The following is a 57,671-nucleotide window of genomic DNA, read 5'->3' on the forward strand; positions in this document are numbered from 1 at the left end:
ACATAATATCAGTTATGTATTCAATAAAATCCGGGAAATTCTATTTATTTTTGAAATGAGAGACATTTTGAATCAAAATTGGCCTAAAAAACTCCAAAATGTAAAGAACGGCATATTGACATCCTTTATTAGAAGGGTGTAACATAATAGTTACATGAGATATTCAAGAAAAAGTGTGTTTTTCATCAATATTTACAACATAACTGATATTATGTGCTGTTTTCAAAGACAGCAGAAATATCCCTTATTGTTGCAGGAAATCAAGAATGGGAAGAAAAATGAAAAAGAAAAAGCGGACAAGATTAATAGCATGGATTTTAACTGCAGGACTTTTTATCCAGTCCATTCCTGTTTATGCAGAGAACCAGACTGGAGATACACTAGGAGCAGTGACAGAGAGCGCAGCAGAAGTTCTCACTGAAGAATCCGGGCTAAAAGACCAGCAGACAGAGCAGGAAGTGTTTGCAGGAGATCCTCAGGAAGATATAACAGAGGATAATTCATCTGTTGTATATGAAGACGGAAAGATTAAGATTTATAATCTGGACCAGCTCCGGGCCATTGGGACCGGGGCGGTACTGACAGATAAAGATCAGGAAAAAGGTTCCTTCGGAACCGGAGAGCCGGTTTTTGCTGACGGAGGTTCTGTGACATACAGCCTGGACGGGGAGTATCAGCTTATGGATGATATTCCCCTGGAAACAGAAAGTATGTGGACCCTTCCGGATGGATTCAGCGGCCGTTTCCTGGGAGAACCGGCGGATGCGTCTGCTCCTCTTTATGAGGAAGAAACGGACAGCATTTATATTTATCACAATTACCAGCTTCTGACTATCTGTTCTGAAAATGCAGAAGAAGAACCGGTTATGTCCCGGGATATGATCCCTTCGGAGTTTGGCATGGGGAACCTTCTGTATGCGGACAAAACGTCCCTGTCCGGACAGGAAGAAGGACAGGATTACCTGACTTACGGAAGCAGTCATCACTACATTCTGTCCCAGAATTTCACAGAACAGATGCCTGAAATGCAGGCGGCTCTTTTAATGGATGATACGGTCTGGCTGGAGGGAGAGGACGCCGGAGGGCGGAGCGTCCCGGGTCAGGTCTACACAGAGATTGACGGTGAGAAATATATCTTAATAGGAAATGAATCTCAGTTAAGGGCGGTGGGTTCAGGAAACCATGTGACCCCCCGTTTATATATCTATAATCCGCCCGGACTGATCAGCGGAATTTTCGGAGACCATCCTACCTATACCCCGTATTATCCGGGAGATGCGGACCTGGGACTGGAGGCCGTTCAGGAAGAAGGAGGAACCTCACATCTGGAGGGGTTTACATATGTATCGGATAAAGTAGACCAGAAAGAATATACCTATTATAAAAGCCACGGAAAGTACGAACTGGCGGATGTGGATTTAAACGACAATTCTATTTTAAATGGAATTCTGGATCTGGTAGGCGGACTTTTGGGTGTGGTTCTTGCAGGAAAGAGCGAAATCTGCGGTGTGGATGAGACGGGACGCCCCAATAAGGACGAGGCCGGTCTTACTCAGTTAAAGCAGGAATATAAGAATCTGATTTATTCTGCAGATGCCAATTATATTATTTTCCGTGACATTGACCTTTCCGCAGAAGGGGTGAACTCCAATGAAATGGATGATGAATGGACGCCGCTGCTTCTTTCGGGAAATATGGAAGGCCAAAAGAACATGGTGGATCATGCGCCGGTTACCATCAGCAACATTTATTACCACCTGGCAGAAGATGAGGAACTGGATCCCACAACCACCAGAGGAATCGGGTTCTTCGGATCCATTAGCAACCGTACCGACGAAACGGCCCTGGGCGCCAGCGCAGGAACTACGGTGGTGGAAGACATCCATCTGCAGACAGTGGATATTCAGATAGATTCCACAAAGGTAGCGGACGTGGATCCGTCGCTGGTAGAGGCGCTGCTGGGCGCTGTCGGAAGCATTCTGGGAGGTGTCCTCGGTATTGTAGAAGATCTGGTGGATACACTTCTGGGATGGGCGATTCCGGAACTGGGAAATTTGAAACTGGGAGAGATGCTTCAGGAGCTTCTGACTTTGCAGGGGCAAAAGAAGGACAATTTCGCAGCGGGAAGTTTTGCCGGCCGGGTCATCGGAGATGTGAAGATCCAGAACTGCACGGCAGAAAATGTCTCCATACGAAGTATATCAGGTATGACAGGTGGTTTCGTGGGATATACGGAAGGAACGGCTAAGTATGATCTGCTTTCTGATGTAGGAGACCTTACGGTGAAGCTTCTGGCTAACCTGCTGAACGTGGTGCCGGGTCTGGGACTGGGAGATTTGATTACCTTACTTCTGGATAAGGATATTCCACTGGGACAATTGATTCCCATCGGCTATTACAATCCGGTGATCAGCGGATGTCGCGTAACGCTGTCCGGCCAGACCACAGGAAATCCTGCCACCGAATATCACGGTGGATTTGTGGGAGTTCAGATAGCTACGAAGATAGAAAACTGTCAGGCGCAGAATGTTAGCCAGGTTCAGGCTTTAAAGGGAGCCGGAGGTTTTGCAGGAATCGCGAGAGATGCAGTGATTGACAGCCTGCTAAGTGAAGTGGGAGTGGATTTGTATACCTTTGATATTCAGTCTGGACAGACCAACTGCAGTGTCACGGGAACTGCTGTAGTGGTAACTGCAGGAGAAGAATATGCAGGCGGCTTCAACGGAGCCATGACAAACAGCATCAGCAAAGGCTGCAGCATCACCGGCCTGAAGAAGGTTTCTGCTGCAGAATATGCCGGAGGCTTTGCCGGCCGGGCGACCATCGGATATGGAACCACCGTGGCAGGAGAAAATGAGATTGAAGGGACTCTTCTTGGTTCGCTGACGCAGTTGATTGCAGAGGTGGCAGTTCCGGGAAGAGAGGAAGAGTTAAATACCCTTCTCTCTCTGTCAGGTATGACGCCGTCAGAAATCAGAGGCTGCAGCGTTTCCGGAGATCATTTTGAAACGTCAGCTACCGGCGATTATGCCGGCGGTCTGACCGGACAGGGAGACGGAGTCAGAATAACGGCCTGGGAAAACAGGAAAACGGAGATTAGCGGGCTTTCTCAGGTGACGGCAGAAAATTATGCCGGAGGAATTGCGGGAAGCGCAGTAACTGCAAATCCCATCGGTATTTTAAATACAGCAATCGGGATCGGCAGCTATCTGCCTTTTGAAGTGTCGGGAGTAAACCTGATCGGCGCCGATCTGAACGTCCATGCAGATAAGAAATATGCGTCCGGCGGTATGGGCCTGATTCTGGGAGGAACCATTCAGGAAGTAAGTCTGGAAGAAATCGCTTCCGTAAGCGCGGGTAATTATGCCGGAGGTCTGGCAGGAAGAGCAGGAAGCGGAAGCCTGGTAAAAGAAGGGGGACTGGATCTCCTGGGCCTTGGCGCAGTAAAAGTGGACAATCTGCTGAATTTAGCAGATGGCGTGCAGATAGGGATTTCTAATACCAGTGTGACAGGAATACAACAGGGTATGACGGTAGACGCAAGCGGAAAGGCAGAACTGACAGATGGGGAATCCATACTGGCAGGCGGCTTTATTTCCGAAGCAGAAGGCGTGCAGATAGAAAATGCAGAAATTTCCGGACTGAGACAGGTAACGGCTCAAAAGCAGGAAGGGAAAGAAAGTTATGCGGGCGGCTTTATCGGAAGGTCTCAGACCGGCGGTCTGGCAGGAATCGCCCAGGAAGGAGAAGACGGTTCTCTGACACTTCCGGGAATCCTGGATGTATCCTCCCTTCTGAATTTAGTGCCGTATCTGCTTCCTTCCTATAAGAATTGTCAGGCAGATTTCGTAACAAACGGAGAAAATCCTCAGGTCAAAGGCGTATATGCCGGAGGATTTTTTGGATATATGCAAAGCGGACAAGTGGAGAACAGCGAAAGCAAACCTTATGGAGTCAGCGGTCTTGAAAAGGTTTCCGGAGAGGCGTACGCCGGAGGTTTTGCCGGCAAAGCAGATGCCGGTTCCACGGCATCTTCCGACGGGCTGAAGCTGTTGGGCGGCATTCTGGATCTGAACATCGGCGCTCTTCTGAATGTCCTGGAAGTTTATGTGCCCACCCTTACCTGGGCGGGAGTAGAATCCGCCCCGAAAGGCTTTACCGTATCGGCTTCGGATCCGGACGGAAGCGCCGGAGGATATATGGGAAGGGGAAGCGGCGTACAGATAAAGAATTCCGATGTTACCTCTCTGAAACATACAAAGGTAACACCGCCCTCAGACAGTCTGGAATCGGATGAGGGCAGCAGCTATTTCGGAACAGATTCTTCCTATGCAGTTACAGGAGGAAACTATGCGGGAGGATATATCGGATGTGCCGACATTGGATCTGCAGCTAAGGCAGGCGGCGGTCTGGGACTGCTGGGAGACAGCATCCGTCTGGATGACGTGCTTTCAGCGTTAGATGTTACTGCAACCAAAATTGAGAATTCTCATGTCACCGGATGTGTGGGAGGCTACAGTGTACTTGCCGACGGAACCGATGCCGGCGGCAAAGTAATTGGAAAAGCCGGCGGCTACGCAGGAGAGAGTTCCGGTGCACAGATAAAAAACAGTGATGCAGTTAATTTTGCCTATATTATCGGACGGGAAGAAGCCGGGGGCTTTGCCGGACTTCTGGAACCGGGCGATGTGGCTTCCGTTCTGGAGGACGGTTCCATATTAAATGGGCTGATTGATGTAAATGACAGTCTGGCAAGTCTTGTACAGTCCTTTATTCCTATTGTAGAAGACTGTCAGGCCAGTTGTATTCCCTGCGGAGGCGCAGTTCGTGCAGATGGTCAGACAGATGATGACCGAATCCGGGGGATGGCCGGCGGCTACGTGGGATATAACCATGGTGGCAGAATTCTCGGACAGAACCGGGAATGCGCCGTAATCCGGCTGCGTTCCGTATACGGCGGAGAGTTTGCCGGAGGCTTTACCGGTCTGATGGAAAATGCAAGTCTGGCAGGCACAGGAAACATCAGCCTGCTGTTCGGGCTGGTAAAGGCAGATAACGTGCTGGGGCTTTTGCAGGCTGTATATCCTACCCAGACCAATACGACGGTATACGGACCTCTTCGTATGCTGGATCTGGATATCTGGAATGCCTGGGCACAGACCGTAGGGGCAGGAGGCGTCTACGGAAGCCAGTTCCCTTCCGAACCGGTAGATACAGAGGAAGAATTACAGGCTCTGATAGAAAAATATGCCTATGGATACAATGTGAAAGCAGGAAGAACGCAGCCGGCAGGAAGAGAATACCAGGCCGGAACTTCAGGCGGGTACGTGGGAAGAATGCAGGGCGGCGTTGTTACAGACGCCCATGCCCTGGATGTGAAGGATGTGACAGCATACGAAAGCGCCGGGGGCTTTGCCGGGGAGATGTTTACAGGCGGAGCGGCAGAGGTAGGAAATGTGGATCTGGCAGGACTGGATTTAACAGGATCGCTGGGAGCAGTACAGACCTTTGTTCCGGTGGTGCGAAACAGCAGTGTTTCGGGATACCAGTCCGGAATGTTTGTAAAAGCCTGGGGAAGACCTGAGGGAACTGACGGAAAAGTGGAAAAGACAGGCTATGCCGGAGGCTATGTAGGCCATATGATTGGCGGACAGATATGGGGAAACTATCAGCCTGAGACAGCAGGAGATACAACGGCCGCCGTCAGCAGATGCGAAACCAAAAATCTGCGGAGAGTAGACGGTACCAATGCGGTGGGCGGCTTTGCAGGACGGATTGATCCGGGAAGCGCAGCGGCGCTGGATACAGCCGGCAGCAGCGGCCTTCTGGGAGGTCTTCTGCAGAGTGTAATCGGAACCCCCGGAGACTTACTGTCTGTTTTAAATGCTACCTTATCCACCATACGGGCTGCAGATGTGAAGGCCTGGGATCCTTACGGAATCCTCATTAACGGCGTATATCAGGATGAAAACAGAAACACGGCCTATGCCAAAGCGGCCGGCGGTTTTGCGGGAGAAATTAACGGGGCAGTCATAGGAGAAGAGGGAAAGGGAACATCCGGCGTACAGGTGGAGAACCTCCGCAGTGTTACAGCAGGAGAACATGCCGGGGGCTTCTTCGGTCTGGCGGACGTATCCGCAGTTGCCCGGCTTTCAGAAGATGGAACAACTACGATACTGGGAGCCCTTCTGGAACTTGGATCCGTGGATGTGCTGGATGCCTTCCGGACGTATATCTATTCTTCCGGTGTGAAAGGGACAGAGAATTCCGGACTGGAAGTGACTGCCAGAAGAGCAAAGAAAACCGAGTTTGAAAATAAGCCCGTCTATACAGGAAATGCCGGAGGATTCGGCGGAACCCTGTTAAACGGAACAGTGCTGCAAAGCCGGGTGGAAAATCTGCGGACTGCAGAGGGAGTCAGCTATGTAGGCGGCTTCATCGGACACCTGGGGAAAAGCGGAACGGTAGATGTGGACAGTCTGGGGATTTTAGACAATCTTCTGGGTGTGGGTGCCGGAGTTCTGGATGTATTCGGCTCCCATGTAGAGGACTCTTATGTAAGCGGAATGCCGCAGGACGGATTTACGGTTACCAGCCGCAGCCTGGAAGAAGACAAGTCGGAAATTGCCGGAGGATTCGCCGGATATGCCGATCTTGCAAAACTGGACAACAACCAGGTAACCGGGTTGAAACAGGTGGCGAGCAATGAGACTGCCGGAGGCTTTGCAGGCAGAACCAGCTTTGCTTACCTGGCGGATATCGATGTGAATTCGCCCCTGGTTAATGGTCTGTTCGATGTGGTAGCAGAAGTTCTGAAACTTCTTCACCTGGGAGAACTGCAGCAGGGGGATCTGATCCACGTGGGACTGATTGTGGTGAAAGTGGATCTGCTTACGGATGGAAACCTGGTACAGCTGGATGTGCTGGGGCTGAAGGTAAAGATTTCTCTGGATAAGGACACAGGGGAAGATTATGAGCTGGTCACTGTGGAGATTGGTGACAGTAAGATTACCCTACAATGCGACGGAAATGGAAACATTCTGGATGAAGAAGAAGGAAAAAATGAAATAGGGATTTCCCTGATCAAAGCAAACCGTACCAGAATCAGCGGATGTACGGTAACCGGCGTGGAGCAGGGATATGACGTTTACGGCGGAGGCGCCTGGAATAACCGGAACGGCCAGGGAGACCTGGGCTATGCCGGAGGCTTTGTGGGTCTGAATGAGGAAGGCCTGCTGAAGAATAATCAGATGTACCTGGCCGATGTGGTGCGTGGTACAAAAGGAATCACCGGGCCTTTTACCGGCTCTTCTTCCCTGGAATCCAACTGGGATTTCAATACCCTTTCAGGGATTGAAGGGGAAGGAAACCAGTACCGGATTTACCGGGATTTGGATGAGACCTTCGGGGAGATTCAGAAGCCGGGAGGGCAGATTCTGCAGGATGAATTTACAGCAGACGGTGAAGCCGGGTGGAATATTTATACCCTTACCCATCTGACAGCCGGAAAGACAGAGAAATTTACGGATCTGGAAGACGCGGTAATGGCTGACGGGCAGGGTCAGACAAAAGAATTGAATGCTTATCTGGAAGAGGGGGCGATGGCAGTTCTGATGGACAATGCTCCCACCGAACCGGGTAAACCCGGAGACGAGGAAATGCCTCCGGATGCCCAGGATCCCTGTGAGGATACGGTGCAGCTCAGGATTCAGAAGGTGTGGAAAAATGACACCGACAAAGACAGACCGGAAGAAATCGTACTGCACATAACCAGAAGCTACCAGGACAAAGCAGGAGAAACCGTGTGGGATGAAGACTTCTTACAGGAAATAACTCTGGAAAAAGCCGACTATCAGTCGGAACACACCTGGGAGAAAATTCTGTCCGGACAGCCCTATACGGCTTATTACACCGATGCGGGCGGGGAGAAATACAACTACACCTATTATGTAACGGAAGATTCTCTGCCCGGTTATAAGACTACGGTTTCCTATCAGGGAACGTACCACTATACCATGACGATTACAAATACCAGGTATGGACTTGACAGTCTCCTGCCCGGAGCAGGAGGAAGGGGAACCCGATGGATATATATGATAGGAGCTCTGCTTCTGTCTCTGGCTGCAGCGATGGAGTACAGGAAGAGGAAAGACCAGAGAAAGCAGAATTGCTATAAAGAATAAAAAATAAAGGAGAAGAGAAAATGAAAAGATTCAAAAAAGCAATGGCGCTGCTGTTATCTGCAGTTATGATGCTTGCCATGAGCGTAACTGCATTTGCAGCACCGGCAGCAGACGGCAGTCTGACTGTAAACGCAATGGCCGGAGGCAGCCTGACAGGACAGGATATTTACATCTTTAAGCTGTTTGATCTGGAAGAGACCGATCCTGCGGATTATCAGGTGAATTCCACATATGCAGAGGAATTAAAAGAAGTGTTAAACACCACAAGTACAGACAGTTATGAGCTGTATTCGGAAATTGCTGCACTGGGCGAAGGAACAAATGTACAGAACTTTGCCAATGATTTTACGAAAAAGATTATTACAGGAACCGCAATCACAGGAACAGAAAATACAGATTATAAAGTTGGTACAGCCACTGCCGCAGGATCCTATACGTTTGAAAATGCAGAAGCAGGATATTATCTGGTTTGGCTTGGAGGATCTGAGACCATTCAGTCTTCCCTGGTAACTGTAAACGGAGACACAACTGTCTCCCTGAAATCTGACACGCCGGCGCCGGATAAGGAAGCAGACAAAGCGGATGTACAGATCGGTGATGTTTTTACCTATACCGTAACCATGAAGGTTCCGGATATGAGTCTTTATAATCCGGATACCTATGTATTTACATTAAAGGATACCTTAAGCGCAGGTCTTGATTTCGTCAGTGATCTACAGGGAACTGCAGTTACCGATAACAAGATACAGGTAACGGTTTCTGTAGGCAGTGAAGCAGGTTCTCCGGTGGAGGCGTCCATTAACGGAAGAGAGATGACACTGGAGTTAGCGGACACTGTAAAAGCAAATCAGGATAAGATCGGACAGGACATTACCGTTACTTATTATGCAAAAGTAAATGAAGACGCAGTTATGGATAATACAAGCAACAGCGCGAAACTGGAATACAGCAACAAGCCTGGAACAGAGGAGACCGGAGAATCCATCCCGGATATAGTAAAAACTCCCACCTTCGCACTGAATGTACATAAGTTTGAACAGGGAAAAACGGATGAATTTCTGGCAGGCGCATCCTTCCAGCTTCATAAAGATACTGCCGGAGGCACTGTGATTAAAATGGCAGCAGAAAGCTCCAACGGCCAGTATGTGGTAGCAGAAGATCAGAACGCAGCAGATTCGACAGATACAGTTATAACTGCAGGAGAAATTGCCGGCGGCGGCTATAACCTTCAGATCAACGGCCTGGCAGCGGGTACTTATTATCTTGTGGAGACAGGCGCTCCGGAAGGATTTAACACGGCAGCTCCGGTAAAAATCGAAATTACAAATACTACGGAAGGGGAAACACCTTCTTACAGCATCACGGTGAATGATACCGAGGATGAGGATTTAGTTGTTGACGTTGTCAATAACCGGGGAACTATTTTACCGGGCACCGGCGGTATGGGTACGGTGATCTTTACCATTGCCGGAATCGTACTGCTTCTGGGCGTGGGCGCAAGCTTCGTTATCAGCAGAAGACGTAAATCCGCATAAAGCGGGAATAAAAAAGTGAAAGTTCCTCCGGGAGCCGGAAACCTTCCGGTTCCCGGGAGGATTTCCATAAAAATATAACACCAGGGAGAAAGCAATGAAGAAAACAAGGATCCTGTTTGATATTATCCGCATTTTTGTCTTTCTGGTTGCTCTCTCCGTGTTGTTATATCCAACGGTAAGCAACTATCTCTATGAGAAAAACAGCTCCAGGGCAATCAGCCTTTACGATGAGGCGGCGGCAAAGCTGTCCCGGGAGAGGCGGCAGGCTCTTCTGGAAGAAGCCAGGGCATACAATGCCCGTCTGGTAGGAAATACCTCCGTTGAAGGAGATACGTTTGAAACCAGTAAAGAAGAAACATCAGCAGAATACAGCCAACTGTTAAATATGGACAGCAGCGGCATGATGGGATCTGTCATAATCCCTGAAATTGATGAAGAACTTCCTATCTACCATACGACCTCAGAAGCTGTCCTGCAAAAAGGAGTGGGACATTTCCCATCTTCTTCTCTTCCGGTAGGCGGGGATTCCACTCATGCCGTCCTGACCGGACACCGGGGGCTGCCTTCGAAGAAGCTTTTTACAGATCTGGATAAGATAGTGGAAGGCGACGTGTTTTATATCCGTATTCTGGAGGAAACCTTAGCCTATCAGGTGGATCAGATTCTGACGGTACTGCCGCAGGAGACCCAGGCTTTGCAGATTGAAGAGGGAAAGGACTATGTAACCCTGGTGACCTGCACCCCTTATGCGGTAAATACCCACCGGCTGCTGATCCGTGGTCACAGAATTCCGTATGAGGACGCAGAGAAAATTGATCCCCCTCAGATTGATACAGGGCTCAAAATACCATATGAAATTCAGGTTCTGCTGACAGGACTGGGGGTTCTTGTACTGATTATCATTATCTGGAAAATTTCCGGGAAAGTGAGGAAAAAGAAGAAATGAAAGTAATCATAGGAAAATTGGGGTGGACGGGAATGCTGCTTACAGTTGTTCTGTTCCTGTCGGCTGTCTCTGTGGCGGCAGACAGTCCAGTCGGTTCCATCACTGTCTTTTACCATGGGGTAACGCCTCAGGAAGAAAGTATTGCGTTAAGCGGGGCAGAGTTTTCTCTGTATCCTGTCGGCAGTTACGAAGAAGGGAAATGGAATCTAAAGGACGAATTTGCCTCCTGTGGGGTGTCCCTGACAGACAGCAGCGCCTCTGGAAGATATGAAGCGGCTCAGAAGCTGTACGCCTTTGTACAGAAGCAGCAGACAGAAGGGGTGCAGCAAACCACGAACGCCAGTGGCTATGCGGTATTTGAAGGATTAGAGGAGGGTCTTTATCTCCTTGCACCCACAGGGGATGTGACCTTAAGGGAAGGAGTCTTCCGATCCGATCCGTTTCTAGCCCAGATTCCGGAAACAGGCGAAGATGGGACACTATCGTATGACATTACTGTGGAACCGAAAAATGAATGGGCAGCAGACAAAGAGGAGGAAGAGAACCCGGCAGGGGGATTCTCTTCGGCAGGAGTGAAAACTCCGGATACTTCTTCTTCCTCTAAAGGAAGCGTTAAAACGGGAGACAACACTCCGGTTGGGTTCCTGGCAGGAATCCTGACAGTCAGTACAGCCCTGATATTCTCTGTGCTGATCCTCAGTTACAGAAAAAGCAGAATCGGTCAGAAGAAACTCTGAAATCTCAACAGAAAGGAAAGGAGCGGACACGTATGCCGATGCATCAGAATTTAACAGGCAGAACCTTTGGGAAACTGAAAGTTCTAAAACGGCTGGATGAGAAACAGGATCGGTACTATGTCTGGCTGTGCCAGTGCGAGTGTGGAAATATCATTAAGGTAAACACCCGGCGGCTGACCCGGGGAACGGTAACCGACTGCGGATGTACAGAAAAAAAGACAGCCAGAAACGGCTCGATTGCCGAAGATTTAACCGGCAGACGTTTCGGGAAACTGGTGGCCCTAAGCCGGGCCCAAAACCAGAACGGCAGAACCTGTTGGCTGTGCCGGTGCGACTGCGGCAGAGAGAAGATCGTGGCGGCCCATGAATTAAAAGCAGGAAAGACCAAAAGCTGCGGCTGTGCCCGGATGCAGCGGGGGAAAGGCGTCAGGAACATATATGGGAAGAAATTCGGCAGACTGACTCCTATGTATCCCACAGAGAAAAGAGATCGTAAAGGGGGTGTTTACTGGCACTGCCGGTGCGACTGCGGAAGGGAAACCGATGTGACAGAGGACGGTCTGGTATGGGGAAACTACCGAAGCTGCGGATGTCTGAAGCAGGAAATCCAGGAACAGCTTCCGGAACGTCTCCATCATGTGGACGGAACCTGTATAGAAATTCTGGAAAAAAGAAAATACAGGAAAGATAATACCAGTGGATTCCGGGGAGTCTATCTGACCAAAAACGGAAAGTATAAGACCTGTATCGGCCTGAAACAGACCCGGTACTGGCTTGGCACTTATGAAACCTTTGAAGAAGCGGTGCGGGTACGAATGGAAGCGGAGAAACTGCTTCACGGAGGATTCTTAAAGGCTTATTACCAATGGAAAGAACAGGCAGAGAAAAATCCCCGGTGGGAAAAAGAGAATCCCTTTTCCTTCCAGGTGGAAAAAGTCAACGGTGCATTAGCAATTGTCCGGGATACCGGAAAGGAAAAAGAACAAAAAGGAGGGGACGGTCTGTGAAACATAGGAAACGAATTCCGGCATTTACCCGGGAGTTCTCGCTGGAAAATATTTGAAAATAATGGGATATAGTGGTAATAGAAATTTTTCAGGAGATAAAATGAGAGGAATATTACTATATGACCTGGATCTGCCGGATAGTGAAAGCTGGGTCAGACAGATTCAGGATGCATTAAAAAATACAAAAGATATTTCCTCTTTTGAGGAACTGCAGCAAGTCATAAAGGATAAGAAACGTACAGGACTGTCAGCGTTTCGGATTCCCCGCATATTATCGGAAGAGGAGACAGAGGATAAGGAAAGTATTGTGGTTTCCTGGAAAGGAAATATACAGAAAATTTTATGTCATAAGATTACTTACGTAGAGAGCAATAAACGTACTGTGAAGATTGTCACCAAAGAAAAAGAATATGTAATTTATATGAAGATGGATTATCTGGAAATGAAGCTGCCGGATTACTTCCTGAGAACTCACCAGAGTTATCTTATTAACATGGAATTTGTCCGAAGGTTTTCGACAGAGGGAGTGATACTTTCCGGAGAAAAACTGGAGATACCCATCAGCCGTTCCAGGTATAAAGAGACGAAAAAGAAATTTGAAGAGTATTATAAGATTGAGGGTGTCCCAAAAGTCATAAAATGACTTGAAGGGATACCCTTCTTTTGTATGGACTTTAGTTTATGGTCAGTATCAAAGTTTTTCTGGTTATAACCGTAATAAATATTTATATTTTGGGATTTTTGGAGTATACTATTAAGAATGGAGGTGATACCAATGATTTATAGACCGTTATATGTAGATAAAATTATGGCGTATGTGGATACGCCATTTGTAAAAATTCTTACCGGTGTTCGACGCTGTGGCAAGTCTACCATACTTAAGATGATTATGGAAAAACTTCAAAAGGAAAAAAACGTTCCTGCTGATCGGATTGTCAGTTACCGCTTTGACTCAATGGAATATGAGGATATGACAGCGAAACAGATGTTCTCAGAATTAAAGGGAAGAATAGGGCAGAGCGGCAAGACCTATTTTTTTCTTGATGAAGTACAGGAAGTTTCAGGCTGGGAGAAAGTAGTAAATTCTCTGTCCTCGGATTATGATACAGACATCTATGTAACAGGTTCTAACTCTCGTATGATGTCATCTGAAATCTCTACGTATCTGACAGGAAGATATATTTCTTTTCGTATTTACACGCTTTCTTTTGAGGAATATCTCACATTTAAGTCGCAATACGATACGGTTGGCGACGTAAAAAAAGAATTTGCAGATTATGTCAGACTTGGTGGTTTCCCTGTGACTCATCTGAAGAAATATACCCAGGAGGAAGTTTATACGATCGTCCGGGATATTTATAATTCTACAGTGTTTTCAGATATTGTAAGACGCAGTCAAATACGCAAGATCGATCAGCTTGAGCGAATCGTAAAATATACCTTCAGCAATGTAGGAAATACTTTCTCTGCGAAATCCATATCGGATTATCTCAAAGCGGAACAAAGAAAGCTTGATAATGAAACAGTTTACAGTTATCTTGAAAAACTGGAAAAGGCATATTTGCTTCACCGCTGTTCCCGTTATGATTTACAGGGAAAGGAGATTCTTAAAACTCAGGAAAAGTTTTATCTTGCCGATGTGGCGTTAAGATATAGCGTCCTTGGATATTCAGAGGAAACCGTGGCATCAGGCCTTGAGAATATTGTTTATTTAGAGTTGTGCCGCAGGGGATATACGGTTTATATCGGTAAATTCGGTGACAGCGAAATAGATTTTGTAGCTGAAAGACAGAACGAGAAACTGTATGTGCAGGTAACACAGGAAATACGAACAGAAAAAACTGAAAGAAGAGAATATGAAAGACTTTTACAAATCAAAGATAATTATCCGAAATACGTTTTGAGAACAGATTTATTTGCCGATGGAAATTATGAAGGCATTAAAACCATGCACATAGCAGATTTTCTGCTGAGTAAAAGTTTTTGATATGAGATCTGCCTAAAATGTGAGGGCGGACTGGCACTGCGCCCATTGGACAAAGATTATGCAGTATGCGGGAGAATACATAGACATTGCGCGCATGGCGGACGACCTTGGGTCTCAGAAAGCGCCTCTTATCAGCCCGGACAATTACCGGGAAGTGGTCATGCCGGCCCATCAGAAAATCGTGAACCATATCCGTTCTTTAAAGCCGGACATTAAGATTGTATATCACTGTGACGGTTCCATCCGTGAATTTCTTCCGTATTTTATTAAAGATGTGGGCTTTGACTGCTGGAATCCTGTTCAGGTAAGCGCAGAAGGAATGGACGATACTGCCTGGCTGAAAGAGACCTACGGAGATAAGATTACCTTTTGGGGAGCCGGATGCGACAGCCAGCAGGTAATTGCAAAATGCACTCCCGATGAGATTCGTGCTGAGGTGCGAAGAAGAATTAATGATCTGGCGGCAGGGGGAGGTTTGATTTTAGGATCTATCCACAATTTACAGAAAAACGTTCCACCGGAAAACATGGTGGCCTTCTATGACGCGATCTGTGAATACAGCGTAAAGTATTATGAAAACGGAGGTCATGTGTAAAGGCTGCACGATAAATGAACTGGAGGCTTGAATTTTCAAGCCTCCTTTTTGTCTTTATTCAGATATTTTTTTCATCCGAACCTGCCGGATGGTATTGCCTTCTGTCTGTTCCACACAGAACAGATACCCGCAGGCTTCCACCGGTTCCTGTTTCTGCAGGGTGGGAATATATCCTAACTGTTCGATCAGATAGCCGGAAATGGTATCATAGTCTTCAGATTCCAGTTTCAGACCGAACTGTTCGTTAATTTCGTCAATGGTCAGACTGCCGTCCAAGAGAAACTCATTTTCATTTACCGGAATGACTTCCGGCGCCACCTCTTCATACTCTTCGTTAATGTCTCCCATGATTTCTTCTACCAGATCTTCGATGGTTACAATTCCGGAGAAACCGCCGTATTCGTCCACCAGAACTGCCATATGAACCCGGCCGGCCTGCATTTCCCGAAAGAGCTGGGCGGCGTCTTTTTTCTCCGGTACGAAAAAGGGGCTGTGAAGCATCTGACGGATTTCCTCTCTGGAAGGTTCGCCCTTTCTCAGGCGGATCATCACGTCTTTCACATGGAGAATGCCCACAATGTTATCAATCTCTTCCTCATATACAGGAATCCGGGAATGTCTCGTCTGAAGCAGCTCATCCAGAATTTCGTCCAAAGGATCTTCCAGATTAAGAACCACCACTTTCTGACGGGGAACCATAATCTCCCGGGCATTTTTATCGGAGAAAGAAAATACCGAATCAATCATTTCCTTCTCATTGTCGTCAAAGGTACCGTGTTCATGACCGAGTTTCAGCATGGCCCGAAGCTCTTCTTCCGTGACAGCCTCTTCCGTATCCTCCGTCTTTAAACGAAGCAGTCTCAGCACCCCTTTGGTAGAGACGGACAAAAGCCGGATAAAGGGTGACAGAATAACGGAAATATAATGAATGGGCATCACCGTTACCATACAGAAAGTCTCAGCCTTTTGCAGGGCAATCCGCTTAGGCACCAGCTCTCCGAACACCAGATTGAAAAACATAAGTACAAGGGTTACACCGTTATGGGCAATGGCCGAACTGTAAGGGATTTGAAACTGCTCCATCCACTGGGCTAAAACCGGGGAAATTCCGGCTGCTGCGGACGCACTGGAATAAAAGCCGGCAAAGGTAATCGCCACCTGTATGGTAGAAAGAAATTTCGTGGAATCTTCAAAGAGACTCTGAATGACCAGAGCTTTCTTATTGCCGTCTTCTGCAAGGGAACGGATGCGGTTCTTATTAACCGATACCACCGCCATCTCTGCTCCGGCAAAAAAAGCGTTCATCAGAGTAAAGAACAGTAAAAGAAGTAACTGAAAAAGAATAGAGTTACCGTCAGGGTCTGTTTCCATAATAAAATAAAATCCTCCTGTTAAATAATTTTTTAGGAGTAGTATAGCATGGGATTTTAAAAGGCGCAAGTTGAAAATTTTACTGTTTCTGAAACAAATTTACAGGCAGGTATAAAGTAAAATAGAAGAAAGATTACGGAGATGACAGGGGATGAAATTATGGGAGAAAAAGGAGCATTACTCAAAGAGAGATACCGGTTAGAAACACAGATCCAGGAAGGCGGATTCGGCACGGCTTGGCTGGCCAGAGATGAGATGCTGAATATATCCGTTGCAGTGAAGGAATACAGCAGTACAGATCCGAAGAGTAAGGAAAAGTTTTTAAAAGAAGCCAGAAACCTGGCCAGATTCACACAGGAAGCCGGAATTGTAAACGTCCGGGATTATCTGGAAGAGAACGGAGCCGTGTATCTGGTTATGGAATATCTGGAAGGGCAGGATCTGAAATCTTATATTGAAGAGAATGGAACGCTCTCTTTTGAACGGGCGGCCCAACTTCTGTGTCCGGTGATGGATACCCTGATAAAGCTTCACGGGGAAGGGATTTTACATCGGGACATCAGCCCGGACAACATTCGCGTACTGCCTGACGGCTCTATGAAGCTGCTGGACTTTGGTTCCGCTATTGATATGGAACAGAGAGAGGGAAAGACAGTTACCGTGACGGTAAAAAAGGGATATGCCCCCTACGAACAGTATATGGACAAATCTCTGCAGGGTCCATGGACAGATGTATACGCCCTGTGTGCCACCATCTATCAGTGCATTACGGGCAGAACGCCCATGGACAGTCTGCAGCGTTCTTTCCGGGATGAGCTGGAACCTCCTTCCAGACTGGGAGGGGAGATTTCCCCGTATCAGGAAGAAGTTCTGATGAAAGGGCTGGCCGTCAGGGCAGATCACAGGATCCGGACCGTAGAAGAACTGCAGCAGAGACTGTTTCAGGAAAGCCCAAGGCCCACGGAATCAGAAAAGCCAAAAGTGACCGTCTCCAGGAAAAGAAGGGCGCAGAGAAAACCTCCGAAATATCGTCGGAAAAAGACCACCATTGCGGCAGTCCTTCTGGGAGTGATAGGAGGGATAATTCTCTTTTCGGCGGCGGGGATTTCCTATTTTCAAAATCCTTATCGAATCGAAGATTCAGACTGGATCGAACTGAGCGAAGAAACCGTCACAGAAAAAATGGTGAAACGCATTGGACGTGATAAGGAAGTCAGGGGGATGCTTCTAAATAAATGCGTTCTGAATAACGAAACCTTAGAACTCTTTACAGAGCTGGATTCTGTAACCGAGATTCGCCTCAACAACTGTACCGGGTTTACCAGTTTAGAACCTCTGTCAAAAATGGAAAATCTGGAGTACATCGACTTTTCCCAGATAGAAAACTTTGACGGAAATCAGTATTTTTCCGGAGATTTTTCAGGAATTAAGGAGCTGGCAGTTACCAGCACAGACTTGGGAAACGGAACTTCCTTTCTGAAAAATTTCCCGGGATTAACCCGACTCTATATGGGAAACTGCAAAGGAGTGGAGGATTTGGAATTTCTGGGAGGAATGAAAGAGTTGACCAGGCTGTCTTTTTCCAATATGGAACTTGACGGAGTAAAGGCAGACCCGCTTTCGGATTGTACAAAGTTAGAAGTGGTCAATTACAGTAAAACAGGACTTTCGGATTTAAGCTGGACAGCTTCCTGTAAGAATTTAAGGGAGCTTCAGGCGGACCAGTGTCAAATTGTGGATCTGAGTCCCCTGGAAGCCTGTAAAGGACTTACCACCCTTTCCTTAAGCGGGAATCAGATTTCAGACATCAGCAGTCTGAGAGGTTTAAGCGAACTGCTTACGGTGGATTTAAGCCAGAATGCTATTTCTGATATTACAGGGATGGAGGGAAAAACCAAGCTGCAGGACTTTGACATCAGTGAAAATCAGGTGGCGGATTTATCTCCTCTGAAGGACAGCGCCGGCCTTCACATTTTAGATGTAAAGAAAAATAAGCTGACGGAGATAGGAACGGTGGAGAATTTCCCCAAATTGCTTAACCTGTACGCAGATCAAAATGAGATCGCAGATCTCACCCCCATAAACGGCTGTAAAGATCTGGCTTACCTGGGAATATCAGAGAATCAGATTTCCTCTTTAGACGCCTGCCGGGGACTAATAGAGTTAAAGATGCTCTTTGCAGGAAACAACCAGATTTCGTCCATAGATCCCCTGGAAGGATGCACCAATCTGACCAATCTGGAACTTCAGAATAACCAGATACGGGATCTTTCGGCGCTGGGAAATCAATTCCAGGAGCTGGTGCATTTAAACATTTCCCATAACCGGGCAGCAGATCTTTCGCCCCTTGCCGACTGTGTTAAACTTTCCGTTTTGGTGGGAGACCATAACGAAATTACCTCTCTGGAAGGGCTGGAGAATAAAAGTTCATTGAAGGCGGTTGTTTTAAATGATAACCAAATCCGGGAAACAGATCCGCTGGGAAGCTCTTTCAACCAGTTAGTTTATCTGGATCTGGGGAATAATCAGGTTTCTGATATTTCGCCGTTAAGTAACCTGACCATGGGAAAAGCAGTGCTGCTTTTAGAAAACAATCAGATTAAAGAGATACAGAGTCTTCCAAGCCACATTGAATACCAGGCGTTAATACTGTATGGGAATCCCATTGTGGAGTTATCGGCCCTGGAAGCCTTTGAAAAGGTAAACAGCATATGGGATATTTTGTACTTTTCTTATCAGGCCGGGCAGGACTACACCCTGGTGGGAAATTCCGGCTATAAAGAGAATCTGTATATCGTGGATGCGCCTGTGGAACAGCAGGCCGCTCTGCAAAGGCAGATCAAAGAATCCCGAAGCCGGTTCAGCTCGGATCCCAATTTTGTAACGGCACAGGAGGCAGATGCGAATATGGAAGCCTATCGGAAAGAATTATTAAAAACCTGGAATGGAGAGAGAGAAGATGAAAAATAAGAAGAAGCCCAGACTGCTTTTCTTTCACCTTTATGGTTATGCAGGAGAGTTTGTCCTGCAGGGCACAAGCAGTTTCGGGAGAAAAACGGGAGCAGAAGAGACAGATATTGCAGTTCCTTCCGCCGTGGTATCCAGACGGCACGGGGAGTTTACAGAAATTCAGGGGCAGTGGTTTTACCGGGATCTGGGGAGCAGCAACGGAACCTGGATCAATGGGAAACGTTGTGAAGAGCCGCATCTTCTGAAAGAAGGGGATATTCTGGCTGTGACTCCCAGGCGCGGAGAAAATCCGAAACCGGAATTTAAAATGGTATTTCTGAGGAAAGAGGCGCGCCCATGGAGAAAAACCGATTTGACAAAAGAGAATCTGAAGATAGAAGGAGCTTCTTTTTATAAAGAAAATAATGATCTTTTTGTAATAAATCAGGGAGAGGAAAATCACGTGCGGGTAAACGGCGTCCCGGTTTTGGGGTGTGTCCGGCTGGAGCCTATGGATCTGATTCAGGCGGGAGACACCTGGTTTTTCTGCCAGGGAGACAGCCTTTGGACAGAAGAGGAGCGCACCTGGAAGGGAGAGGGAAGAAAGCTGGTTGTGGACATTCAGGAGAAGGCCGTCTGGACCGGTTTCCAGAAGAAGACGCTGTTAAAAGATATTCAGCTGACCATCGATCCCGGGGAGTTTGTACTGATATTAGGCGGCTCCGGGGCAGGTAAGACCACTTTTATGAATTCTGTGATGGGGTATGAGAAAGCCACCGGATGTGTCCGGTACGGAGAGCTGGATCTTTATGAAGAATATGAGAAATTAAAGTACCGTATCGGATTTGTCCCTCAGCAGGATTTGATACGGATTCAGGATACGGTATTTCATACTCTGTACAGTGCAGTACAGATGAAAATGCCGGCCGGCGCCTCCCGGGAAGACAGGGAGGAACGTACCCAATGGATTCTGAAGCTGATGGGACTGGAAAAAGAGAGAGACACTCTGGCAGGGAATCTAAGCGGCGGTCAGAGGAAACGCTTAAGCATCGCTGTGGAACTGGCGGGAAATCCGGAATTATTCTTTTTAGACGAGCCGGATTCCGGCCTGGATGGGATTATGGCCAGAGGACTGATGGAAAAACTCAGAGCCATTGCAGATATGGGGAAAATGGTTATGGTGATTTCCCACAGCCCTGACCGGACGGCAGAGTTATTCACTAAAGTACTGGTACTTGCAAAAACCAGCGGGATAACAGCGGACATCTGGTTTTCTACGGGGGAATTCAGGAGGCGAAAACCTTTTTCCGTGCCGAATCTCTGGAAGAGATTGTGCAAAGAGTGAACCGGCCTGAAGAAGGAGGCCAGGGGCTGGCAGATGTATATATAGAAAAAAGAGCGAAGGAAGGGCAGGTGTAGGAGATGGAAGAACGGCATATTTCCAGAGGCAGACAGACAGGAATCTATACAGGACGGTGTTTTCGGGGATTTGTAAACGAAAAAGGATGGAAGATATTTATCAGCGTGGTTTTGATTTCCCTTTTAATCTGTATGGTGACAGGAGAGAATACCTTTGTTACCTATCAGGAAACCAGAAGCGGCGCCTTTGCCCTGATTTGCGCCTGTATCTGGATCGGGATATTCAATTCCGTGAGAACCATCTGCAGAGAACGGGCAGTTATTAAGAGGGAACACCGGACGGGCCTGCATATGTCTTCCTATTTAATGGCCCACTGGATCTACGAAGGGGTTCTCAGCCTGGCAGAGGCGGTTGTTGTGACAGGGATTGTCCGGGTAGCCAGTCACGGACATTTTATCGGAGAGGGTGTGATTTTCTGGCCGTCTCTGGAAATCGGGATTACATTCTTTTTGACAATTTTCAGTGCGGACGCTTTGGGGCTTCTGATTTCTTCTATTGTAAAAACAGAGAATACGGCTATGACGGTTATGCCATTTGCCCTGATTATACAGTTAATTATGTCGGGAATGATCTTTGATCTGGAAGGGATTCCGGAAATTCTTTCCTATTTTACTATCAGCCGGTGGGGGCTGGCGGCGGTCTGCAGCAGTGCAGATGTAAACTCCATGAGTTTTACAACACTTTCTGATTATACTTCCACTCCGGAACATCTGCTGTGGCTGTGGATGCTCCTTCTGATCTTTGCTGTTTTCTATGGCTGTCTGGCCGTAATCAGCCTGGAATTCGTTGATAAAACCTGAGAAAATCAGGGGTTATCCTGAAAAAATGAACAAAAAATGAATTTTCTAAAATTTTTGTGTTGACAAATTCTTTGAGCAAGGGTAACATTTGGCTATGATGCTATGTTAAAGCGGAAAAGGAGGAAAATTTTATGAAAAAGATAAGACGTGCAACAAGTCTGATACTGGCAGCAGTTCTTGTAGCCGCATCCCTTACTGCCTGCGGAAGCAAGAGTGAAGAATCCGGCTCATCCAGCTCCGATACTTTTAAAATCGGCGGAATCGGACCAACAACAGGAGATGCTGCAGTTTATGGTATTGCGGTAAAAAATGGTATCCAGCTTGCAGTTGACGAAATCAACGAAGCAGGCGGTATTAACGGAAAACAGATTGAATATCAGTTTGAGGATGATCAGTCTGATTCAGAAAAATCTGTAAACGCATATAACACCCTGAAAGACTGGGGAATGCAGATGCTGGTAGGAACCGTTACTTCCACTCCCTGTACAGCAGTGGTAGAGGAAACTCAGGGAGACAATATGTTCCAGCTCACTCCTTCTGCAACAGCAGTAGAGAGTATCCAGTATGACAACGCATTCCGTATGTGCTTCTCTGATCCGAACCAGGGTAAAGCTTCTGCTGATTACATCTCTGAAAACGGATTAGCAGAGAAAGTTGCTGTTATTTATAACAGTTCTGACGTATATTCTTCTGGTATTTATCAGAAATTTGCAGAAGAAGCAGGTACAGCCGGACTGGAAATCGTAGCTGCTGAAGCATTTACAGCAGACAATAAATCCGACTTTACGGTACAGCTTCAGAAAGCAAAAGATGCAGGCGCTGACCTGGTATTCCTTCCGATTTACTATCAGGAAGCATCTCTGATTCTGGCTCAGGCAGAGAAGATGGGCTATGCACCTTCTTTCTTCGGCTGTGACGGAATGGACGGACTGCTGTCTCTGGACGGATTTGATACCAGCCTGGCAGAGGGCGTTATGTTCCTGACTCCATTTACAGCAGATGCAGAGGATGAGATGACTCAGACCTTCGTAGCAGATTTTGAAGCAGCCTTCGGCGATACCCCGATTCAGTTCGCAGCCGATGCTTATGACTGTGTATATGCAATCAAAGCAGCAGCAGAACAGGCAGAAATTACTCCGGATATGAGTGTATCTGATATGTGTGAAGCCATGAAGACCGGTATGACCGAGATTACCATTGACGGTCTTACAGGAAAACAGATCACCTGGGGCGAAGACGGAGAGCCTTCCAAAGAAGCAACAGTAGTAGTTATTGAAAACGGCGCTTATAAGGTACTGCAGGTAAACGAGTAAGCTGTCTGTGACAGAAAGTAAGCGGGCGGCAGCATGACAGAAAAGTCATGTTGCCGCTTATTTTATAAGTTGTTTCTTATAAGGCAATGTGCTATAATTGCGCACGTACAGCGAAAGTAAAACCGCAGTACAAAAAAGTGATTTACCACAAAAAAGATGAGAGGGAATGAGTATGAGCTTTATATCGTATTTGATTAATGGAGTGAGCCTCGGAAGTGTCTATGCAATCATTGCCCTTGGATACACCATGGTTTACGGTATCGCAAAGATGCTGAACTTCGCCCATGGAGACGTCATTATGATTGGCGCCTATATGGCTTTGGTGGGAATGACACAGGCAGGACTTTCTCCCGTTCTGGGTGTATTGCTTGCAGTAGTTGTCTGTACCGTACTTGGTGTTCTGATTGAAAGAGTTGCGTACAAGCCTCTGAGAAATGCATCCTCTTCACTGGCGGTTTTAATTACCGCAATCGGCGTCAGCTACCTTCTGCAGAATGTGGCCCTGCTGATCTTCGGGGCAAACGCCCAGTCTTTCCAGTCTGTAATTAAGTGGAAGGGTCTTTCTTTCGCCGGAGGAAAACTCAGTATTTCCGGAGAAACCATTGTGACGATTGCAGCCTGTGTGATTATCATGGCTGTGTTAATTACCTTTGTACAGAAGACAAAACCGGGACAGGCCATGCGCGCCGTATCGGAAGATAAAGGAGCCGCTCAGCTTATGGGAATTAACGTAAACGGAACCATTGCGCTGACATTCGCCATCGGTTCTGCTCTGGCTGCCATCGCCGGAGTTCTGCTTTGTTCCGCCTATCCGAGCCTGACTCCTTATACGGGAGCAATGCCCGGAATTAAAGCCTTCGTGGCTGCTGTATTCGGCGGAATCGGATCCATACCGGGAGCGTTTATCGGAGGAATCCTTCTGGGAATTATTGAAATTCTGGGAAAAGCCTATATTTCCTCTCAGCTTGCAGACGCGATTGTATTTGCGGTTCTGATTATTGTACTTTTGGTGAAACCTACGGGACTGTTAGGAAAGAATATTCAGGAGAAAGTGTAGGTAGATAGAATGTTGAAGAAAATGAATAAAAAAACACGCAGCAATCTGATTACTTACGCGTTGGTAATCGCAGCATATATTGTAGTACAGCTTCTGATTAATACGGGAAGTATTTCCAGTTTGCTGGAAGGACTGATGGTGCCGCTGTGTACCTATGTGATTTTGGCAGTTTCCTTAAACCTGGTAGTGGGTATTCTGGGAGAATTGAGTTTAGGCCATGCAGGGTTCATGTGTGTGGGAGCGTTCTTCAGTGCGTTTTTCTCAAAATGTATGAAAGATGTGATCCAGGCGGATCTGGTTCGCTTTCTGTTAGCCCTTCTGGTTGGTATTGCCGTGGCGGCAGTTTTCGGAATTCTCATCGGTATTCCGGTACTGCGTCTGAAAGGAGACTACCTGGCCATTGTAACCCTGGCTTTCGGAGAGATTATTAAGAATCTGGTAAACGTTTTATATATCGGAAAAGATTCCAACGGATTCCATTTTTCTACCAAAGACGTTATGGCCCTGAATATGGAGCCGGATGGCATGGTAATTCTCAACGGGCCCCAGGGAATTACAGGAACACCCAAAGACGCCACATTTCTCATTGGCGTAATTGTTATCCTGATTACCTTTTTCATTATTCTGAATCTGATTGATTCCAGAGACGGACGGGCGATTATGGCTATTCGTGATAACCGGATCGCAGCAGAGTCCATCGGAATTAACGTGACCAAATATAAACTGATGGCATTTACCATTTCAGCGGCTTTAGCCGGAGCAGCAGGCGTTTTATATGCCCACAATCTGTCCACCTTAACGGCAAATACCAATAACTTCGGATATAATATGTCCATTACCATTCTGGTATTCGTAGTTCTGGGCGGAATCGGAAGTATGAGAGGCTCCATGATAGCCGCAGTGATTCTGACCCTTCTTCCGGAGGTGTTAAGAGGGCTGTCCGACTATCGTATGCTGATTTATGCGATTGTCCTGATTATTATGATGCTGTTCAACTGGGCGCCAAAGGCGATTGAGTGGAGAGAGAAATATCTTTCTTTCGGTAAAAAGAAAAAGGAGGCTGTGAAATAATGGCGGCTTTATTAGACGTAAAGAATCTTGGGATTTCCTTCGGCGGCCTCCGGGCGGTAAACGGTTTTGACATTACCATTGAAAAAGAAGAGCTGTATGGTCTGATCGGCCCCAACGGCGCCGGGAAAACCACAGTGTTTAACCTTCTTACAGGAGTATACCGTCCAGATACCGGAAAAGTGCTGCTGGATGGAGAAGATATAACAGGAAAGAAGATTATCGATATAAGTAAGGCCGGTATCGCGAGAACGTTCCAGAATATCCGTCTGTTTAAGAAGATGAGCGTGCTGGATAACGTAAAGGCCGGTCTGCATAACAACCATCATTATTCTACCGTAGAAGGGATTTTAAGACTTCCCAGATACCGCAAAGTGGAAAAAGAGATGGATGAAAAGGCCATGGACCTTCTGAAAGTTTTTGATTTGGATTCTGTGGCGGATTATCAGGCGGCGAATCTGCCTTATGGACAGCAGAGAAAGCTGGAGATTGCCAGAGCGCTTGCTACGGATCCGAAACTGCTTCTGCTGGATGAACCGGCAGCGGGTATGAACCCCAACGAGACAGAAGAATTAATGGATATGATCCGGTTTGTAAGAGAACAGTTTCATATGACCATTCTTCTGATTGAACATGATATGAAGCTGGTAAGCGGAATCTGCGAGAAACTGACAGTTCTGAACTTCGGAGAAGTGCTTGCACAGGGAACTACAGATAAAGTGCTCAACGATCCGCAGGTTATCACAGCATATCTGGGAGAATAGGAGGAAACGGTTATGGCGATGCTGGAAGTCAAAGATTTAGAAGTATATTACGGAGTGATTCAGGCCATAAAAGGAGTCTCTTTCCAGGTGAATAAAGGAGAGGTTATTGCCCTGATCGGAGCGAACGGAGCCGGCAAGACAACGATTCTTCATACGATTACCGGGCTGCTGTCTCCCAAAAAAGGTTCGGTTATGTTCGAGGGCACAGATATTACGAAAGTGCCGGCCCATAAGATTGTATCTATGGGAATGGCCCATGTGCCGGAAGGAAGACGTGTATTTGCAGACCTCAGTGTTTACGAGAACCTGAAAATGGGAGCGTACACCCGCAAAGACAAGGCGGAGATAGAGGAGAGCCTGAAGCAGATTTATGAGAGATTTCCCCGTCTGGAAGAGCGAAAGAACCAGATGGCCGGAACCTTAAGCGGCGGAGAACAGCAGATGCTGGCTATGGGACGGGCGTTAATGTCCAGACCCCAGATCATTTTAATGGACGAACCGTCCATGGGACTTTCTCCTATCCTGGTAAACGAGATTTTTAACATTATTGAATCCGTAAGCAAAAGCGGTACCACGGTTTTACTGGTGGAACAGAATGCGAAGAAAGCCCTTTCCATTGCGGACAGAGCCTATGTTCTGGAAACCGGAAATATCGTGATGGAAGGAAAAGCAAAAGATTTACTGGAAGATGACTCTATAAAGAAAGCATATTTAGGAGAATAGGGGGACGTCTTATGAAAAATGTTGTTATTACCATTGCAAGGCAGTACGGAAGCGGAGGAAAGACCATAGCGGCTATGCTGGCCAAAGATTTGGGAGTTCACTGCTACAGCACGGAAATACTGAGAATGGCATCTGAAGACAGCGGAATCAATGAGCGGCTCTTTGGAATGTCTGATGAGAAAGTGCGTCATGCAGGTTTCTTCCGGCTTTTAAAACGTCCTTATGAGGGAGAACTGCTCCCGCCGGAAAGCAGTGATTTTGTCTCCGATGATAATCTGTTTAACTACCAGGCCAAAATCATTAAAGAACTGGCCCAGAAGGAGTCCTGTGTGATTATAGGGCGGTGCGCAGATTATATTTTAAAAGACTATCCCAATGTTTTGAGTATTTTCATTCATGCAGATGAAAAATTCTGTCTGGAAAGGGCAATGGAACGCCACAGCATGACGGAACGGGAAATGAAGAAATACATAGAGAAGACAGATAAATACCGGGCGGATTTCTACCGGTACCATACCGGTCATGAATGGACAGACGCAAGAAATTATGATCTATGTCTGGACAGCGGAAAACTGGGATTTGAAAAATGCGTAGAAGAAATCAAAGCCTACGCAGACATACGGTTTAAATAAAATACAGGCCCTGGGAAAAACGGTTTCGTTTTTCCCAGGGCCTGTATTTTTTTTACTTTTTTAAAATTTTTGGTTTACAAATTGCGAAGAGAATACTTTTTATCTTATAGGGGGAGTTTCGTCTGGTAAAAGGGAAGAGATTCCCACGGATATATTGTGTTATTGTACAAAAGCGAACAGAAAAAAGTGTTCATACTGCTGAATTTGCAAAAGAGAATTGACAGATGCAGGTGTAGCTTATATAATGAATACAACAGATATGAAACCGGTTTCAAATACAGAACCTCAAAAGAGGTTTTTATTTAAAGCTGATATGAAACCGGTTTCAACGAGGAAAGGAGTAGGCAAATATGAAACTTGCAGTTGTAGGAAGTATCAACATGGATATGACTGTAACGGCCGAACGAATTCCACAGAAAGGCGAGACGTTAAAGGGAGACAGAATCAGCTACATTCCTGGAGGAAAGGGAGCCAATCAGGCAGTAGCAATGGCAAAGCTGGGTGCGGAAGTTGAAATGTTCGGCTGCGTGGGGGATGACAGCAACGGAAAGGCAATGCTTGATAATCTGAGAAAATCCGGCGTAAAGACAGACCATATCCGGGTCCTGAAAGAGGTACCCACAGGAATCGCCATGATTACCGTCGGAGACAACGACAATACGATTGTGGTAGTTGCAGGAGCAAACGGGGAAGTAGACAAAGACTATGTGGACAGCATTAAAGAGGAACTGAAAACTTATGATATGGTAGTACTCCAGCATGAGATTCCCCTGGAAACCGTCCATTATGTGGTAGAACTGTGCGCTGCAGAAAACATTCCGGTTGTTTTAAATCCGGCGCCGGCAGCAGAAGTTCCCATGGAGATTATTGAGAAGGTAAGTTACCTTACCCCTAACGAACATGAAGCAGTTCTGATTTTCGGAGAGGGAAGCAGCACCGAAGAACTGCTGAAGCAGTATCCGGAAAAACTGGTGATTACCCAGGGATCCAGAGGGGTTTCCACCTGTCTGAAAAGCGGTGAAGTGCTGACAGTTCCTGCCAGAAAGGCCAATGTGGCAGATACCACAGGGGCAGGGGATACCTTAAACGGAGCTTTTTCCGTTCAGATTGCGGGCGGCGCAGGGATGAAAGATGCTCTGACCTATGCCAATGTTGCAGCCAGCCTATCTACTGAGAAATTCGGGGCTCAGAGCGGTATGCCGACGGCAGAAGAGGTTGAGGAAGCGATAAGGAGGCTGAAAGGGTGAAGAAAAACGGGGTTTTAAACAGTGACATTTCACGGGTGCTTTCTTATATGGGACATACGGATCGGATTTGTATCGGGGACTGCGGACTGCCGATCCCCGAAGAGACAGAAAGAATCGACCTGGCTGTAAAATTCGGACAACCATCTTTTCTGGAGGTATTTCAGGTGGTTTGCGGGGATATGAAAGTGGAGAAGATTATTCTTGCAGAAGAGATAAAGGAGAAGAATCCAGAGGTTTTAAAGGAGATTCTGGCTTATTTTGAAGCGGAGAAGGACATGAAGCCGGAAGTTGTCTTTGTATCCCATGCGGAACTAAAGCAGTGTACGAAAGAGTGCGCGGCCGTTATCCGTACAGGAGAGACAACGCCTTATGCCAATATTATTTTACAGTCTGGCTGTATTTTCTAAAAAGGAGGGTGTAACATGCAGATTGAGATGCGGGGAATTGACAAATCCTTCGGGGGCAATGCGGTTCTCAAAAGCGCCGGTTTTCTACTGGATCACGGAGAAATCCACGCATTAATGGGGGAAAACGGAGCCGGAAAGTCCACCCTGATGAAGATTTTAACAGGGGTTTATACGAAGGATGCCGGAACGGTTATCGTAGACGGTCAGGAAGTATGCTACAAAAATGCTCAGGAAGCAGAAAGAGCGGGGATCGTCTTTATCCACCAGGAATTAAATGTACTGTTTGATCTGACAGTAGAAGAAAACATGTTCCTGGGAAAAGAAATTAAGAACCGGTTCGGAGTCTGCAACAAGAAAGAAATGCAGAAACAGGTGAGAGCGATTCTGGATCGTCTGGGGGTAAAAATCGATCCGAATCAGAAGATGAGCGAATTGTCTGTAGGACAGCAGCAGATGATTGAAATTGCCAAAGCGTTAATGGTGGATGCCCAGGTAATTATCATGGACGAACCCACAGCAGCCTTAACACAGAGCGAGACAGAAGTGCTGTTCCAGGTGGTAAATTCTCTCAGGGAGAAAGGGGTTTCCATCGTCTATATCTCTCACCGTATGGAAGAAATTTTCGAGCTGTGCGACCGGATCACGGTATTGAGGGACGGTACCTACATAGATACAAAGAGAATTAAAGATACGGATATGAACGACGTGGTCCGTATGATGATTGGACGTGAAATCGGAGAGCGGTATCCGCTCAGAGATACAAAGATTGGAAAAACTGTCTTTGAGGTGAAGGATTTAACCTGCCCGGGGGTATTTCAGAACGTATCTTTCCAGGTTCATGCCGGGGAAGTTTTAGGTGTGGCAGGTTTAATGGGTGCAGGCAGAACAGAAATTATGCAGGCCATCTTTGGCAACATGCCCCATGTGACAGGGCATATTTACATTGATGGCAAAGAAGTGCAGAACAAAAATCCTCAGCAGGCCATAAAAAATGGGGTAGGCTTTATTACTGAGGACAGAAAAGTCGAGGGACTGATGCTGGAAGAAAGCATTATGAAAAATATTTCCCTTGCAAACCTGGGCCGTATTTCCAAAAACGGGGTGTTACAGAAGAAAGCGGAACAGGATCTGGTAAAACAGGGAATCGAAGAGCTGCACATCAAATGTTTCGGACCGGATCATGAATGTACGAATTTAAGCGGAGGAAACCAGCAGAAAGTTGTTTTTGCCAAATGGATTTATACCAATCCGAAGGTTTTAATTCTGGATGAGCCTACACGTGGCGTAGACATCGGGGCAAAAAAAGAAATTTACAGTATAATCAATGAACTTGCTGCAAAAGGAGTGGCCGTGATTATGGTTTCTTCCGAGCTGCCGGAAGTTTTGGGGATGGCAGATCGGATTATGGTAGTAAGAGAAGGACTCGTCAGGGGTATTTTGAGTAAAGAAGAAGCAAACCAGGAGAATGTAATGATTCTGGCAACGGGAGGGAATCTAAATGAATAATAAGAAAGCAATGAATCGGATACAAGACCTTGGGGCACTGATCGCCCTGGTGCTTTTAGTAATTGTAATTGGAATTATCAGTCCGGAGTTCAGGACAGTAGGCAACTTTTTATCACTGCTTCGGCAGTCTTCCATTAACGGTCTGATTGCCTTTGGTATGACCTGTGTCATCCTGACCGGCGGCATCGATTTGTCGGTAGGCTCGGTACTGGCGCTGTCCACAGCTCTCTGTGCAGGTATGATTTCCGGCGGTGTGCCAGTGGGACTGGCCATGATTCTGGCTCTGGTAATCGGTACAGGTCTGGGCGCTGTCAGCGGCGTACTGGTAACCACAGGAAGATTACAGCCATTTATCGCAACCCTTGTTACAATGACTGTTTACCGCGGACTGACTATGATTTACATGGATGGAAAACCGATTTCCGATTTGGGCGACAGTTTTACACTGAAATTAATCGGAAAAGGAAACTTCTATCACATTCCCATTGCAGTTATTTTATTCCTTGTAATCTTCGGAATCTTTATGTTCATCCTGGAGAAAACCACTTTCGGAAGAAGAATCTACGCAACAGGAAGTAACTGGATGGCTTCGAAACTGGCAGGTGTCAACATCAGCCGTACCAAACTGGCCGTATATGCCATTTCCGGATGTATGGCAGCATTATCCGGTCTGATTCTGCTCTCCCGTCTGAATTCCGCACAGCCGAACCTGGGCGACGGATATGAACTGGACGCTATCGCAGCAGTAGCCCTTGGCGGAACCAGTATGAACGGCGGACGCGGCCGGATCTGGGGAACTTTTGTAGGTGTTTTAATTATTGCAGTACTGAACAACGGTCTGAATATCCTGGGCGTATCTTCCTACTATCAGGATGTGGTAAAGGGAATCGTTATTCTTATCGCAGTACTGTCTGACCGGAAACGTTAAAAGGAGGAAATGGAAATGAAGATAAAAAAATTAGCAGGCCTGTTACTGGCCGCAGTGATGGTTTTCTCTTTGGCAGGCTGTAACGCCATTACCATTGACGGAGAAGACAACGGGGCACAGGGCGGAGAAAACACCGGAAACGGAAGCATTGGATTTTCTGTTTCCACACAGAACAACCCTTTCTTCGTAACATTAAACGAAGGGGCACAGAAGAAAGCCGATGAAGAAGGCGCTGAATTAATCGTTGTAGATGCAGGAGACGATGCGGCAAAACAGACCAGTGATATTGAAGACCTGATTTCAAAGAATATCAGCGTTCTGATTGTAAATCCGGTAGACTCCGATGCAGTGGCTCCGGCAGTTAAAGACGCCATTTCCAGAGGAATTAAAGTAATTTCCGTAGACCGTGTGGTAAACGGAGTAGAAGTGGACTGTTCCATTGCCTCTGACAACGTGGAAGGTGCAAAGATGGCTACCGAATATCTGGTAAGCCTGGTCGGTGAAGGTGCGAAAGTAGCGGAGCTGGAAGGTGTTCCGGGGGCCAGCGCAACCATTGACCGTGGAGAAGGCTTCCATGCAGTAGCAGATGAACAGCTTGATGTGGTATCGAAACAGACAGCCAACTTCGAGCGTTCCGAAGGCATGACTGTAATGGAAAACATGCTGCAGGCAAATGCAGACATTCAGGGCGTATTCGCTCATAATGATGAGATGGCTCTGGGAGCTGTGGAAGCAGTTGGAAACAGAGATGTTGTAGTGGTAGGTTTCGATGCCACAGATGACGCTCTGGCAGAAATTGAAAAAGGCAGAATGGCAGCCACCGTTGCCCAGAAACCGGATTTGATGGGAGAGACAGCCGTTGAAACAGCCCTGAAGCTGGTAAACGGAGAAAGCGTTGAAAAAGAAATCCCTGTAGAAGTAGAATTAATTACAAAATAAAAAGAATTGCCGCACGGGGTCCAGAAGAGAACCTGTGCGGCAAAATGTCAATTTATTAACTAATTAATTATATGTTGACTGAAAAACCTTCGATGATATAATGGAATTATCAAAATAAAAACGGCAGATTCTGCCGGTTTTATTATAAAAATGCGGAGGTAAATATATGAGTGCGGCAAAAGATATTTTATTGGAATTACTGAAAAAGGACGGAAAACCGGAGAGACTTCTGAAGGAATATGAACCCTTTGAGATGATCATGAACGATCCGTTAAATCAATTCTGCAGAGGCAACAGGCAGAAGGGCAAGACTACATATGACAGGTGGGGGACCTGTATTATGTTTCCGGAAGACGCTCCGGGCCCTATGCCTCACGTAACGGAAGACAATAAGGTTTGTCCGGATGTAACCGAATGGAGAAATTATGTAAAGGTGCCAGATCTGGTGGCCAACTGCAGTGAAGGCTGGGAAGCGGCTCTGGAGCTGAAGGAAGAGATTCATAAAAAAGGCCAGCTGGCCATGGGATTTATGGGAACGGGAATTTTCGAGCAGTGCCATTATCTGATGGGATTTGAAGACACCCTGGTCAATCTTCTGGCAGAACCGGATGATATGCATGAACTGGTAGATGCCATTGCAGAATACCGCTTTACTTATGCAAAACTTCTGGTGGATAATCTTCATCCGGATGCAATCTTATCCCATGACGACTGGGGAGCTAAAACCAGTTTATTTATGAATCCGGATACCTGGAGAGAATATTTTAAAGAGCCGTACAGAAAGATCTACGGCTATATGAGAGACAATGGAGTCATTGTGGTACACCATGCAGACTCCTATTGCGAACCGATTGCAGAGGATATGGCAGAAGTGGGAGTACAGATCTGGCAGGGAGTTCTGCCTTCCAACGACATTGTGGCAATGCAGAAGAAACTGGACGGAAAAATGGTGTTTATGGGCGGTATCGACGCGGCGAAAGTAGACCGTGCAGATTCCTCCGAGGAAGAGATCCGGGCAGAAGTAAGACGTGCATGCGAAACTTACGCTCCGGGCGGACATTTCATCCCATGTCTGACCTATGGACTGAAAGACTCCGGAATCTTCCCTGGTGTGGATAGAATTATTGAGGATGAAGTAGAACGTTACAATCAGGAACACGCATAAAAGCAAAGTGAAAGAATCAGAGGGGGTTCCAGGAGCTGTCAGGCTTTTGGAATCCCCCTTCTTTTTATGTGGCATTCTGTTACAGAGATGAAATTACGGAGGCTAATTGCCGATCCCAGAGATCAGTCTGCAGAAAGGCCTGGATTTTCTCCCACAAAGGGACGTTGCAGGCAGTTATAAAAGATTTGCCTCCTTCATGGGAAGCAAGCTCCGTAAAGAATAAAGCCTGTTCCTCCTGGCTGGAAAAAGCAGTTTCAAACAGGGGAAGAATTCTCTCTATAAGAATGAGAATCTGTTTCTCTTTCTGAAGGAGGAGGTTTTGTTTTTCCTTTAAATGCCGGTTAAGCTGCTCCTTCATTTCCTCTTCGCTGCGTACCCGGTTTCCCTTTAAAGAACTGAGAGAGTCCTGCAGAAACAAAAGCGCCGCTTTTTTCTGTTCCTGCTCAGAGGTCTTTAAAGTGCCTAACTTTAACTGAATCTGAAAGGCCCTTTCCTGCTCTTTCAGGAAGGTTTCCAGAGCAGCCAGAGGAGAAGTCCCGGGAGCCTCTTTTCGTATACGCCAGAAGGTCTGCATCAGATTTTCCAGCAGGGTGAGAATCCGCCGCTCTTTTTCCCAGTCTTCCATTAAGGAGAGAAGACGGGAAGAAATCCACTGGATACAGGAGAAGCGTTCATCCATCTGCCAGTTCTTTATCAGTTCCGGGAACGATGCGGCTTTCTCCTGAGAAAAAGTCTCCCCGAAGAGAGCATCCAGAAAGGACTGGTTTTTCAGTTTTTCCATGGTCTGATAATAAGAATAGAAATCATCGGCAATTTCCCTGCAGGGGAGAAATTCCATAAGAAAAGAGCGGGTAATGGGAAGGTTCATATTCTCATAGCTTTTCAGCAGAACCGAAAGATCCTCCCAGCCCCGGGCAGTTACAAAGCGTTTCGTCTCCAGATCCGGATCGATATAATAAAAATGATCCGGCCGGCAGGAAAGGTAGGAACGGATGGAAGGATGAACCCCCTCTTTTCGTGCGTAATTCTGCCAGGAAGGAAGATTCGGCTCAATGGTGATCTGACGCACCCGATCCAAGGTGACCATGTCGAAGTCCCGGACAGATTTATTATATTCTCTGGGATTTCCCGCGGCAGCCAGAACCCAGCCCTCGGGTACCAGATGACAACCGAAAGCCTTGTTCTGCAGAAACTGAAGCATAGTGGGAGCCAGTGTTTCGGAAACACAGTTGATTTCATCTAAAAAGAGGATTCCTTCTTTCTTTCCTGTGATCTCCATAGATTCATAGACGGAAGCGATCATCTCGCTCATGGTATATTCGGTGACCGTATATTCTTTCCCGCCGAAGATCCGCTTCTCAATCAGAGGAAGTCCCACGGCACTTTGTCGGGTATGGTGAGTCATGGTATAGGAAACCAGTCCGATGCCGCATTCACTGGCGGCCTGAGCCATGACAGCCGTCTTGCCGATCCCGGGAGGTCCCATAAGCAGCAGAGGCCGCTGGCGGATACGGGGGATGCAATAGGAACCATCCTCTCGTTTTTCTGTATAGGCTTTTACTGTATGTATAATTTCTTCTTTCGCTTCCTGGATATTCATACAAGGCTCCTTTCCCACGTTTGTTCCTTCTTCTGTGAAAGAGACAGATTTAAATTTAACTGAAAGGCCCAGGGAGGGACTTTCCCTTTCTGGAGACGGCGGTTTAAAAAGACGAAGGCAGTTTCATAATCCGGGGGAGCAGAGGGATAGATTCCGTCGCCGTCAGTGAAATAAATAAGACCTTTTAAATCCTGGATTTTCCTTTGTTTTCGCAGGGTTTCCACCAGATCAAAAACAGGCCTGAAATCAGTTCCCCCGAATCCCTGTACCCGGAAAGAGGAAGTCATCTGGTTCCACTGCCGGAGGCTGGTAATACAGGCATAGCCCTGAATCATGGAATCGCATTGAATCAGATGCACCTTCATCTTCTGGAAAAAGTTCTCCTGACTGCTTAGGATCTGTCCCGTTTCTTCTAAGAACCGTTTCACAATTTCTCCCCGGCAGGAACCGGAGGTGTCAATGGCAATGACCAGTTCTTTTAATTTATAACATTCAGAGTATTCCAGAGGTTCCAGAAATACCAGATTCTCGTAGTAAGTCCGGCTGAAGGTATAAGGAATATAATCGAAACTGTCAAAGTCCAGACAGACCTCTTCCCCCGGTTGGGCATAGCGGGAGAGGAAACGCCGGTAATCGTACTCCGGTCTGGCCTGCAGAGAAAAAGAGACTCCGGATGAGCCGGAAGTTTTCCCCCGGTGTTTTCCCTCATAGCCGGCCTTCAGGGAAGCCTGATTCCGGCGGGACCTCCAGCAGGAGGCAAGAGCGAGCAGACAACGGGGTTCCCGCAGGGCAGTTCTCCAGTACCGGTGGGAGTCTTTCTGAAAGAGGGAGGGCCAGTCGGAAAAGACTTCCGGGTGTTCAGAAAGCCAGCCGCAGAGACTTTGGACGGTGAAAAGGGGAAGTTCTTCTGTCAGGCGGCGGAGAATCTGAGCCCTGGTCTCCCGGTTCTGTTCTTCTTTTAACGCGTCTGGACGCTCCAGATACCGTTTAATACGTTCTTCGAGAGACGGACTGAGGAACCGGGGGAAATAACGATCCATCAGGTGATAAACATAGAGATCACAGGCCAGATCCCAGACTTTTGCCACTTCCTTTGAGGGAGGAAGGAAATGAAGGAAGAGGCAGTGCAGAACCATATGTAAAAAGACTTCCGGGGAGGGGAAACGGGAATAGTAGAGACGTTCCCCGTCCGTTCCCGCAGGCGCCTGTTCTTTTAGGCAGGGCTTCAGAGAGGAGAACGCCGATGCAAGCCCCGGATACTGACGGATAAACAGAAGACGCAGGGAAGACCATTGGGAAAGAATCTGTCCCGGGAGACCGCCCCGGTCTGTCTCCTGCTTCAGAAGTTTCCGGGCAGGTCCTTTCCGGTTGTGCAGATAGTTTCGGCAGGCTTCTCTTTCTGACCAGTGAGGCCCGTCCTTTACAAGGAGACCATAAAGAGCAATATCCAGACAGATTGCGGACTGGCCGGAAGATTGAAATTTTGTGTATAAAATAGAAAATTCTTCATGAGAGATAGAATCCATCAGAACCTCCTGCAATCAAAACAAACGAAAATCATGCTGTACTTAGCTATATTTTAGAACAGGGAAAAAGGATTTGACAAGTCTTCGTTTCAGAGAAATTTTACAAATCCTTCCTTGAGAAGATGGCGTGAGTGGACTATAATGAAATATGAGATTACATATATAGGAGGCATGAAAATGAGAAAGAAATGGATGGCGCTGGGGCTTGCCGGATTACTGGCGGTAAGCATGCCGGTAACGTCACTGGCTTCTGCTCTGACTCTTTCCGAACAGGAATGTCTGGAAGAAGAAACCGTGTCTGAACTGACAGAGGAAGAGGAAATTGCGGAAGAAGCGGAAGAGATTTCCGGGAATTCACAAGAAGATGACCAGGTGACGGATGATGTGGAAATAAGTGATACCTGTGAAGAGGGAGAACCCGCCGCACAGCTTTATCAGGAAGAGGAATCTCTGGTACAGAGCCGAAACACTATGGGAACCGCCCAGAGCATTTCTTTCGGAAAAAAGGTAATCGGAAGTATTTCTGAAAGCCAAAGCAAGAAATATTATCTGTTTACGCTGCCCTCATCGGGAAAAATCAATATCAATGCATTTATTCAGATTACCCATAATTATCTCAGCAATGTACGTATTCTGGATTCTTCAGGAGAAGAACTCTGGAATCAGAGTACCTATTCGTATTCCAGCGATGGAAGCTGTGTGATAAACGATGCTGTGGATTTGACGAAAGGCTCCTATTACTTTCTGGTAGACGGCAGCGGCCATGATTCGGGAAGTTATAACTTTACGTTAAACTTTACCTCTGCAGGAGAGTCCCTTACAGAGACAGGATACGGAAATAATAATACTATGGCGACTGCGGATGCGGTAAGCCTGGGGACGACCTATAAAGGCCAGCTTGCAGAAAACGATCACGCGGACTACTATCGTTTTACCCTCCCCTCTTCCGGAAAACTGAACGTTCACATTGTCACAGAGATAAGCCGGATGTATGTTACTTATTTCAACATTATTGATTCCCAGGGAAAAAGTATCTGGGACAGTAACCCATATCTGGAGATTACCAATGAGTCCCTGGATCTGACAAAAGGAACGTACTATTTCTATGTGGAAAACGGCTATGATACGGGCAATTATCAGTTTAAACTTGCATTTACCAGCGCCAACGAAAGTTTCAGTGAGTCCGGAGACGGCAACAATAACAGTATGCAGACGGCAGACGCTATCAATCTGAACGTGGTATACAGGGGGCAGATTGCCAGAAATGACAGAAAAGATTTCTATAAATTTACGCTGACAAATACAAGTTCGGTGAGATTTTCCGCTACTTCCTGGCTGGACAATGTTACTTATGGAGTGTATAACGAAGCGGGCCAGGAGATATGGAGTGACGGTTTTCATTTAAAAGACGACAAGACGGGAACCAATTATTCATACAAAAACCTGAGCCTGAAGGCAGGTACTTACTACCTGTATGTAGGGGAAGGAACTTATACGGGAAACTACAGCATTAAGGTCGCTGTAAACGTACCAACAGTAACCTTAAAGAGAGTGGCGGCAGTGGACGCCCACAGCATTCAGGTGACCTGGAATCAGGCCACAGGAGCCACAGGATACCGTGTTTACCGGAAAACAGCGTCCACCGGATGGACCGGAATCGGGGATACCACCGCTACTTCCTATACGGATACAAACGCTGTGCCGGGTCAGTACTATTATTACACGGTGAAGGCTTATGTGGGAAGCGCATTAAGCAGCAGCTACAAATCCAGTGTAAAGATTTGTACAACCATAGGGACTCCGACTCTTACCGGACTGACAAAAACCGCCAACAGCGGTCTGAAACTCAGCTGGAATAAGGTAGCGGGAGCATCCGGATACTATGTATACCGGAAAGTACCGGGAGGAAGCTGGACGAAACTAAAAGGCCAGACAGCTGCCACCTATACAGATACTTCCGTCCAGGTGGGAACCACCTATGCATATACGGTCAGAGCGGCGGTAAATATGGGCGGAAAGCAGTATCTAAGCGGCTATAATAAAACAGGTCTTTCCGGTTCACCGGATTTAGCCACTCCGAAACTGACAAGCCTGGCGAAAACAGGAAGCAATACCTTACGTCTGACCTGGGAGAAAGTACCACAGGCGTCAGGATATTATGTATACCGGAAAGTGCCGGGAGGAAGCTGGACGAAACTAAAAGGCCAGACAGCCACCACCTATACGGACACCACAGTAAAGGCGGGAACCACCTATACTTATACGGTCAGAGCAGCGCTGAATAAAGGCAGCAAACAGTACTTAAGCAGCTATGACAAGACAGGACTTTCAGCGAAGCCGTAAAGAGTCTGAATGATAAGAAAAAATAGAACGAGTATCTTCCCGGATGAAAAGGGAAGGTACTCGTTTTTACGTAACATATATTTATTCCCCGGTATTTTGGAATTCTTTTCTTAATACCTCATGGGGAGGTTCTATTTCCCTGGCAATGGTATGTTCAGTCAGTTCGGATAAACTTTTTATCTTTGCATTGATGATAGGCCGCATGCAGTTGGGCACATGTTCCTGATGGGCCCGGTGAATGGCCACGCATTCCTTACAGTTTCCATGGTAGCGGCAGGCTTTCTTACAAGGGCAGTGATCCTCGTCTTTATACGCTTCTCTGAAAGCGGCGGCGAATTCTTCCTGAAGCCGCAGGCCCTCCTGGCGGTTTCCTTTATGAAACTGTTCCATGGCGTCTAATTCTTTCTGATTCTTTTCAATTATCATTGGTTTATTCTCCTTTTTGAATGTCATCTGAAAGTTTTTCAGTTAAATGATAACAGCTATTGACAGAAATAACAATGGAAACTGCCTAGATAACAAGAGAACGATATGGTATAATTCCTCATTATAAAGAAAACCAAAGAAAGAAGATAGACGGTACCGATAGATTGGGTTATAATAAATTATTAAGTTTGTTGAAATGAGGGAGTTAAATTGAGTAAAAGAGAAGATTACAAGCGGACAATCGTCTTTTGTCTGGCGAGTATTGTCATTATCGCCCAGGCGCTTGTCTTTGCCTATATCTGGTATGATCATTACAGGGAATTGATTTTCCAGCCATTCTGGAGAAAGGGAAACTGGGTGCTGATTCTTCTGTATGCCCTGATTAACCTGCTTTTTTCCAAAATGTACGGCGGATTAAAGGTGGGCTATCTGAAGCGGATTGACGTGATTTATTCGCTGGTACTGGCCACCATATGCACCAATGTGGTTGTTTATTTTCAGATTACCCTGATTAACCGGTGGTTTCTGGATCCCAGAAGACTGATTGAGGCAACCTTCATTGATATTGTAATTATTATTGCATGGACCTTTGGTTCTCAGTATATTTATTCCAAACTGTACGGAGCCAGGAAGCTTCTGGTCATTTACGGAGACCGGGATCCCCATGATCTGATTCAGAAAATGAACGCCCGCAAGGATAAATATGACATCAGCAGAAAGGTTCATATTTCCCTTGGGGAAAAAGAGATCTATAAAATTATGAAGGAATATGAAGGGGTCATCATCTGGGATTTACCCTCTCAGATTCGGAACCAATATCTGAAATATTGTTTCGCCCACTCCATCCGGTGCTATGTAACCCCTAAGATTTCAGATGTCATCCTGACAGGAACGGACCGGATTCATTTGTTCGACACCCCTTTGTTAATGTCCAGGAACATGGGACTTTCAGCAGAGCAGCGGTTTGTAAAGAGAAGTATGGATCTGGTGATTTCCGGGATTGGAATTATTATTTCCTCCCCGATTATGCTGATAGTTGCCCTGGCAGTCAAGCTTTACGACAAAGGGCCGGTATTCTACCGTCAGGAGAGGCTGACCTTTAAGGGGAAACCGTTTAAAATTTTCAAGTTCCGGAGCATGTGCGTAGACTCGGAGAAAAACGGCGCCCGGCTGGCGTCCAAACATGATTCACGGATTACTCCGGTAGGCCATGTAATCCGGAATCTGCATCTGGACGAGCTGCCTCAGCTTTTTAATGTATTTCTGGGAGATATGTCTCTGGTGGGGCCGCGGCCGGAACGTAAAGAAATCATGAGAGAATACCAAAGAGAGATCCCTGAGTTCTATTACCGTCTGAAGGTAAAGGCCGGACTGACCGGTTATGCACAGGTATATGGGAAATACAATACAACGCCTTATGATAAGCTGAAGCTGGATTTGTTTTATATAGAGAACTATTCGGTGCTTCTGGATATTAAGCTGATCTTTATGACTGTGAAAATCTTTTTCCAGAAGGAAACTTCAGAAGGCGTAGATGACGATCAGAAAAATGCACTGAAGTAGAAGGAAAGAGGAGAAACTATATGGAGGCTTATTCGGTATTAATGTCCGTATACAGGAAAGAAAATCCCTCCTATCTTGAGAAAAGCATAGAAAGTATGCTGAAGCAGACAGCAGAGCCGTCAGATTTTGTTCTGGTCTGCGACGGCCCTTTAACGGAAGAACTGGACGCAGTGGTTGAAAAAGTAAAAGAAGAAAGGCCGGATCTGTTCCAGATTATCCGTCTGCCCCAGTGCGGCGGCCTGGGAAATGCTTTAAATACAGGAATCAAGTACTGCAGATATGATTTGATAGCCCGAATGGACAGCGATGACATCAGTCTGCCGGATCGCTGCCAGAAACAATTGAAATGTCTGGAAGACTCTAAAACAGATATGGTAAGCGGAACGTTGCTGGAGTTCGAGGGAGATATTTCCCGGATCCGATCCAGACGGGTACTCCCGGAAACATCCGGGGAGATCCGCAGATTTGCCAGACGCAGAAATCCTTTTAACCATCCCTGCATCATGTACCGGAAAAAGGCAGTAGAGGACGCAGGGGGCTATCGTCACTGCCCCTGGTTTGAAGACTACGATTTGTGGACCCGTATGCTGATGAACGGTTCAGAAGGATATAACCTGCAGGAACCCTTACTGTATATGCGGGCCGGAGACGGGATGTACAGCCGCAGAGGAGGGCTGGAATATGCCAGAAAAGCAGTGGTATTCCGCTACCGGCTGATGCGGAAGGGTTTTTCCAGACCAACGGACTTTATTATTTCAGCGGCGGGACAGATCTGCGTTTCTTTAATGCCCAACCAGTTAAGAAAAAAATTCTATAAGAAAGCGCTTCGGAAATAGGAGAGAGAAGGATGTATCAGGTAACAGGAGAACAGTTAAAGCAACTGCAGAGAAAAAATCTGGAGATGGCCGTATATTTCAGTGAATTCTGTAAAAAACACAGGCTGACCTGTTACTTATGCGGGGGCGGCTGTATCGGGGCTGTCCGGCATAAAGGGTTTATCCCCTGGGATGATGATCTGGATTTTATGATGCCCCGGGAAAGCTATGAAAAACTTCTGAAAATCTGGAAGAAAGAGGCCGATTCCCATTATGTACTATTTGATTCTTCCAGAGAACTGGTGGATCATAATAATAAGGCCACTATCCGGGACAGCCGGACCACCTTAATTAAGACATATCAGCAGGAGCTGGACATTTGTCATGGAACCGTTCTGGACATATTTCCCATAGACGGATGTCCCTCTTCCTCCTTTAAAAGAAAACAGCAGTTGTTCTGGACCCTGGTTTACCAGCTTTTCCGCTCCCAGGTGGTGCCGGTGCGAAGGGGAAAGAAGATGGAGATTCTGGCTTCGGCAGCGCTGCTTGCCGTTCCTTTCCGGGGGCTTCGCTACAGACTGTGGAAATTCGCAGAGAAACAGATGAGCAAGTATCCCATCCCGGAATGTAAGTACATCACTGAATTGTGCGCCGGAGCTTATATGAAGAACAGATACCCGAAAGAATGGTTTGAAAAGGCGGTGTACCTGCCTTTTGAGGACTGTGAAATGCCTGTGCCCCAGGGCTATGACGGTTATCTGAAAACCGCTTACGGAGATTACATGAAGGTTCCGGAAAAAGAGGATCAGATTACCCATATGGAAGAAGTCGTTTTCATGGATTTAGAGAACGGATATGAAAAGTACCGGGGCGTGTACTACTGCACAGGAAAGAAAACCGGATTTTTACAGAAAGCGAGATAAAAGAAGAGGGTATTGCTCAGTCATCTAAGGGGATGATTGCTCAATACCCTTTTTAAAATTTATATCAGGTGGAAATGTTCCAGCGCATGGTAAATTCCATCGTCCAGAATATCTGTCGTCTGGTAAGAACAATAGGGGAGGATCTCTTTATTTGAATTTCCCATGGCAATGCTGTTGGGAACGTATTTCAGCATAGGAAGATCGTTTGGGCTGTCTCCGATGACGTAACAGTTTTCCAGAGGAATGGACAGCTTTTCCGTGAGAAGCTGAATTCCCGTGGCCTTTGAAAACTGCCGGGGAATTACCTCTCCCACATTTTCTTCATGGGAAATATATTCAAACTGATCTTTTATAAAGTTAAAAAAGGAAGTTCGATCACAGTTGTCATCCATGAAGACCATAAATTTATCAAAATGCAGGGAAGAATTATTCTCAATATTTCCCAGATCGCTTCCATTAGAACGAAGTCTCAGGGTTTCCTGTTCCTGACAGTAAACCGGAGACTGGGTATCGAATAAAAGGGCGCTGTTTTCTTCAAAAAAAGCCCGTATTCTGCATTTTCTCAAAAGGAGAATAATTTCTTTGCACAGGGCATGGGGAATGGTATAAGAAAACAGAGTTTCATTATGAAAGTATACATGGGTTCCACAGCCGCAGACAAATCCGTCAAAGCCGATATTTTTTATCTGTTCCGGAATAAAGAACAGAGTCCGTCCGGAATTAATAAAGGTATAATGCCCATTTTTCTGAGCCATATGGATTGCTTCAATGGCGCTTTCAGGGACAAAGTGATCCGGCGGAGGAGTAAGTAATGTTCCGTCAATATCAAAGAAAATCATTTTTCTATCCATGAATTCACCTCTTTCTACTTATTTTTACACCAGAAAATATTCTAACATGAAAAAAACAGGGAATCAATGAAAAACCTGTGCAGGATATATACTTGACATCAAATCTGAATTGTACTAGAGTAAATTTCAGTGACAGATGATACCCTCTCTTTACCGGCCGTGTGTGCTCTTGTAAAGAGAGGGTAAAGAAAGGCAGGATGATAATGAATAAGAAACAGTATGCAGTGCGGTGTGCTCTTTATTTGCTGGGGGTGATTGTTCTGGCCCTTGGAATCGTATTAAATACAAAGACACAGCTTGGTGTGTCTCCCATCATTTCTATTCCCAATAATATCGCGGTTATCTGGAATTGGAATCTGGGTGCGGTTACATTTCTGTTTTATACTCTCTGTGTGGGAATGGAATTTCTTCTGGCTTATAAGAAATGCAGTGTGTTTACTTTGCTGCAGATTCCCATGAGCCTGGTTACCAGCTGTTTTATAAACTTTTTTAATCAGAGATTAAATTTTGACACCAGTACGTATACCATGCGTTTTCTGGTACTGGCGGCAGCAATCGTTATTACAGGAATCGGAGCGGCGACGATGGTAAATATGCAGATGATTCCCAATCCCGCCGATGCGCTGGCAAATGTGATTGGCCAGAAAATCCACCGGGATATGGGATTTGGAAAAAATGTATTTGATATTTCCTGTTTTACCATTTCCTGTATCATCGGGCTGCTCTTTGTTCACCGGATTGTAGGAATCGGGGCAGGAACGGTGATTGCGGTTATTTTAACAGGACGCGTGATTGCTCTTTTTAACCGGTTGTTTAAGAAAAATATGCAGCGTGCCGCGGGAATTGCTGTATCTTAAAAGGAGGAAAGAAAATGGAATCAAGAGTGGAACAGGCCATCGAAAGACATAAAAGAGGCTTTAACTGTGCACAGGCAGTGGCCTGCACGTATTGTGATTTGGCAGGAGTCAGCGAAGACGTTATGTTTCGGATGATGGAAGGATTCGGAGCGGGAATGGGCGCCATGGAATGTACCTGCGGAGCTGTTTCCGGAGCAGTTGCTGTGGCAGGAATGAAAAACAGCAATGGAAGGGATCTGGCCAACAGTAAGGGGAAGACCTATCAGTTATCCAGGAAAATTACCAACGAGTTTCGGGAGAAAAACGGAAGTACGGTCTGTAAAGACTTAAAAGGAGTGGAAACAAAACAGGTTCTTCGTTCCTGCGACGGGTGTATTGCCGATGCTGCAGAGCTGGTAGAGAAAATTCTGTTTACACAGGAATAGAAATTCATATAGGGAATCTCAGGCGCATACACTGTAGAAACAGCGTTTTTGGGGGAATACCTTGAAAGATTATATAGAAGAGCGGGCAGTTGAGATTGCAAATTATATTATTGAGACGAAAGCGACGGTGAGGCAGACCGCCAAGAAGTTCGGAATCAGCAAAAGTACGGTACATATGGTTGTAACAAAACAGAACGGTTTCATTAAAAGGACTATTTCCTTAAGGTAATTCATACAAATGAAAAAAGAGCCGGGAAAGCAGTGAAATTTGTATGAAAGAGGAAAAGAAACTGGTTTTTCAATTTCATAATCCCAATACGGACGAAGATACGATCCGAATATTGATGCAGGTGTTTTGTGAGAAAAACCGAAGCAAGGCGGAGAAATATCTTCAGGAAAGGGGGCGGCGGCAATGAGGGTGGCCGCCTACTGCCGGGTATCCACAGATAAAACCGATCAGATGAACAGCCTGGAAACACAGAAAAAGTTTTTTCTGGAGTTTACCCGGAGAAATCAGTATCAACTGGCAGATCTGTATGCAGATGAAGGAATTTCCGGAACAAAGATTAAGAACCGGAAGGAATTTCAAAGACTGATGGAAGACGCCGGGAAGGGTCTGTTTGATATGGTTGCAGTAAAAGATATTTCCAGATTCGCCAGAAACACAGTAGACTTTCTGCAGAGTATCCGTACCCTGAAAGGACTGGGAATTGAGACCACGTTTTTAACTGCCAACATGACAGTACTTGGAAACTCGGAATTCGTCCTTACCATATTCGGAGCCCTGGCCCAGGAGGAAAGCGCTAATACCTCCAAAAGAGTGAAGTTCGGGAAAAAGATGAATGCACAAAAAGGTCGGGTTCCCAATCTGGTATACGGCTATGATAAGACGCCGGGAGACTATTTTCATCTTCAGATCAACCTTCAGGAAGCCTTTCAGGTACGGAGAATTTATGACTGGTATGAGAAAGAGGGATACGGAGCCGGGAAAATCGCCGGACTTTTAAATGCCAGAGGGTATCAGACCAAGCGGGGCTGTCAGTGGAGCCAGAACGCGGTCTGCCGTATCCTGACCAATCCCCTTTATACCGGCAAGGTCATTAACGGGAAAGAAGAGGTGGCGGATTTCCTTACAGGAGCCAGGGTGGAGAAAGAACAGGAAGAGTGGATGGTGGCCCAAAGGCCGGAATTAAAGATCATTGAACCGTCTCAGTTTGAGCGGGTGCAGGAGATTCTCTGCCGGCGCAGGGAAACCTTTCAGACAGACAGGAAACGTCACAGCAGCCGCTATCTGTTCAGCACCCTCATTCAGTGTAAAGAATGCGGATGGTCTTACCGGAGAATCCAGAGGACTTACAAAAATACGTATGTCCGCTGGACTTGTTCCGGAAGAAGCCAAAACGGGGTGAAAAGCTGCCATAATCATGTGACCGTGGACGAGACTGTTTTAATACAGGAAATCCAGGACTATTTCATTCATTTACTGGAGAGACAAGGTGTAAAAATCCGGGAAATCCGAAAAGAAATGGAAAAACAACTATCCCTGCAGAAAACAGAAAAAGAAGAGGAAAAGCAGTGGGTGTTTCATCTGAGAAAGCTGGAAAAAAGGCGGGAAAAATACAGAGAAATGTTTCTGGAAGATCTGATAGAAAAGGAGGAGCTGAGACAAAGGACGGAAACAATCGGGGAAGAGATTCGGGAGCTGAAGGAGAAGATAGGAGCTCTGCACCCGGGAGAAGGAACGAAGGAACAAATCCGGCAGATTCTGAAGGAACAATTTCAGGAACTGCGGGATTTTCTTTCCTTTGAGGAACTGGGAAACGGACAGATAAAACAACTGGTGGAAAAAATAGAAATTGACGGGGAGGGCAGGGTACAGATCTATCTGAAAAAGGCAAAGCTGTGATATACTGATAAAAAGAATGTTGGGCGGTGAGAATACATGGGATTTTATATTGTACATAATGATCTTGTTGAAATGGAGACAGACGCCATCGTAAACGCGGCCAATTCTCATCTGGAACGGGGCGGAGGCGTATGCGGAGCCATTTTCCGGGCGGCAGGACCCGAAAAGCTGCAGGAGGAATGCAGAAAGAAAGCGCCCTGTCCTGTGGGACAGGCAGTACTGACAAAGGGATACGGTCTGAAGGCAAAATACATTATTCATGCGGTAGGCCCCATATGGAAGGGCGGCGCACAGGGGGAAAGAACCTATCTGGAGAGCGCATACCGCAATGCGCTGAACCTTGCCCGAAAACAGGGATGCCAGTCCATCGCCTTTCCCCTTATCTCCAGCGGTATTTACGGCTATCCGAAAAAAGAAGCCCTGGAAATCGCTGTAAAAGAATGCAGAGCCTTTCTGGAGAATCAGGAGATGGAAATCTACCTGGTTGTTTTAGACCGGACGGTGGTGGAGTTAAGCGAACATCTTTACGGAAAAATCCGGCATTATATTGACACGTATTATACGGGAAACAGAGACAGACGGAGAGAAGAAAGCACTTCTTTTGAGCAGATATATGCATCTTCCCCTGAGTCTCTCTGTACGGCTTTGCCAAAGGAGACGGACAAGCCATCCCCCAGGGGAATCAAAAGGAGTCTGGAACAGTTATTAAAAAGAAAAGGCGAGACCTTCCAGGAGATGCTCTTTCGCCTGATTGATGAAAGAGGCTTTACCGATGTGCAGGTTTATAAAAGAGCCAATATGGATCGGAAACTGTTTTCCAAAATCCGCAGCAGGAAAGACTATACGCCCAGAAAGTCAACGGTACTGTCTCTGGCGGTAGCGCTTAAGCTGTCTTTGGACGAGACGGTGGATCTGCTGGGAAAAGCAGGCTACAGCCTGACCGATCATCTGAAATCGGATATTATCCTTCGTTACTTTCTGGAAAACAGAATCTATGACATTGACCAGATAAACGAAGCCTTATTCTGCTTTGGAGAGTCTCTTCTGGGACTGTAAATGTCGCCCGGGATGCGACCAAAGTCTTCGTTTCCTCTGCTAATATAAAGGCAGAAAGGAAAAAGGAGGAAACGAAGATGAAGAAACGGACGGAACTGGTTTTTATTATAGACAGGAGCGGCTCCATGTGTGGGCTGGAGACAGACACCATAGGCGGCTTTAACGGAATGCTGGAGAAGCAGAAGAAGGAACCGGGCGAGGCCTTTGTAACAACGGTTTTATTCGATGATCAATATGAGAGGATACATCAGAGAGTTCCCATCCATAAGGTACGGCCCCTCACGGCCAGAGAGTATTATGTGAGAGGATGTACGGCCCTTCTGGACGCAGTGGGCAGAACCATCCAATATATGATTTCTGTTCAGAGAAACCTGGAGGAAGAGGAGCGGGCAGATCAGGTAATCTTTGTGATTACCACAGACGGATATGAAAATGCCAGCCGGGAATATACCTATAGTCGGATCCAGAAGATGATTACCCATGAGAAAGAAAAATACGGCTGGGAGTTTCTCTTCCTGGGCGCAAACATGGATGCGGAAATGGAAGCGGGAAAGTTCGGCATCGGCCGGGATCGGGCGGTGACCTACTGCAATGACAGCCAGGGAGTACAGGCCAACTATGAAGCCATGACCGTGGCGGTCAGCCAGATGCGGTGCAGTTCGGCTTCTGTAGGAAGCCAATGGAAATCGGCAGTGGAAAAGGACAGAGAGAAACGCCGGAAAAAGGCAAGAAAAATTTTTGGGAAATTCAGAGAGTAATCTCCTTTTGAAAACAAAATTACAATTCTGGTTTTGTAGAATGAATACATCAAAAGAAAACAAACAGGAATTGAATCAAGAGGAGGAAATAGAGATGAAAAAGAAGTTATGGAAATCAACAATTTGCGGAGCAGCGGCTCTTTTACTTGCAGGATTTTGTTTTCCGCCCCAGACAGCCTGGGCAGGTATGGGAAATTACAATTTTGTATCCATTGAAGGAGGAACTGTCGACAGCATTACAGTAAACGGAGTGACTGTAGAGGCCAAATACCGTCCCTATGACAGCAGTGTAAATACGGATACCACATATAGCTGCGCGGCTTTTGTAAAACGGTTTTACAGTGAAGTATACGGAAGGAACGTTTCCGGGCTGCTGTCCACCACTTCTGTTCCGGCCATCGACTCCGGAAGTTTTAAAGAGACCATATCCCCAAAGGTGGGAGATATTGTCCGGGATAATGAGAGTGTGCACTGGGCCATTGTAAAAGAGGTAAATCAAAATATTGTAACCGTTATCCAGCAGAATGCCTGGGATAGTTCTTATACAAAAGCCTGGGTGGGGGCTATGGTGGAAAACGGAGATTCCCAGTATACCTTCTTTACCTGGGACGGAAATACGGCTTCCGCTGCTCCCACTGCAGGAAACTATACCATTCACTATCAGGAGCCCCAGATTCAGGAGACAACAGCCGTGCTCTCTGCCAAAGTGGATAATCCCGGCCGGGTAAACGTAAGCCAGGTGGGATGTTATCTGTGGGATGCCCAGGATAACTTAATTAAGAGACATGTGGAGGACTGCCGGCGTCCGGAAAGCCGGTTCAATATGTGGTATGATGTACAGGGAGAGCTGGGGATTGCGCTTACAGCAGGAACTACTTACAAATACCAGTTCTTCGTTATACAGGACGGAAAAGAATATCCGGGAACCATTCAGACCTTTACCACAGCGGGAGCCGCTCCTGTAAAAACAGAGGCAGATACGAAAGGCCAGATCGAAGGAGCGCCTGTTTCCACAGAAGCCACAGATCATGTGACGGTAACAGATGATGAAATACAAAGAACGATCGGCAAGGTTCGTGAAATTTACGGATGGGAAAAGAAGTATGTGGATGAAAGTCTGCAGGGACAGTCTTATCTGGTGCAGATTAATACCAAAGGCGAAGTGGATTATTTCTCGGTAGATACGTTAATGGAGCGCCCTGCCTCTCTGGTTTTAACCATTGAAAATGACCGTGTGGTGAAATCCCAGTGGATATATGAATATTCCAGTGGTTCTGAGGCGGCTTTTGCGGCCAGCCAGGATCTGTATCAGCAGATTTGCAAAGCGGCGGACGGGAGAATCAGCGGGGAGAAGACCAGCCTTTGCAAAGATGTGGATAATATGACGACCACCTATAAAGATAAACTGGAAATTGTAAGAGACAAAAACGGAGAGAAACCGTACGTATCCATTACAGTATTAAGCGCTTTTCAGGACATAATAGGATAAGGTAAAGTTGTATGGGCGCGAACTGCTTCAGTTCACGCCCATAATTTTTTCATATTCCTGCCGGTAGTTCTTGGAATCCTTGTACATATTATAGAAAAAGAAATTTTCTTCTTTTTCCGCATAACGGGTCACCTCTTCCATCAGTAGATCCTCCGGATCGGGGCAGGTAAGATACTGATAAATAAACTGATCAAAGGCATTTTGGTTCACCAGCTTTGAAAAACCACATTCCAGAAGGATGTCATCCAGCCGTTGGGGAGTTACCTGAAACTCTTCATTAAGAGAGCTGGAACGGGCGAAAAACAAAAGGAAACAGATAAAAGTAGTACGATCCAAATCCAGGGCGCCCTTGATATACTTGCGGACCGTATTTTCTCCGGAACGGTTTCTCTGATAGCCCCGATCCGTGCTGTCCAGAGAATAGATCTGATCCAGTTTTTCCTCTTCTTTCTGCATTTGCTGAATTTTCAGAGAAAGCACCTCTTCATCACTCAATCCCCTTAAATGAGAGTCATAATGACGCAGCGACTCTGCCAGCCGTTTCTTCTGATGGTCTGGGAGATGTTTCAGATCCCCATAGGATTCCAGAAGGACTTCCAGCCAGTCCAGAGATACATAGCCGAAATAGAAATAATTGAAATTATCGAAAATCTCCCGGCAGGAAATGCCTGTCTGAGACAGGAAGTCCCGAACCTGGGTATCCTCCATTTTCTTTCGTTTCAGCTGAGTAAGACCTTTAAAGACAGAAAGCTCCGCCAGGGCCTCCCCGGAATCTGCAGCCGAACGGCGGGCGGTCAGATAGCCTTCGACCTTGTCCGTCAGGTAAAAGTAGAGATATTTGCAGAAATAATACCTGGTTTTTTCCCTTACAGGACTAAAGGAATGAAGATTCGCATTCAGAAACTGACGGAAATCTTCCTGGGTATTGCCAATCTGTGAAATCTGATATTCCATAACCCGGGTTAAATGCTCCGTCCGCAGAAGGTGGGCGTCCTCCCGGGAATTCTCCGACAGATACCGTTCCAGTTCCTGCAGGGTGATCTGTTTGCTGAAATATGGATCCTCCTCTTTAGACTGGTCAAACATGGATTTACAAATATCCTGGAGTTTGCGCCATTCCTCATAAGAAACATGGTGCAAAAAAGCAAAAACCAGGCTGGCTTCCCAGAGACTTCTGGAGTATAACTGGGCGCAGCCCTCCTGGAGAAGCTTTTCGTTTAACTGCTCCAGGGTCTCTCCCTTTAAAAAGGCCAGTGCAATCAGACGGTAACGCAGAGGCACTTTTTTCATAACGCCAGTGTTTCTGGACATACATTCGTCCAGCATCTGATCCCCTAAAGGAGCGTCCAGAACATCCTGTATCATTTTATCAAAAACAGAAGCTGCTTTCGTCATAAGATCAATCCTTTCCCTGTTTTAGTTGGTATAGAAATTAAAATCTTCACTTACCGCAAAAGGCTGATAGAAACTGTCTGTCTTTAATTGTTCCATCAGTTCCTCCTGCTTTGCTTTTGCCAGTTTCTTTCCCATATAAACAGTCATTGTGGGCGTATAATCACTGTAGAGAGAAAAATAGACGGAGAGATCCTCTCCCGGTTCAATCTGATCCGTATCCATTCGGAAGTTTACAGAACGGTAATACCCGTCCTGCAGATTGCAGGTCTGGTAAAGCTGTTTTACCGTTTCCAGAAAATCCTCCACAAGGTGTTCGTCATAAGGAAAAGGCAGGGTCACAGTCAGAGAATCCTTATTTCCTGCCTCATCCACAGATATGGAAGCGTCCAGTTTCTCAGCCTCCTGCTCTATCTGTTCCAGACGGGGACTTTCCAGAATCTCATAAGATTCCAGGTCAACCCCCATATCCAGAAGGGACTGGCTGTCGGTAAAGCTGGCATGTTCCAGCGTATAGTAGCTGCTGTTTGTGGTCTCGCAGGCCATAGTATATAAAAACTGACGCATATTTTCCGGTTTCAGGCGGGAAGTATCCCAGAGAAAATCAGAAAATGTAAAGAATCCATTGGAAATTTCCTCCGTTAAAGGAAACTCTGCGATTTTAAAGCTGTTGCCTACCAGCAGGTAGAGAGAGTCTCTCTGGTTCTGGAGGGTCTTTTGAGTCCGTTCCAGAATGGATTCTTTTTCATATTCACTGGCTGCCTGAATCTCCCAGTGATAAGAGGGATTTGTTTTTTCCACAAAGGTAAAATCCTCTCCCAGAGAGTAGGTCCTCAGGGACTGGATGGTATTTCCCATATCAGAAATGGATAAATCCTTTTCTGTCAGCATATACAGAAGATCCAGATACAAATCTTCCCGGGAAAGCTTCAGGGTGATGTAATGTTCCTGGAAAGAGGAAATTCCAAAGGCATAGGGAATCTCCAGAGTATCCAGAAGGGTTTTAAAATCAGAAACCGTATTATACCACTGTCCGTTTGGCATATCCTGGCTGCCGGAAGAACAGGAGTATTCCACATAAACAGCAGGGTCTGCAAGGTCTTCTTCATTCACCTGATTTTCTCCGGCAATCATGGAGGTATCCACATCCTCCCAGGTGGAAGGCGGAATATAGGAATAGGCCAGCCGGTTTTCGTAAGGCTCATGGGTCAGTTCATAGGCCAGCAGCCGGTAAAAGGCCGGGGACTGAACGGCTCCTGTCAGATAAAAGGTACGATAATCCTCTTCATAAAAGGTATAAATGGAATACCAGCCTAAGGATCCCGAATAAGAAGTTTCTCCGTTCCAGGAAAGATCCAGATAGAGCCCAAGGGAAGTTCCCGGGTTTTCCTTCACATAGTCCCGGAGCTTATCGGCTGCTTCTTTCGTTAAAGTAAATTCCAGATAGGAATAATCTCCTGTCTCAGGAAGAGAGGCGTCCGAGCGGGAAACGCCTTCCAGTACCCCCTGTTTCACCTGAGCCTTCTCCACATCCCGGGCAGAAAGGGAAAAATCATTGAGGGAAGGTTTGCCTGGCTTGGCCAGACAGAGGTTTATAAATTCCCAGAGTTCCATGGCAGTTCCGTATGGGGAGCTGCTGTTTTGCACAACAGCCCCATAGGAGTCTGCCGGCATCACCACAGAGACATCCCCGTTCTTCTTTCGGGAGAGAATATAATTGTCTTCTCCTGTCAGAACCTGGATTCTCTCTTCTAAAATTTCCAGATCCTGCTCATATTCCTTTTGGGAGCTTTCCTTTGGCCTGGAGAAAGCCAGCGTCATAGTTTCCACTCCCCGGAATTTAAACTCTGCCAGATGCGCCTGATAATACCAGAACCCGGCGCCGGCCAGAACACAGAAAAAGCAGAATACAGAGGCAATTCTTATCAGCCATTTCCTGCGGATTTCTCTGGGATCCACTTCCCGGATAATCTCCCGTACAGCTTCCATAAAAGCATCCATGTTCTGATAGCGGGAAGAAATCTCCAGGGAAAGCCCCTTCATAAGAATCTTTTCCAGAGCCGGATCCATGGAAATACCTAAAGCGCCTGGTGTCTTCAGCTCATCATGGAGCATCCGCTGAAAGGCATCTTCCGGCGGATTTTTCGTAATACAGAAATAGAGGACGCCGCAGAGGGCGTAAATATCTGTCCAAGGCCCCAGCCGTCCGTGCCGGTCATACTGCTCGCAGGGAGCATAGCCGCCCTTTAAGACGATGGAACGTGTCTTCTCAGAAAGGAGAGAGAAATCCCTGGCAGCCCCGAAATCAATTAAAGTCAGGGTCTGATCCGTTCCCAGAATCAGATTGTCGGGACTGATGTCCCGGTGAATAATGCCGTAACTGTGAATTTTCTTCAAAGTTTCCATAAAAGGAAGCATAAGGCGAAAGGCCTCCCCGGGATCCATGGGGCCATTTTGCTCCACATATTTTTTCAGGGTCTGGCCTTCCAGAAAGTCCATCACAATATAAGCCGTCTGGTTTTCTTCAAAATAATCCCGGATATGCACGATTCCCGGTTCCCGGGAAAAATCCCGGATAATACGGGCTTCCTTCAGAAACCGTTTCTTCTGGTGTTCATAATCCTCTCTGCCGTCTTTCTGAAACAGGACCACCTCATTGGTTACCGAGCAGTCCCGCCGGACGTAATCTCTCCAGAAAAACTCCTTGATGGCAACTTTTTCCTCCTGGTGCAGACAGACTCCCGAATAGGTAATTCCGAAGCCTCCCTCGCCAATCACTTCTTCAATCCGGTAACGTTCATCCAGTATGGTACCGGGCTTTAAATGATAAATTTCTGTTTTCACATTCTTCCCCCGCAAATCTGTTTTTATAAATATGAAAGCCCGGCTTTAATCCCGCCCGCTCTTTCTCTCCAGAAGATCCCGGATCTGCTTTAACTCCTCTGCATACTTGTGGGAAAAAGCCGTGGGGTTGCGGTGCAGAATCCGAAAAGCCCGTTTATAAGACTTCGTTGTACGCATCCCCATATTCTTAAATTCCTGTTCAATCTGTCCCTTCAGCTTTAACAGCTCTTCCTTCTTATCCAGTACGGCAAGCTCATTCACCTTTTCTGCAAGCGTCTTCAAAAGCATTCTTCTGCGGCTGCGCTGTTCTTCCAGAGCCTGCTCAAAGGCATCCTTTCTGGAAAGACGTTTTTGTTCCTGGGTTTTCTGATATTGCTGGAGCTCATCCTCCACAATGGCAGTAACCACTTCCAGCCGTTTCTGCAGACGGCGGATGGTCTGGTTGCTTTCGCTTAAAGTTTCCAGAGTTTCCTTCAGATCCATTGCCTCGTTGAAGGACTGGGTTAAGTCCACCGCAAAAATCAGGGTAAGGAGAATGGATAAAATTTCAGCAATAAAAGGAGGAATCCAGAGAATTCCCGTCTCCACAGGGGGATGCACCAGTTTCACAAGGAGAAGAGAGAAAAATCCCCATCCAATGGACACCCCAAGACAAATATGTCCGTTTAAATTAAATTTATTATTACTGTAATCCCAGTAGCGGACGCGGAACAGTTTCTCCATTCCCGCTCCGGTAAAATACTCCAGTATGGTTGCTCCGGTCATGCCAAAGACAAAGATCAGAATCAGATTGTCCCGCACGCCCATAGTACACAGCAAAACGCAAATGGCGCCGGTTCCATAAATGGGCAGGAAAGGGCCGTGGAGAAATCCCCGGTTTACCCACCGCTTTTTTCGCACTGAAACATAGCAGGATTCCCAGATCCATCCCACAAAGCAGTAGAAAAAGAAAAAAAGAACCCATTGACTTATGGTATACTGAAACATTTCACAAATCCTCCCCGGTTAAGTTAGGGCAATTATATCATGAGCGGCGAAAAAAAGAAATGACTTCTGTCTGCCAGGCGGCCCTCCCAATTAGCGACAACCATACATAAAGACGTTACAGAACGCCTTTTACAGCTAAATCCCTCCCTTGCAAAACAGGCCAGGCAGGTATTGGATTTAAATAAACAGGAACGGCATATTCGGGGAGGGATGGCAACCCGGAAAAAATATATGGGAATGAATCTGGGACGCTCCAGAAGAGTGTGAAAAAGAGAGGAAGAGCGGCGGAGGATGAGACTCCATGGGCTTTTCCTCCTTTTTATGTAAGAAAATCCGGCGCAAAAGAAAGAAAATTTGGGCAGATTTTATCTTGCCCGGCAAAAGGGTCAGATTTATACTGAAACTAACGGGAGATACCATGGGTCATGTATTTCCAAAAGAGAAAGAGGGGACTTCATTTGAGAAGAAAAAACGAGATTAAGGGGAATTATTTATTCAGCAACCGAGATTTAAAAAGACTGATTATCCCATTAGTGGTAGAACAGTTTCTGGCTATTTTTGTAGGACTGGCAGATTCCATTATGGTATCTTCCGTCGGCGAGGCGGCCGTCTCAGCCGTTTCTCTGATTGATACCATCATGGTTCTGCTGATAAATATTTTCACAGCTTTAGCCACAGGAGGCGCTATTGTGGCCGGCCAGGCCATAGGCAGGAAAAATCAGAAAGACGGCTGTGAGGCAGAAGAACAGCTCTTATTATTTTCCACCCTGTTTTCTGTCTGTATCATGGCATTGATGTATTGCCTGAGAGGTTTTATCCTCCATGTAGTATTCGGTAATATTGAGCCGGAAGTAATGAACAACTGCAACACCTATTTTCTGATAGTAACCGCATCGATTCCATTTCTGGCAATGTATAATTCCGGGGCCGCCGTACACCGGGCCATGGGGGACTCCAAGACGCCTATGCTGATGTCACTGGTTATGAACGGCATGAATCTGGCAGGAAACGCCGTCCTGCTGTACGGGTTGGGATGGGGAATTGAAGGAGCCGCAATCCCGACTACCCTTTCCAGAGCTTTTGCCGGGATCTGGATGGTCTGCTGTATGTGTAACCGGAAGAAACAGCTTCACATTCGCTCCATCTGGAAAATCCGTCCCAAAGGAGCTGTGCTAAAGAAAATCCTGCATCTGGGGATTCCCTACAGTCTGGAAAACAGCATGTTCCAGCTGGGGAAAATTCTGGTTCTCAGCCTGGTATCCAGCTTCGGGACAACCTCTATCGCCGCCAACGCCGTAGCAAACAATGTCTGCAACTTTGCCATCATCATCGGAATGTCCATGAATTATGCATTATCCGCAGTCAGCGCCCAATGCGTGGGCGCCGGGGACTACAGTCAGGTCCGTTATTATACAAAACGGTTGATGAAATACTCCTATGCCGGCCTGGTTTTCATGAATGTGCTGATAATAGCCGCGCTGCCTCTGATCATCCGGGTCTATAATCTCTCCCAGGAAACGGGAGTACTGGCAGATAAAATAATAACGTATCATGCCATCTGCGCGGTTCTGATCTGGGCCGTTGCCTTTACCCTGCCAAACACCCTGCGCGCAGCCAACGACGTGGCTTTCTGCATGTGGGTTTCCATGGCATCCATGTGGATATTCCGCATTGGCTTCAGCTTCGTACTGGCCAAATACCTGGGAATGGGCGTGTTCGGCGTCTGGGTGGCCATGACCATAGACTGGCTTGTACGGGCTGCGGTTTTTCTTTTCCGTTACCGGGGAAAACGCTGGGAAAGGAAAAAAATATAGAGAAAAGGAATTGTAAATACAGGGCGGCTCCTTTATAATGAAGGAATAATAACATGAGGAGGAAAACAATGGATAGAGAAACAGTCATTGTATTAGATTTTGGCGGACAGTATAATCAGTTAATTGCGCGCCGTGTCAGAGAGTGCAACGTTTATTGCGAGATTTACTCCTATAGAACCAGTATAGAAAAAATTAAAGAAATTCATCCGAAAGGAATTATTTTCACAGGAGGCCCCAATAGCTGCTATGAGGCAGATTCTCCCACTTATACAAAGGAGATTTTCCAACTGGGCATTCCCATCCTGGGTATCTGCTACGGCTCCCAGCTTATGATGCATCTGCTGGGCGGTACCGTGGAGACAGCTCCTGTCCGTGAATACGGAAAAATTGAAGTAACTGTAGATACCACATCGAAACTGTTCCAGGATGTATCAGAGAAAACCATTTGCTGGATGAGCCACAACGACTATATCTCCAAAGTGGCTCCCGGTTTCCGAATCTCTGCCCATACAGCAGACTGCCCGGCAGCCGCAATGGAAGATACAGAGAGAAACCTGTATGCGACCCAGTTCCATCCGGAAGTACTCCACACAAAGGAAGGAAAGAAAATGCTTTCCAACTTCGTTTATCAGGTGTGCGGATGCTCCGGCGACTGGAAAATGGATTCCTTCGTAGAAGAATCCATCCAGGCAATCCGTAAAAAAGTAGGAGACGGGAAAGTGCTCTGCGCCTTATCCGGCGGGGTGGACTCCTCCGTGGCAGCCGTTATGCTGTCAAAGGCAGTAGGAAACCAGCTTACCTGCGTCTTCGTGGATCA

44 protein-coding genes and 2 pseudogenes (1 of these 46 running past the window's edge) are annotated in these 57,671 nt (G+C 46.6%); 38 read left to right on the forward strand and 8 right to left on the reverse strand.

Features of this window, described 5'->3' with window-relative positions:
• Positions 1 to 266 precede the first annotated feature (266 nt).
• The 8 genes from B5F53_RS10355 (at position 267) to B5F53_RS10390 (ending at position 14,990) form a co-directional block, all read left to right on the forward strand.
• On the forward strand, positions 267 to 8,183 hold the full coding sequence (locus B5F53_RS10355) for a Cna B-type domain-containing protein (protein ID WP_242970294.1): 7,917 nt from the start codon (positions 267 to 269) through the stop codon (positions 8,181 to 8,183).
• 20 nt (positions 8,184 to 8,203) lie between these two features.
• Positions 8,204 to 9,718, forward strand: coding sequence for a SpaH/EbpB family LPXTG-anchored major pilin (locus B5F53_RS10360; RefSeq protein ID WP_087223074.1), 1,515 nt, complete (start codon positions 8,204 to 8,206; stop codon positions 9,716 to 9,718).
• Positions 9,719 to 9,812: 94 nt separating this feature from the next.
• Complete coding sequence (locus B5F53_RS10365; RefSeq protein ID WP_087223076.1) at positions 9,813 to 10,664, forward strand: class C sortase; 852 nt, start codon at positions 9,813 to 9,815, stop codon at positions 10,662 to 10,664.
• Entirely contained in the window at positions 10,661 to 11,401 is a 741-nt protein-coding gene (locus tag B5F53_RS10370) for a pilin N-terminal domain-containing protein (RefSeq protein ID WP_087223078.1), read from the forward strand. Before B5F53_RS10365 ends, B5F53_RS10370 begins: the two co-directional genes overlap by 4 nt.
• A gap of 32 nt (positions 11,402 to 11,433) precedes the next feature.
• Positions 11,434 to 12,408, forward strand: a complete 975-nt coding sequence (locus tag B5F53_RS10375) for a transcriptional regulator (protein ID WP_087223080.1) — start codon at positions 11,434 to 11,436, stop codon at positions 12,406 to 12,408.
• A gap of 100 nt (positions 12,409 to 12,508) precedes the next feature.
• On the forward strand, positions 12,509 to 13,051 hold the full coding sequence (locus tag B5F53_RS10380; protein ID WP_162610574.1) for a LytR/AlgR family response regulator transcription factor: 543 nt from the start codon (positions 12,509 to 12,511) through the stop codon (positions 13,049 to 13,051).
• Positions 13,052 to 13,183: 132 nt separating this feature from the next.
• Positions 13,184 to 14,395: an ATP-binding protein gene (locus tag B5F53_RS10385; RefSeq protein WP_087223084.1), complete on the forward strand. Its 1,212-nt coding sequence runs from the start codon at positions 13,184 to 13,186 to the stop codon at positions 14,393 to 14,395.
• Positions 14,396 to 14,453: 58 nt separating this feature from the next.
• The gene (locus tag B5F53_RS10390; protein ID WP_087223086.1) at positions 14,454 to 14,990 is read left to right on the forward strand and encodes a uroporphyrinogen decarboxylase family protein; all 537 of its coding nucleotides are present in this window, start codon (positions 14,454 to 14,456) and stop codon (positions 14,988 to 14,990) included.
• Between the two features lie 54 nt (positions 14,991 to 15,044).
• On the opposite strand, the gene B5F53_RS10395 is transcribed toward B5F53_RS10390, so the two are convergent.
• Positions 15,045 to 16,361, reverse strand: a complete 1,317-nt coding sequence (locus B5F53_RS10395; protein ID WP_087223088.1) for a hemolysin family protein — start codon at positions 16,359 to 16,361, stop codon at positions 15,045 to 15,047.
• A 159-nt stretch (positions 16,362 to 16,520) separates the two neighbouring features.
• Here B5F53_RS10395 and B5F53_RS10400 point away from each other — a divergent pair, with 159 nt between their 5' ends.
• The 15 genes from B5F53_RS10400 (at position 16,521) to B5F53_RS10470 (ending at position 33,279) form a co-directional block, all read left to right on the forward strand.
• Entirely contained in the window at positions 16,521 to 19,331 is a 2,811-nt protein-coding gene (locus B5F53_RS10400; protein WP_162610575.1) for a leucine-rich repeat domain-containing protein, read from the forward strand.
• Positions 19,321 to 20,655: an ATP-binding cassette domain-containing protein gene (locus B5F53_RS10405; protein ID WP_162610576.1), complete on the forward strand. Its 1,335-nt coding sequence runs from the start codon at positions 19,321 to 19,323 to the stop codon at positions 20,653 to 20,655. The genes B5F53_RS10400 and B5F53_RS10405 overlap by 11 nt, the downstream gene beginning before the upstream one ends.
• Positions 20,656 to 20,732: 77 nt before the next feature.
• Complete coding sequence (locus B5F53_RS10410) at positions 20,733 to 21,530, forward strand: ABC transporter permease (protein ID WP_087223094.1); 798 nt, start codon at positions 20,733 to 20,735, stop codon at positions 21,528 to 21,530.
• Between the two features lie 131 nt (positions 21,531 to 21,661).
• Positions 21,662 to 22,843 (forward strand): ABC transporter substrate-binding protein, encoded by a 1,182-nt coding sequence (locus tag B5F53_RS10415; protein WP_087223096.1) that lies wholly within the window; start codon positions 21,662 to 21,664, stop codon positions 22,841 to 22,843.
• 172 nt (positions 22,844 to 23,015) lie between these two features.
• Positions 23,016 to 23,900: a branched-chain amino acid ABC transporter permease gene (locus B5F53_RS10420; RefSeq protein ID WP_087223098.1), complete on the forward strand. Its 885-nt coding sequence runs from the start codon at positions 23,016 to 23,018 to the stop codon at positions 23,898 to 23,900.
• A 21-nt stretch (positions 23,901 to 23,921) separates the two neighbouring features.
• Entirely contained in the window at positions 23,922 to 24,971 is a 1,050-nt protein-coding gene (locus tag B5F53_RS10425) for a branched-chain amino acid ABC transporter permease (RefSeq protein WP_204246928.1), read from the forward strand.
• Positions 24,971 to 25,732 carry an ABC transporter ATP-binding protein gene (locus B5F53_RS10430; RefSeq protein ID WP_087223102.1) on the forward strand — a complete coding sequence of 254 codons (762 nt, stop codon included), beginning with the start codon at positions 24,971 to 24,973 and terminating at the stop codon, positions 25,730 to 25,732. The genes B5F53_RS10425 and B5F53_RS10430 overlap by 1 nt, the downstream gene beginning before the upstream one ends.
• A 12-nt stretch (positions 25,733 to 25,744) precedes the next feature.
• Entirely contained in the window at positions 25,745 to 26,455 is a 711-nt protein-coding gene (locus tag B5F53_RS10435) for an ABC transporter ATP-binding protein (RefSeq protein ID WP_087223104.1), read from the forward strand.
• An 11-nt stretch (positions 26,456 to 26,466) separates the two neighbouring features.
• Complete coding sequence (locus tag B5F53_RS10440; protein ID WP_087223106.1) at positions 26,467 to 27,087, forward strand: cytidylate kinase-like family protein; 621 nt, start codon at positions 26,467 to 26,469, stop codon at positions 27,085 to 27,087.
• A 350-nt stretch (positions 27,088 to 27,437) separates the two neighbouring features.
• Positions 27,438 to 28,334, forward strand: coding sequence for a ribokinase (gene rbsK / locus B5F53_RS10445; RefSeq protein ID WP_087223107.1), 897 nt, complete (start codon positions 27,438 to 27,440; stop codon positions 28,332 to 28,334).
• Positions 28,331 to 28,741: a D-ribose pyranase gene (gene rbsD / locus B5F53_RS10450; RefSeq protein ID WP_087223109.1), complete on the forward strand. Its 411-nt coding sequence runs from the start codon at positions 28,331 to 28,333 to the stop codon at positions 28,739 to 28,741. The genes rbsK and rbsD overlap by 4 nt, the downstream gene beginning before the upstream one ends.
• Before the next feature lie 15 nt (positions 28,742 to 28,756).
• Positions 28,757 to 30,247: a sugar ABC transporter ATP-binding protein gene (locus tag B5F53_RS10455; protein WP_087223111.1), complete on the forward strand. Its 1,491-nt coding sequence runs from the start codon at positions 28,757 to 28,759 to the stop codon at positions 30,245 to 30,247.
• Positions 30,240 to 31,175 (forward strand): ABC transporter permease, encoded by a 936-nt coding sequence (locus B5F53_RS10460; RefSeq protein ID WP_087223113.1) that lies wholly within the window; start codon positions 30,240 to 30,242, stop codon positions 31,173 to 31,175. The genes B5F53_RS10455 and B5F53_RS10460 overlap by 8 nt, the downstream gene beginning before the upstream one ends.
• Positions 31,176 to 31,190: 15 nt before the next feature.
• A complete protein-coding gene (locus B5F53_RS10465) occupies positions 31,191 to 32,114 on the forward strand; it encodes a D-ribose ABC transporter substrate-binding protein (RefSeq protein WP_087223115.1) in 924 nt (307 codons plus the stop codon).
• Between the two features lie 166 nt (positions 32,115 to 32,280).
• A complete protein-coding gene (locus tag B5F53_RS10470; RefSeq protein ID WP_087223117.1) occupies positions 32,281 to 33,279 on the forward strand; it encodes a uroporphyrinogen decarboxylase family protein in 999 nt (332 codons plus the stop codon).
• A gap of 79 nt (positions 33,280 to 33,358) precedes the next feature.
• Here B5F53_RS10470 and B5F53_RS10475 read toward each other — a convergent pair whose 3' ends face one another.
• Both B5F53_RS10475 and B5F53_RS10480 read right to left on the reverse strand, forming a co-directional pair.
• The gene (locus B5F53_RS10475; protein ID WP_087223118.1) at positions 33,359 to 34,879 is read right to left on the reverse strand and encodes an ATP-binding protein; all 1,521 of its coding nucleotides are present in this window, start codon (positions 34,877 to 34,879) and stop codon (positions 33,359 to 33,361) included.
• Positions 34,876 to 36,405 carry a vWA domain-containing protein gene (locus tag B5F53_RS10480; RefSeq protein WP_087223120.1) on the reverse strand — a complete coding sequence of 510 codons (1,530 nt, stop codon included), beginning with the start codon at positions 36,403 to 36,405 and terminating at the stop codon, positions 34,876 to 34,878. The genes B5F53_RS10475 and B5F53_RS10480 overlap by 4 nt, the downstream gene beginning before the upstream one ends.
• A gap of 177 nt (positions 36,406 to 36,582) precedes the next feature.
• Here B5F53_RS10480 and B5F53_RS10485 point away from each other — a divergent pair, with 177 nt between their 5' ends.
• A complete protein-coding gene (locus B5F53_RS10485; RefSeq protein WP_087223122.1) occupies positions 36,583 to 38,748 on the forward strand; it encodes a fibronectin type III domain-containing protein in 2,166 nt (721 codons plus the stop codon).
• An 81-nt stretch (positions 38,749 to 38,829) separates the two neighbouring features.
• On the opposite strand, the gene B5F53_RS10490 is transcribed toward B5F53_RS10485, so the two are convergent.
• A complete protein-coding gene (locus B5F53_RS10490) occupies positions 38,830 to 39,174 on the reverse strand; it encodes an LPS biosynthesis protein (RefSeq protein WP_087223124.1) in 345 nt (114 codons plus the stop codon).
• Positions 39,175 to 39,384: 210 nt separating this feature from the next.
• On the opposite strand from B5F53_RS10490, the gene B5F53_RS10495 reads away from it, so the two are divergent.
• The 3 genes from B5F53_RS10495 to B5F53_RS10505 are packed head-to-tail and all read left to right on the forward strand — an operon-like array spanning position 39,385 to position 42,475.
• On the forward strand, positions 39,385 to 40,737 hold the full coding sequence (locus B5F53_RS10495; protein ID WP_087223126.1) for an exopolysaccharide biosynthesis polyprenyl glycosylphosphotransferase: 1,353 nt from the start codon (positions 39,385 to 39,387) through the stop codon (positions 40,735 to 40,737).
• A 20-nt stretch (positions 40,738 to 40,757) separates the two neighbouring features.
• Positions 40,758 to 41,573 (forward strand): glycosyltransferase, encoded by an 816-nt coding sequence (locus tag B5F53_RS10500; RefSeq protein WP_087223128.1) that lies wholly within the window; start codon positions 40,758 to 40,760, stop codon positions 41,571 to 41,573.
• 11 nt (positions 41,574 to 41,584) lie between these two features.
• Positions 41,585 to 42,475, forward strand: coding sequence for a LicD family protein (locus tag B5F53_RS10505; protein ID WP_087223130.1), 891 nt, complete (start codon positions 41,585 to 41,587; stop codon positions 42,473 to 42,475).
• Positions 42,476 to 42,534: 59 nt separating this feature from the next.
• Here the strand turns inward: B5F53_RS10505 and B5F53_RS10510 are convergent, their stop codons facing one another.
• Positions 42,535 to 43,326, reverse strand: coding sequence for an HAD family hydrolase (locus B5F53_RS10510; protein WP_087223132.1), 792 nt, complete (start codon positions 43,324 to 43,326; stop codon positions 42,535 to 42,537).
• A gap of 203 nt (positions 43,327 to 43,529) precedes the next feature.
• Here B5F53_RS10510 and B5F53_RS10515 point away from each other — a divergent pair, with 203 nt between their 5' ends.
• The 8 genes and pseudogenes from B5F53_RS10515 to B5F53_RS10545 all read left to right on the forward strand — a co-directional run bounded on the left by B5F53_RS10515 (position 43,530) and on the right by B5F53_RS10545 (position 49,817).
• Positions 43,530 to 44,183, forward strand: coding sequence for a YczE/YyaS/YitT family protein (locus tag B5F53_RS10515; protein ID WP_242970295.1), 654 nt, complete (start codon positions 43,530 to 43,532; stop codon positions 44,181 to 44,183).
• A gap of 14 nt (positions 44,184 to 44,197) precedes the next feature.
• Positions 44,198 to 44,608 (forward strand): C-GCAxxG-C-C family protein, encoded by a 411-nt coding sequence (locus B5F53_RS10520; protein WP_087223134.1) that lies wholly within the window; start codon positions 44,198 to 44,200, stop codon positions 44,606 to 44,608.
• Positions 44,609 to 44,669: 61 nt separating this feature from the next.
• Positions 44,670 to 44,801: pseudogene (locus B5F53_RS10525) on the forward strand (sporulation transcriptional regulator SpoIIID); the annotation flags it as partial.
• Positions 44,802 to 44,880: 79 nt separating this feature from the next.
• The gene (locus B5F53_RS19850; protein WP_162610577.1) at positions 44,881 to 45,024 is read left to right on the forward strand and encodes a hypothetical protein; all 144 of its coding nucleotides are present in this window, start codon (positions 44,881 to 44,883) and stop codon (positions 45,022 to 45,024) included.
• Entirely contained in the window at positions 45,021 to 46,514 is a 1,494-nt protein-coding gene (locus B5F53_RS10530) for a recombinase family protein (RefSeq protein WP_087223138.1), read from the forward strand. Before B5F53_RS19850 ends, B5F53_RS10530 begins: the two co-directional genes overlap by 4 nt.
• A gap of 36 nt (positions 46,515 to 46,550) precedes the next feature.
• Positions 46,551 to 47,570 carry a macro domain-containing protein gene (locus tag B5F53_RS10535; protein WP_087223140.1) on the forward strand — a complete coding sequence of 340 codons (1,020 nt, stop codon included), beginning with the start codon at positions 46,551 to 46,553 and terminating at the stop codon, positions 47,568 to 47,570.
• Positions 47,571 to 47,647: 77 nt separating this feature from the next.
• On the forward strand, positions 47,648 to 48,328 hold the full coding sequence (locus B5F53_RS10540) for a vWA domain-containing protein (RefSeq protein ID WP_087223142.1): 681 nt from the start codon (positions 47,648 to 47,650) through the stop codon (positions 48,326 to 48,328).
• A 94-nt stretch (positions 48,329 to 48,422) separates the two neighbouring features.
• Positions 48,423 to 49,817 (forward strand): hypothetical protein, encoded by a 1,395-nt coding sequence (locus B5F53_RS10545; RefSeq protein WP_087223144.1) that lies wholly within the window; start codon positions 48,423 to 48,425, stop codon positions 49,815 to 49,817.
• Positions 49,818 to 49,844: 27 nt separating this feature from the next.
• On the opposite strand, the gene B5F53_RS10550 is transcribed toward B5F53_RS10545, so the two are convergent.
• The 3 genes from B5F53_RS10550 to B5F53_RS10560 are packed head-to-tail and all read right to left on the reverse strand — an operon-like array spanning position 49,845 to position 55,040.
• Entirely contained in the window at positions 49,845 to 51,212 is a 1,368-nt protein-coding gene (locus tag B5F53_RS10550; protein WP_087223146.1) for a hypothetical protein, read from the reverse strand.
• A gap of 21 nt (positions 51,213 to 51,233) precedes the next feature.
• Positions 51,234 to 54,053 (reverse strand): serine/threonine-protein kinase, encoded by a 2,820-nt coding sequence (locus B5F53_RS10555; RefSeq protein ID WP_162610578.1) that lies wholly within the window; start codon positions 54,051 to 54,053, stop codon positions 51,234 to 51,236.
• 45 nt (positions 54,054 to 54,098) lie between these two features.
• Positions 54,099 to 55,040, reverse strand: coding sequence for a putative ABC transporter permease (locus tag B5F53_RS10560; protein ID WP_087223150.1), 942 nt, complete (start codon positions 55,038 to 55,040; stop codon positions 54,099 to 54,101).
• 96 nt (positions 55,041 to 55,136) lie between these two features.
• Between B5F53_RS10560 and B5F53_RS10565 the strand changes: the two are divergent.
• The 3 genes and pseudogenes from B5F53_RS10565 to guaA all read left to right on the forward strand — a co-directional run.
• Positions 55,137 to 55,307, forward strand: a pseudogene (locus B5F53_RS10565) (sporulation transcriptional regulator SpoIIID); the annotation flags it as partial.
• Positions 55,308 to 55,498: 191 nt separating this feature from the next.
• Positions 55,499 to 56,854 (forward strand): MATE family efflux transporter, encoded by a 1,356-nt coding sequence (locus B5F53_RS10570; RefSeq protein WP_242970296.1) that lies wholly within the window; start codon positions 55,499 to 55,501, stop codon positions 56,852 to 56,854.
• A gap of 68 nt (positions 56,855 to 56,922) precedes the next feature.
• Positions 56,923 to 57,671, forward strand: partial view of a glutamine-hydrolyzing GMP synthase gene (gene guaA / locus B5F53_RS10575; protein WP_087223156.1) — the start only. It continues 796 nt past the right edge of the window; only the first 749 of its 1,545 coding nucleotides appear in the window; it begins with the start codon at positions 56,923 to 56,925; the stop codon falls past the right edge of the window.

This window comes from Blautia sp. An249 (genome assembly GCF_002159835.1).
In the GTDB taxonomy this organism is placed as follows: domain Bacteria; phylum Bacillota; class Clostridia; order Lachnospirales; family Lachnospiraceae; genus Blautia_A; species Blautia_A avistercoris.

Bases quoted from the DNA above. Each gene is read 5' to 3' on its own strand.
- B5F53_RS10355 (WP_242970294.1), top strand. From the start codon at position 267: ATGGGAAGAAAAATGAAAAAGAAAAAGCGGACAAGATTAATAGCATGG.
- B5F53_RS10360 (WP_087223074.1), top strand. From the start codon at position 8,204: ATGAAAAGATTCAAAAAAGCAATGGCGCTGCTGTTATCTGCAGTTATG.
- B5F53_RS10365 (WP_087223076.1), top strand. From the start codon at position 9,813: ATGAAGAAAACAAGGATCCTGTTTGATATTATCCGCATTTTTGTCTTT.
- B5F53_RS10370 (WP_087223078.1), top strand. From the start codon at position 10,661: ATGAAAGTAATCATAGGAAAATTGGGGTGGACGGGAATGCTGCTTACA.
- B5F53_RS10375 (WP_087223080.1), top strand. From the start codon at position 11,434: ATGCCGATGCATCAGAATTTAACAGGCAGAACCTTTGGGAAACTGAAA.
- B5F53_RS10380 (WP_162610574.1), top strand. From the start codon at position 12,509: ATGAGAGGAATATTACTATATGACCTGGATCTGCCGGATAGTGAAAGC.
- B5F53_RS10385 (WP_087223084.1), top strand. From the start codon at position 13,184: ATGATTTATAGACCGTTATATGTAGATAAAATTATGGCGTATGTGGAT.
- B5F53_RS10390 (WP_087223086.1), top strand. From the start codon at position 14,454: ATGCAGTATGCGGGAGAATACATAGACATTGCGCGCATGGCGGACGAC.
- B5F53_RS10395 (WP_087223088.1), bottom strand. From the start codon at position 16,361: ATGGAAACAGACCCTGACGGTAACTCTATTCTTTTTCAGTTACTTCTT.
- B5F53_RS10400 (WP_162610575.1), top strand. From the start codon at position 16,521: ATGGGAGAAAAAGGAGCATTACTCAAAGAGAGATACCGGTTAGAAACA.
- B5F53_RS10405 (WP_162610576.1), top strand. From the start codon at position 19,321: ATGAAAAATAAGAAGAAGCCCAGACTGCTTTTCTTTCACCTTTATGGT.
- B5F53_RS10410 (WP_087223094.1), top strand. From the start codon at position 20,733: ATGGAAGAACGGCATATTTCCAGAGGCAGACAGACAGGAATCTATACA.
- B5F53_RS10415 (WP_087223096.1), top strand. From the start codon at position 21,662: ATGAAAAAGATAAGACGTGCAACAAGTCTGATACTGGCAGCAGTTCTT.
- B5F53_RS10420 (WP_087223098.1), top strand. From the start codon at position 23,016: ATGAGCTTTATATCGTATTTGATTAATGGAGTGAGCCTCGGAAGTGTC.
- B5F53_RS10425 (WP_204246928.1), top strand. From the start codon at position 23,922: ATGAATAAAAAAACACGCAGCAATCTGATTACTTACGCGTTGGTAATC.
- B5F53_RS10430 (WP_087223102.1), top strand. From the start codon at position 24,971: ATGGCGGCTTTATTAGACGTAAAGAATCTTGGGATTTCCTTCGGCGGC.
- B5F53_RS10435 (WP_087223104.1), top strand. From the start codon at position 25,745: ATGGCGATGCTGGAAGTCAAAGATTTAGAAGTATATTACGGAGTGATT.
- B5F53_RS10440 (WP_087223106.1), top strand. From the start codon at position 26,467: ATGAAAAATGTTGTTATTACCATTGCAAGGCAGTACGGAAGCGGAGGA.
- rbsK (WP_087223107.1), top strand. From the start codon at position 27,438: ATGAAACTTGCAGTTGTAGGAAGTATCAACATGGATATGACTGTAACG.
- B5F53_RS10455 (WP_087223111.1), top strand. From the start codon at position 28,757: ATGCAGATTGAGATGCGGGGAATTGACAAATCCTTCGGGGGCAATGCG.
- B5F53_RS10460 (WP_087223113.1), top strand. From the start codon at position 30,240: ATGAATAATAAGAAAGCAATGAATCGGATACAAGACCTTGGGGCACTG.
- B5F53_RS10465 (WP_087223115.1), top strand. From the start codon at position 31,191: ATGAAGATAAAAAAATTAGCAGGCCTGTTACTGGCCGCAGTGATGGTT.
- B5F53_RS10470 (WP_087223117.1), top strand. From the start codon at position 32,281: ATGAGTGCGGCAAAAGATATTTTATTGGAATTACTGAAAAAGGACGGA.
- B5F53_RS10475 (WP_087223118.1), bottom strand. From the start codon at position 34,879: ATGAATATCCAGGAAGCGAAAGAAGAAATTATACATACAGTAAAAGCC.
- B5F53_RS10480 (WP_087223120.1), bottom strand. From the start codon at position 36,405: ATGGATTCTATCTCTCATGAAGAATTTTCTATTTTATACACAAAATTT.
- B5F53_RS10485 (WP_087223122.1), top strand. From the start codon at position 36,583: ATGAGAAAGAAATGGATGGCGCTGGGGCTTGCCGGATTACTGGCGGTA.
- B5F53_RS10490 (WP_087223124.1), bottom strand. From the start codon at position 39,174: ATGATAATTGAAAAGAATCAGAAAGAATTAGACGCCATGGAACAGTTT.
- B5F53_RS10500 (WP_087223128.1), top strand. From the start codon at position 40,758: ATGGAGGCTTATTCGGTATTAATGTCCGTATACAGGAAAGAAAATCCC.
- B5F53_RS10505 (WP_087223130.1), top strand. From the start codon at position 41,585: ATGTATCAGGTAACAGGAGAACAGTTAAAGCAACTGCAGAGAAAAAAT.
- B5F53_RS10510 (WP_087223132.1), bottom strand. From the start codon at position 43,326: ATGGATAGAAAAATGATTTTCTTTGATATTGACGGAACATTACTTACT.
- B5F53_RS10515 (WP_242970295.1), top strand. From the start codon at position 43,530: ATGAATAAGAAACAGTATGCAGTGCGGTGTGCTCTTTATTTGCTGGGG.
- B5F53_RS10520 (WP_087223134.1), top strand. From the start codon at position 44,198: ATGGAATCAAGAGTGGAACAGGCCATCGAAAGACATAAAAGAGGCTTT.
- B5F53_RS19850 (WP_162610577.1), top strand. From the start codon at position 44,881: ATGAAAGAGGAAAAGAAACTGGTTTTTCAATTTCATAATCCCAATACG.
- B5F53_RS10530 (WP_087223138.1), top strand. From the start codon at position 45,021: ATGAGGGTGGCCGCCTACTGCCGGGTATCCACAGATAAAACCGATCAG.
- B5F53_RS10535 (WP_087223140.1), top strand. From the start codon at position 46,551: ATGGGATTTTATATTGTACATAATGATCTTGTTGAAATGGAGACAGAC.
- B5F53_RS10540 (WP_087223142.1), top strand. From the start codon at position 47,648: ATGAAGAAACGGACGGAACTGGTTTTTATTATAGACAGGAGCGGCTCC.
- B5F53_RS10545 (WP_087223144.1), top strand. From the start codon at position 48,423: ATGAAAAAGAAGTTATGGAAATCAACAATTTGCGGAGCAGCGGCTCTT.
- B5F53_RS10550 (WP_087223146.1), bottom strand. From the start codon at position 51,212: ATGACGAAAGCAGCTTCTGTTTTTGATAAAATGATACAGGATGTTCTG.
- B5F53_RS10560 (WP_087223150.1), bottom strand. From the start codon at position 55,040: ATGTTTCAGTATACCATAAGTCAATGGGTTCTTTTTTTCTTTTTCTAC.